The following is a 57,239-nucleotide window of genomic DNA, read 5'->3' as shown; positions in this document are numbered from 1 at the left end:
AGCAAATCATTCATTAAATCGTACTTCGCTGCGACCGAGTGGAACACATCGGCAACATGGGCCGCTTTTTCATTTGCCGCGACCGTTTTATAACCAAAATGCGTGGTTTTTTGCTCAGCTTCTTTCATGGTAATTCAAGCCTAGAGGGGACGTTGGCCATAGTGTACTTGAGGGCCCGTAACAGCTCAAGGATTAAGCCATTTTTACGCCCGCCATGATTTTCGCCAGTGTGACCTAATAGCCGTGCAATCGCAGTGGGGTGAATAAAAGAAGGGGGATTTGGTCGCATCGACTTTGACACAAATAGCCGCTGGGCTAGAGTAGGGCACTAGAGTGCCTTGCAATAACGAGAATAGAAATATGCAGCCAACCATAAAATTGAAAACCCTGGCCTTGGCCACCGTGCTGGCATTGGGCGTCAGCGCCTGTGCAGCCCCAAGCAAGACCTCGGCGCTTAGCGCCGATGAAACCTTCACCCAGGTCGCCGAGCAAATCGTCAAGTACCGCGAAAGCGTGAACCCATACAAGCAAGCAGTCGATGGCTACCTGCTTGCGAACCTGAGCCCCGAGTACCTCAAGGCGCAATACGAGCAGCGCCAAGCATTACTGGCTCAGCTGGATGCCATCGATGCTGAAGCGCTCAGTGATGAAAACAAGATCAATTTACAGATCATCCGCGCCCAGGTGCAAAACAAGCTGGATGAGTATCGCTTCAATACCCACTATATGCCGCTGACCTCGGAATATGGTTTTCACTCCTCGCTGTCGTTTATGGTTGCCCGTGGCGATTACACCTCAAAAGCAGGCTTTGAAACCTACCTTAAGCGTTTAAGTCAGGTACCGCGCTTCTTTGAACAGAATATCTATTGGATGAACAAGGGTCTGGAAACCGGCTTAACTCAGCCTAAGGCCGTGCTTGCCGGGTATGAAGAGTCCATCAGCGCCTTTTTGGTGGATGATGTCACCGAGTCCGAGTTTTACGCGCCGTTTAAGCGCAATACCGCAGGTATCAGTGACGAAGAGTTTGCCCAGCTACAAAGTCAGGCCAAGGAAGTGATCGGTACCCAAGTGCTACCGGCGTATCAGGGGTATTACGACTTTTTCGTTAACACCTACCGCCCCGGCGCCCGCGATACCATAGGCATCTCTAACGTGCCTAATGGCGAGGCCTTTTATGCCAACCGTGCCAAGCATTACACCACTACGCAGATGACACCAAAAGAAATCCATGAGCTGGGTTTGCAGGAAGTGAAGCGTATTCGCGGCGAGATGCAGGCGATCATTGATGAGCTTGGCTTTGAAGGCAGCTTTGCCGACTTTGTTGAGTTTTTGCGAACCGATCCACAGTTCTACGCCACCACCCCGGAAGAACTGCTGAAGGAAGCGTCTTTTATTGCCAAAAAGATGGACGCTCAGTTGCCCAAACTCTTTAAGGAGTTGCCGCGTAAGCCTTATGGCGTTGCGCCGGTTCCCGCTAACATTGCCCCTAAATACACCACGGGTCGTTATTCCGGCGCCAGTCGCGACGACGAAGCAGGCTTCTACTGGGTCAACACCTATGCCCTGGATAAGCGTCCCTTGTATGTGTTGGAAGCGCTGACCCTGCACGAAGCGGTACCGGGTCATCACCTGCAGATCTCCCTTAATGCCGAGTTGGATTACCTGCCAAGCTACCGTCGCAATGCGTATTTGTCGGCCTTTGGCGAAGGCTGGGGGTTGTACAGTGAATACCTGGGCATTGAAGCAGGCTTCTATCAAGACCCCTACAGCGATTTTGGTCGTCTCACCTATGAAATGTGGCGTGCGGCCCGTTTAGTGGTGGATACCGGTATGCATATGTTCGGTTGGTCACGCCAGCAGGCGCTTGATTTTATGAGCGAAAACACAGCGTTATCACTGCATAATGTGAAAACAGAAACGGATCGTTATATCTCCTGGCCGGCTCAGGCACTGTCGTACAAAATCGGCGAGCTCACCATTAAGCGTTTGCGCGCCAAGGCGGAAAAAGCCCTGGGTCATGATTTTGATGTGCGTGAGTTCCACTATCAGGTCTTGCGTCATGGTTCTATTCCACTTAATGTACTAGAACAGCAAATCGACCAATATATTGCTGAGGCATTAGCGACCAAGAAGAGTTAGAATGCTGAAATAATTATAAAAATTGGGCGCCTACGGCGCCCAAATAGTTAGGGATAAGGCGAATTATGCCGATATTGATTAAGCGCATCTTGCTCACCATTCGCAATCATATCGACCAACTCAGTTGGCAGGCGGTGGTGATCGCAATTTTAGTGCACATGGGGTTAACCTGGTTGCTACTGGCCGCCGCCGGTGAACAAGCCTTGCTGGCGCCGAACACGTTTTTTTACTATTACGTGGTCACCACTTCAACCGTGGGGTATGGCGATTTAAGTCCCACCTCCGATCTGGGCCGTCTGCTGGTGGCCCTGGTTCAAATTCCTTTCGGTTTGGCGTTATTTGGCATGTTGCTGGGTAAGGCCGGGCAAACCATTACACATATAATAAGGCGTGCTATGACAGGTGAAAAAGACGTAACGCATTTTGCCAATCACATTATTATCTTTGGTTGGCACCCAGTGCGCACCCGCAAAATGGTGCGCTACATTCTTGCCGATGACAAACGGGTTCGCAGAGAGATAGTGCTGGCGGTGACCGACGACATTGAGCACCCTTTCTTTTCCGAGCCTCATGTCAGCTTTGTAAAACTGAGCAGCTATACCGATGAAGAGCAGCTTAATCGTGTCGGTATCAGTACCGCCGATCGCATCATCGTAGAAGGGGCAGACGATAACCAAAGCTTTACCACGGCACTGAAGATCAGCAAGTTGGTGAAGGAAAACGCCCATATCTGCGCCTACTTCGATGATGAAAGTAAGGCACAAATGCTCAGTGAACACTGCGCCAACGTTGAATGCAGCTCTAACCGCACCGCCGAGGTGCTGGTGCGCTCCATGGAAGATCCGGGTGCCAGCCGAGTGCAGCAGGAAATTATGTCGAGCCTGCACGGCGACACTCATTTCTCCATGGTGATCCCTAAAGAAGTCAGCCGCTTCACCTATGGCGATATTTTTGAGCTCTTTAAGCGCCAGTACGACGCTACCATCTTAGGCATTGCCCATAACCGCAGCGCCCTGGATATGGATCTTAATCCACCGCTTGATTACGCCATCCAAGGTGGTGATATTATTCACTATATTGCCCCCGAGCGCGTCCTTGCTTCCGAGGTCAAGTGGCCCTAAAGAGCCCGGTTATTTTTGTTATACATCGGCTCATCAGATTCTGTTGAGCCGATGCTATTAAGCCCCAGCTTCCCTTCGCTTACGCATACTCACAAGTCATTCCCATTTTTATCTTTTAGCTCTCCCAAAAGTGGGAAAGTCATTTAATAGAAAAATAAAAAACTATTAATTATCAGTGTCTTAATTTTTGGCACGACTTTCGCTATGTCTGCGTACTTATTTTTGATAGTAGAGCAGCTTAAGTCGGATGGATATCAAGCAAAGCCTGGAGAAAAAGAATAAACGCACCGGTCGCCCGGTTTTGTGGGCTGCGAGCATCGCAGCAGCAATTATTTGTTTTGTTGCCCTCAGTGCCCCTTGGCAGCAATCAAGTATCGATCTTACACAGCTCACTCTGGCGACCGTCCAGCAAGGCGCTCTTGATGCGCGTGTTTCAGGATATGGGTCGCTGCGCTCTAAGTACACGCGATTTCTTACGGCCAACTATCAAGCGCAGGTAGACGAAGTGCTTCTTCGCCCTGGTGCGCGGGTAGAAACGGATACGGTTATTTTGCGACTCAGCAATCCTGCTTTAGAGCAGCAACTTAATCGCACGCGACTGGCTCTGGCTCGGCAAAAAGCCAGTTTTGAAGCGCTCAAATTATCACAACAAAGCGAGCAGCTCAGTGCCCAGGGGAATTTTACCTTGCTAAAAAGCGAGCTGGCGGGTGCTCAATTGCGTGCTGAGGCCGAAAGTCAGTTGATTGCCGAGGGCATTGTTTCGGCGCTGGATCACAAGCGCTCGCAGTTGGCGGTAAAGCAGCTTAGTGAACGGGTGAATTTGGCCGAGGTGCAAATGCAGCAAATGCAGGCTCTGCATCAGAAGAGATTAGATGTGGAGCGCGAGCTGGTGGAGGAGTTTGTGCTCGCGTATGCCAGTGCGCAAGCCGATGTCGACAAGCTTCAGGTGCGCGCCGGTATCGATGGCATGCTGCAAGAGTTGAGTGTTGAGCAAGGGCAGTCAGTGCAGGTGGGGGCGCCTTTAGCCGTGGTTGGCAGTGAACATGAGCTGTTAGCCGACTTGCTCGTCAACGAGCGCGAAGCGAGTCAGATTATCCTCGGGCAGCTAGCGGTAATCGATACCTTTTCCGGCACCGTAGAGGCGCAGGTGCGCCGTATCGATCCCCTAGTGCGCGATGGCCGTGTGGCTATTGAACTCGAACTTATCGGAGAGCTGCCCAGCAATGCGCGTCCGGCGTTGACCATTGAAGGTGAAATCATCACCGACACGCTAGAAGATGCCCTTTATTTGCGTCGTCCCAGTTTTGTTGAAGCTGGCCAAACGCGACCACTTTTCATTGTAAACCCGTCTGAAAATCAACTGGTTAAAGCTGAACTAGAGTTTGGTAAACTCGCTGGTGACAGCATTGAGTTGCGCAGCGCTATACCCGCTGGTACCCAGGTTGTGATTTCGGACATGGGCGAATACATGCACTTACAAGAACTAACCACACTTTCTAATTAACAGGACGTCATTATGCAAGCCAAGCCTATTATTGAATTACAACAGGTGTCTAAGGTGTACACCAGCGACGACGTGCAAACACATGCACTCAGTGACATTAACCTCAAAATTTATAAAGGCGATTACATTGCCATTAGCGGCCCCTCAGGCTGTGGTAAATCGACTTTATTAAGCTTGATGGGGTTACTAGACGATATCAGTGGCGGTAGCTACCAGATTGAAGGCGTGGACACACAAAGCCTGGATATGGATACCCAGGCAGAATTAAGAAACCTACACATTGGGTTTATTTTTCAGTCATTTAACTTGATTGACGAGCTGAGCGTGTTTGCCAACGTGGCGCTGCCACTGCAATATCGGGAGCCCGCTTTGAGTAAAGCTGAAATAGCAGAGCGGGTGGAACACGCCTTGGGCCAGGTTGAAATCAGCCATCGTGCCAATCACAAGCCAAATCAGCTCTCAGGGGGGCAACAACAACGCGTTGCCATCGCCCGCGCCTTGGCGGGTACCCCCAGTATTTTGTTGGTTGACGAGCCGACCGGTAACCTGGATTCAAAAAATGGCGACGCGGTGATGGCCTTGTTGGCAGAATTAAATGAGCAGGGCACCACGATTTGTATGGTGACCCATGATCCGCGTTATGCCGGCTATGCCAAAAAGCAGGTAAAGCTGCTCGATGGCAAAATCATTAACACCGATAATATTCAAACAACGGCTGCCAGTGCAGAATTGGAGGCAGTCTAATGGCATCTCTGATCATGCATATAAAAATGGCACTGGCGTCCTTACGCCAAGCCCCGGGCTTTGTTGCCGCCTCGGTATCTACCTTGGCTATTACCCTGGCATGTTTTTTTGTAGTAATGAGCCTGTTTAGCAGCTACTTTGTTGCTCCCCTTAATGTTGAACAAGAATCCCGCCTGGTGATTGTTGAGCAGGATAATATTTATCCTGATTACAATAGCCCTGGGTTTCAGAGCTTTCAGTCGGTATTGCACTGGTATAAAACGCAAACCTCATTTAGCCGTCATGCCCTGGTCAACTCAGGTGAAGACGTGATCAGCAACTTGCCGGGCAAACCGCGTATTCCAATGACATTCGCCAGCGATGACTACTATGAGTTGTTTCGCGTGCCGCTCGCTTTGGGTCAGTACATGAGTGCGCAGCAACGTGTCGAAGAGCCGTTAGACGAGGTGTTGATCTCCTACGATTTTTGGCAGCGCTACTATGGCGGTGATGACGGTGTCATCGGGCAAACCCTGATCAAGCTCGACAAGCACTATCGCATTGTTGGCGTGGTCGAAAAAGATTACCAAGATCCTTACATGTTTAATCGGGGCGATAACCAGTTATGGTTTAAATTCAGTGCCGATACGCGCTATTTCAACGATGAAAACCCCAGCGCCTGGTGGAATTTATTTCGTGGTATGAAGCTCGTTGGCGTACTCAAGCCCGAGGCTACCAAGGAGTCGGTCGAAGCCGAGCTGTACCAACGAATTCAAGATATCAAAGCGCAGTGGAGAGCCGAATTTAATGAGCTTAAGGACTTAAAGCCCATTGTTACGCCTTTTCGTCAGGCCGAGCTTGGCGATAATGATGACCTCGCCGTTATGCTGCTGGCTGGTGTTATAGCTTTAGTGCTGATAGCCCTTCTGAATGTGAGTAACCTCTTTATTGCCCGAGCGGTGGCCAAACATAAAACGCTCGCCTTGCAAGCGGTGCTCGGTGCCAAGCGCAAGGCTTTATTCACCAGTATCCTCGCTGAAACCTTTGTCCTTATGGCCAGTGCGGTGGCCGTTGCGCTGTTTATTGCCGCTTGGGGTGTAAAGCTCTTTAAGTGGATCAGTGCCGGTCATATGCCCCTGGTACATACTGTGGGTATCGATCTTACCGTGGTCACCAGTGCGCTGGTGCTGTGCACACTGTTTGCTTTGTTGTTTGCCTGGATCACCAGCCGCTTAATTAACTTTAACCAGTTACGCAGTCAGGTTCAGTCTTCTGGCAAGGGGGCGGTCAGTCAAATCAGTATGCGTACGGTCAAGTGGATGATCGCCATTCAGCTATTTTTAGCCACCGGCCTGGTAATTGCTGCGACCATGGTGCTGCACAAAAGCGTTGAAACCTTGCAGCGGCCCATGGGCAGCCGCGTCGATAACCTGTACCAGACCTTGGTGTATATAGAGCAGAACCGCGATGAGCTGGCGAAGCGCTATGACGATTTACAATTGTTTCTTGCCGCCGCTCAGCAGATCCCTGGGGTCAAGGCCGTTACCCACGGTGAGAGCCCGGTCGATAGAGGGAAACGCGCCAGCACCATTAAGGATATGTCGGGTAAAGATTCTATCTTTATTCCTCAGGCTTGGGTGGGTCGGGATTATTTCGAATTTACCGGGCTAAAGATTATTGAAGGTCGGACCTTCAGCGAAGCGGCCATTCGCGGTGAAAAAAATGAGTTTTTGGTGACCAAGGCGGTGAACGATTTGCTTAAGCCTGGCGGTTCGCTTATTGGCGAAAAATTCTATAGCTTTGACCCGGCAAACCCGGTGGAAGTGGTGGGTATTACCGAAAACTTTAATCATCCGAAGTTTTATCATGAAGATCTCGGACGGCACTTTTGGTGGCCGGCTCGGCCTTACGCCTTTGCCTTACTCATAGAGATGGAGCCCGGAAGGATGTTAGACCGGGAAACGGTATTTCAAGCCATGCAAGAAGTTAGCAACCGCGCTGGGATATGGAGCTTTAAATCCCTTGAGGAACAACACGCGGCAATCACGCATTTAGATAAGGTCACGCTGGTGTTGTGCTCTGTGCTCGGACTATTTACCTTGGTGCTGGCCGGCATAGGTATTTACGGTGTACTCAGTTACAACCTGAAGTTGCGTCGTTATGAACTCGGTATGCGCATGGCTTTGGGAGCAAAGCGCAATTTGCTTTATCGTCAATTGATCAAGGATACCATTATGCCTCTCGTTATTGCCTTTACCCTGGCCCTTGCCCTGTCGTTAGGGGGCTATTTGCTGTTTCAACAGTCTGTGATGTTATGGCTCTCCCTTAATCCCTTGTGGTTGCTTTTAGTGAGCTCTGGGATTATTGTTTTTGCCCTGACTTCAGTCATTTGGCCCATGCGTCAACTGATACGAGACAAGCCCATGGCGGCACTAAAACAACAATAAGAAAAGGGGCCTTGAGCCCCTTGATTTGACTACAGCAACAGGGACCCCAAGGTATATGGCTCGTATACTCATTATTGATGACCAACCCGATGTGCGCTTAAGTGCACGGATCGCATTACAAAATCAAGACCACCACTGCCTGGAAGCTGACTCTCCTAAAACCGCTTTAGCCCTTATCACCCAGCAGCCCATCGATTTAATTCTGCTGGATATGAATTTCACCAAAGACACCACATCGGGCAAGGAGGGCTTGTGTTTTCTCGAACAGTTACGTCAGCTTCCTAAGCAAATAGCCGTGGTGGTGATCACCGCCTATGCCAATGTTGAACTTGCGGTGCAAGCGATGCAGTTGGGAGCCTGTGATTTTGTCGAGAAACCCTGGCAAAACCGCCGCCTGGTCAACGCCGTTAACAAGCATCTGCCGCAACACGATAACAGCACCGAGACTGAGTTTTTGGCGTTTTCTGAGCGCAGTCTAGCACTTATCAATAGCGCCAAACGCATCGCCGCAACCGATGCCAATGTTTTGATCACCGGGGAGAATGGCACAGGTAAAAGCCTGCTGGCAGAGATGGTACATAATCACAGTTCTCGCCGCAGCGCAGAGCTAGTCAGCGTGAATATGGCGGCCATTCCCGAGAACTTATTTGAAAGCGAGTTATTCGGTCACACCAAAGGAGCGTTTACCGATGCGAAAGAAGCCCGCACAGGGCGCTTTACCTTAGCGCAAAACGGCACCTTATTTTTAGATGAAATTGGTACCTTACCCCCAGCCTTGCAGGCCAAACTATTGCGGGTATTGGAGTGTGGCGAATACGAAGTCTTGGGCAGCTCAAAAACCCTCACCAGTAATGCTCGTATCATTTCGGCGACCAATGCGGATTTAGATGCGGCTATCCAGGCCGGTGAATTTCGCCAAGACCTACTCTATCGTCTCAACACCCTGGTATTGAATCTGCCGCCATTGAGAGAGCGCAGTGACGAACTCGAGCCCTTGGCCAATCACTTTATTCATCATCATTGCCAGCGTTATCGGCTGCAAAATAAAGTGTTGAGCAAGTGTGCCTTAGAGAAACTTAGAGCCTATGCCTGGCCGGGAAATATTCGCGAGCTGTCCCATATCTTAGAGCGCACCGTGATCATGAGCGATGCAGAGCTGGTCACGGCAAAGGATGTTGTTTTAAGCCAAGCCACAAGCAATGAAAGCCTGCCGCTGATGAGCTTAGAGGAAGCCGAAAAACGCATGATCGGTAATGCCATCGCCCATTTCGAGGGAAATGTTGTCGCCGCCGGCGAATTCCTTGGCCTGAGTAAATCGGCAATCTATCGGCGCTTAGAAAAATACCAGTTGGGCTGCGAATAATGGCAAGCCCTCGCTCGCTTGAGCGCAGTCTGGTGTTACTGATGCTCGTCCCCTTGTTCACCATCGCGATCCTGCTGTTGGTAGCCGGTTATTATTTTGACCTGGAAACGCTCAGTATCTTTACCTTGCTCTTGGTTGTGCTTGGCCCCAGTCTTTGGGCCATGCAGTGGCTCTATCACCGTGTTATTAACGCTTTTGATAGTGTTGCCGTGCAGCTTGATAGCCTGGCAAACGAAGAGTTCACTATGTGGCATTTTGCGCAGTACGACGGTGGTCGTATACATGGCCTTAAAGAAGATCTGCGCCGTATAGCGACGCGCATTGGCAACAAGCGCAATGAGTATGCGCAAAATGAAGCCTTTGTCTTTGAGCTTATTAATGAACTGCACTCTCCCGTGGTTGTGCTCGATGGTCACCAACAGGTATACCATGCTAATAAGGCGGCTAATGAGCATTATGGCGCGCTTTCCTTGCTGGGCATGCCTGTGTCTGAGCTGGGGCTCCATTATCAACAAGAACGATGGCACTTGCGCCACGGCCAGCAGGAGCAACGTTATACGATAGAAACGCATGTATTGCACCGCGGCGCCCGCAGTTATCAGTTGCTGGTTTTTGTCTCTATTGAGCAATCGCTTCGCAGCACCGAGAAACAGGCATGGAAAAAGCTGGTGAGAGTACTCAATCATGAGGTACGAAATTCGTTAACCCCCATTTATTCGCTCACGCAATCCCTACGTGAGCAACAACAACATGGGCATGCCTTAGAAGCGCAGATGCTGGATGTTATTGAAAAGCGAGCGCAGCATTTACTCAGCTTCGTGGCTAGTTATTCCAGGTTGTCACAGTTACCAGAACCGCAGATCAAAGAAGTCTCCTTGGCACAGTTAGAAAAACGCCTAAAGGTGCTGTTTCCTCAGGTTGAAATACAATGCCATGTAGAGGCCGGCCTGTTGCACTTAGACATGGAGCAGCTGGAGCAAGCGCTTTTGAATCTGGTTCGCAATGGCGAGCAGGCAAATGCTCTGCAAGGCAATGAGGGTCTTAGATTAGAAATCAGTAACGACGCGAGATGGCAGCTGTGCCTTTATGATAACGGCACGGGCATAGGAAACCCGGATAATTTATTTGTGCCCTTTTACTCCACCAAGGTCAATGGTTCAGGCATAGGCCTGACATTGAGTCGCGAGATTATACGGGCTCAGGGCGGCGAGTTAACACTGGTCAATAACCCCCAAGGGGGCGCCATAGCGCAGATTCAGTTACCTCAGTAACCCGACTCAATGCATAGCCATATTTAAAATCAATTAATTCCCTTTAGTTTTGGACCATACTGGCCACTATGCTTTTGGCGCTATCACAAATTAATTACGTGGTGCGCCAACCTTTTTTAAGGCTGTTACGTCTTGTAATAAAGAGTTGATTTTCACTATGACAGAAACAATCACTGCTTTGCTGGTGCTGGCCGCGCAAAAAGGAGATTCAAGCGCCTTCTCCGCCTTGTGTGAGCGTCATTATCAGGGCAGTTACCGATTTGCCTTTAAGCTCTGCCAATGTGAGCAGGATGCGGCGGATCTCACTCAGGAGGTATGGAGCAAGGTGGCCAAAGATATGCGCGTTTTGCTTGAACCCAGTGCCTTTAAAGCCTGGTTGTTTCGCGCCGTGTATCGACGTTTTATCGACCTAAGGCGACGTCGGCAAAAAGAGCTGCTGATGGCCGAGCCACCGCCGCAACAAGGCGGGGATACGGCCAAGGTAGAGCGGCATTTAGACTTACTCGCCCTGATAGCCCAACTGCCAGACGTGGAGCGCCATAGTGTGTATTTGTTTTATTTGGAAGAGTTATCCATAGCGGATATCGCCACGGTACTCGATACGCCTATAGGCACAATTAAATCGCGCTTACACAGTGCCAGACAGAAATTAAGCCAGTGGGCCCGAGATGAAAGAGGAAACGAGCATGAATCTAGAGCAGCAAATTAAATCGGAGCTGGCGCAGGAGCGCCAGCAATTAGATGGTATTTTAAGTCGGGATGAGGGCTTATTTGCCCGCCTGGGGCAAACCTACCAGGGTTCCATGCGCCGCTGGGTGTGGCTTTCAACCCTGTTGGCCTTGATTGCCACGGCGGCTTTTATTTATTGTGGCTATCGCTTTTATGTCGCCACCGAGGTCGGTGACCAGATTTTTTGGGCGGTGTGGTTTATTGTTGGCCTCATGGTGCAGATTGCGGTGAAGTTGTGGATTTTTATGGAAATGAACCGCAACTCTATTATTCGCGAGATTAAACGCACCGAGTATTTATTGCTTGAGCGCAGCCATAAAAAAGCCACCGAGTAGGTGGCTTTTTCGTTCGTTGTTAGTCCAGGGCCTTAAAGCGAATCGCTGTACCACCGCTGGGCGCCAGCTTAAGCGTAAGCTGGTCTTTGCTGGTGACCATCTGCTTGCTGATAGCCATGCTGTAGGGGTTATTCACCCATTCTGCATCCTCGCCATCGGCATAAATCTGCGCCTCAAAGCGCTTACCCGGCTCTAAGAAGTCGAGCTTGATATCGACCTTGCGGGCCTCGCCATCGGTAATGGCGCCCAGGTACCAGTCCTGACCACTGTAGTGATCCCGCTTGCGCTCCTTACGGGCAAAAACCACGTATTCGCCCATTTCACCGGCAATGGCCTGGCTAAGCTCCCAGTCGGTGGGCACATCCTGGATAAACTGGAAGGCATCCGGCTTGGCCAGATAGTTACGGGGTAAATCCGCCGCCATTTGCACCGGGCTGTAGAGCACCACATACAGGGCCAGCTGTTTCGCCAGGGTGGTTTGCGGGCGGTTGGTATCGGCGCCTAAGCCGTTAAAGCCCATATCGAAGATCCCCGGAGTGAAGTCCATTGGCCCCGCCAGCATGCGGGTATAGGCCAGCATGGGCGTATGTGCAGGTGGGTTAGGCGGCGTGCCCCAGGCATTGAATTCCTGACCGCGCGACCCTTCACGGGTGATCCAGTTCGGGTAGGTGCGACGCAGGCCGGTGTCTTTAATCGGCTCATGGGTATTGATGCTGAGCTGATACTTGGCCGCCAGCTCGATGTTATAGAGGTACTCGTTGGCCATAAACTGGCCGTCGTGCCACTCGTAGCGGGCGATACCCTGCTCATCGATGCGTTTGATATTGCCGCCGTCGGCAACATAACCGGTTTTGATCTGGCTTACGCCATGTTTCTGATAGAGCTTAAAGGCGTCTTCCATCTGGTTACGATAGTTGCTGACATTGCCCGAGGTTTCGTGATGACCGATCAGCTTCGCACCGACCTTTTTACCGTGTTTGGCAATGGCGGCCAGGTCGAAATCATCATAGCTTTTGGTAAAGCTAAAGACATCGCCATTAAAGAACCAGTCGCCGTCCCAGCCTTCGTTCCAGCCTTCAACGAGCACGCCATCGAAGCCATATTTGGCGGCAAAGTCCAGGTATTCAATGGTGTTTTCTGTGGTGGCGCCGTGTTTTTCACCGCTGCCCCAGGTGTTTTCATTGATATGCATGCCCCACCAGATACCCACGTATTTACCCGGCTTAACCCAGGATACATCGCCGAGTTTATTCGGTTCATTGAGGTTGAGGATCAGGTGCGAGTTAAGTAGCCCGGTGGCCTTATCGGCGATTTGAATGGTACGCCAGGGGGTGGTGAAACCGTTTTCGGTTTTCACCGCAATGCCGTCTGACCAGGGCGTTAAATCGGCTTTAAAAATACCCGGACGACGCTGATTTAGGGTCATGCCGGCATAATCGACCAGGGCAGCCTCATGAATACTGATATGGACGCCATTGCCCATTTTCAGGGTAAAGGGCGTATGAACATGGGCCGCCTCGCTGGCGTCGGTGCGCTTATACACATACTCGTAACGATTCCAGCCTCGGGCCGGGATCCACAGCGCTTCGTTGTTTTGTCCGGCCAGGGCGAACTCGGTGAGCTCATCGGTGATCTGGTAGTCGGGGCGCTCTTTGCCTTCTAATTCATAACGAAAGCCCAGGCCGTCGTTAAAGGCACGTACACGCACCGTATAGCTGCGGCTGGCATCGTTTTCATCGCTAAAGGTAACCGCCAGTTCGTTGTGATTATCGCGAATAAGGCGTTGCTCACCCCAGGGCTGTTGCCAGCTTTGGTCGACGCTTTGGATTTGCGTGTTGCTGATCACTAGGTCGTCACGCAGTGGCGCTTCGTTCTTAAAATAAAAACCCAGTTTGGATGAGTTAATTACCGGCTTACCGGCAAAGGTGACCTGGTAACTTGGGGCACCTTCATCGCTTAAGGAAAATTGGATCTGGCCGTCGGGAGAGCTGACGCTCACGGTTTTTGCCAGCGCTAATGGCGATGCCAAAAGCAAAGGGATAAATACGCGCATTGACTTGTCCTGGTAATACCCATGGTTAGGCTGAGATTGACCTCGCCTGGTTATGGAATACCAATTCACTTAAATAGCTAATCATTCTAGCGGGCTAAATATCGTGCTCACTGCGTTGGAATTTTTCTATGTAGAATAACTACATAAGAAAAACTCCGCCTTGTTCTCACATCATTTATCCAGCGCTATCTCTGCTCACATACTTAACAGAATTGGTATAACGTCTAAGAGAAATCTTAGAGTAAGGTGAACGGGGGGCGATCACATAGAAGTTGCATACGTATTCAAAGGCGGGCGCCTAGGATGACATTAAAAAAGGCGAGTCGAGCTCGCCTTTTTCTTTTATTTCGCTTCGCTGGCGAAGGCCTTGGCCATAAATGGCGGCTCACTCAGGGCGCCCTGATGAATGCCCGGAGTATAGTACTCGGTTTGTAGCGCTTGTGGATCGCAGGCGCGGAAGCCGTCGAAACCCATGCCTTTGCGAGCCAGGGTTACCGACCACAAACCCGATGGGTAAATAGGCTGCGGGAATGGCAAGGTCTGCAAGGCACCAAAGCCGACTTCCTTCATCGCACCGCGCATCTCCAGTAGTAATGGCATATGCATCAGCGGGCTTTCGCTTTGCTGTACCAGCACACCGCCGGGGCGCAAGGCTTTCAAACAGCTTTGGTAGAAGGCGTGGTTGAACAGGCCTTCACCCGGACCAACCGGATCCGTGCCGTCAACAATGACCACGTCGATAGACTCGGGCGCGGCTTCGCGCATGTACTTGATGCCGTCATCAAATAAAAGGGTGGCGCGTGGGTCCTGGTTTGAGCTGCATAGCTCAGGGAAATACTTCAGCGACATCTCGGTAACCACTTCATCGATATCGATTTGCGTGACCGACTCTACACTGTCGTGCTTAAGCACTTCGCGCAGGGTACCGCAGTCGCCGCCGCCGATGATCACCACGTTTTTCGGATTCGGGTGGCTGAACAGCGCTGGGTGGGCGATCATTTCATGGTAAAAGAAATTCTCGCGAGTACTCACCATGGTGCAGCCGTCAATGATCATCAGGTTGCCAAAGTCGGTGGTTTCATACATGGCAACATGCTGAAAGGGAGACTGTTTTTCTTCAAGTAATTTGTTGATGCGCAGTGAAAAAGCACTGCCATCACGGTCACTGATTTCGGTAAACCAGTGGTTTTTATCTAAACTTGTCATGTGTTAAATAATCACCAATAAATGAGAAGCGCAATTTTGCCAGTGCGCAGGGCAATGCTCAATCAAATTTTAGCTGCATTTATGTGATTTTCTATTCGCTAGTGGCAATAAGAGATATTAAACTAGCGACAAATTGTTGGTTCAATATTGAGAGTACAGTATGGAAAGGGGTCCCCTGGCAGATCAACCCGAGGGTTATCAGGTCGCTCAGTCCGTTTATAACGTCAGTCATTGGAGCGATGGCTACTTTGATATTAACGCGCAAGGCGAGCTGGTTGCTTATCCCGATGGTGATAAAAGCAAACCCGGTTTGGCGTTAAATGCCTTAGTCGAACGTTTTAAAGAGCAAGGCCTGACCTTGCCGGTGTTGGTGCGTTTTACCGATATCTTGCAGCATCGTGCATCGCGTTTGATTTCTGCCTTTAGTCAGGCCAAAACCGCCAAGGACTACCAAGGTGACTATACCTGCGTGTACCCTATTAAAGTAAACCAGCAGCGCTCGGTTGTCTCCAAGTTGTTGGCGCACAACAGTGGCCAGGTCGGCTTAGAGGCCGGTTCCAAGCCCGAGCTAATGGCCATTCTCGGTTTGGCCGGAAAAGACATCACCATAGTCTGTAATGGCTACAAAGACAGCGAGTTTATGCGCCTGGCCTTGATCGGCCAGGCTACCGGTCACAAGGTCAATATTGTCATCGAGAAGCTGTCCGAACTTGATGCACTGATCAGAGAAATGGACGCCATGGCCCTAGAAGCGCCAATCGGCATTCGTATTCGCCTTAATTCCGTGGGTAAGGGCAAGTGGCAAAACACCGGTGGCGAACGTGGTAAATTTGGTTTGACCGCCTCTCAGGTGCTGCAGGCCGTAGAGACCTTAAAGAAACACAATAAGCTGCATTTAATGGAGCTGGTGCATTTTCATATCGGTTCGCAAATCGCCAATATTCGCGATATCCAACGGGCGCTCACCGAATGTGCCCGCCACTATGCGCAGTTGTGCCAAATGGGTGTGCCATTGAAAACCGTAGATGTGGGCGGCGGCTTGGGCGTCGACTATGAAGGTTCGGGCTCGCGCAGCAGTTGTTCGATGAACTACACGGTTGAAGAGTATGCCAAAAACGTGGTGGCCGCCTTTGCCGAAGTGAGTGATGCCAATGGGCTGGCCCATCCGGCCATTATTACCGAATCAGGCCGGGCTTTAACGGCGCACCATGCGGTGTTGATCACCGATGTGGTGGACGTGGAAAAAGCGCCCAATAATGAGGTGACGATCGCCGCCGATGCAGAGCTGCCCAAGGTGGTATTGGAAATGCAGCAAACCTGCGCCGGGGTCAATGCCAGAATGGCCATTGAGAGCTACCACGATGCCATGCATCTGTTCAGCGAGGCTCATGCCCAATATGTCCACGGCATGCTGGGCATAGAGCAGTGGGCACTGGTAGAGCAGTTGTATTTCCGTACCCTGCATAAGGTGCGTGGTTGCTTGAGCGAGTCGGCCCGCGCCCATCGCGAGGTGATCGACGAGCTGAACGAAAAGCTGGCAGATAAGCTGTTTGTAAACTTCTCATTGTTCCAGTCATTGCCGGATGTCTGGGGTATCGGTCAGTTGTTCCCTGTGTTGCCCATCGAGCATCTGGATAGGCCGCTGGAGCAGCGCGTGATTATTCAGGATATTACCTGTGATTCGGACGGACAAATTCGTGAGTATGTCGACGGTGCCGGCATTGAGGCCAGCCTGCCCATTCCGCGCTACGAGTTTGGACAGCAATACCATATTGCCATGTTTATGGTTGGCGCCTATCAGGAGATCCTGGGCGACCTGCACAATCTGTTTGGTGACACTGATTCGGTGCATGTGGAACTGCACGGTGATGAGTACCGACTGACCAATGAACTCAAGGGTGACAGTGTTCAGGACGTATTAAAATTCGTCCATTACGATAGTGAAGTATTGGCGGCACGTTATCAGCAGCGAGTGGCTGCCTTGGATATAGACGCGGCGCTTAAGCAAAGCTATCTGGATGAGCTAAATCACGGATTGAGCGGCTATACCTACTTTGAAGACTAGTCTGGGTTTGTTGCCAGAAGGCAACAGAACCCTTTTCCGTTAAAGACAAAAAGCGCTATCATTAGCGCTTGTTTTTTATACCCAATAGGAAAGTTGTTTTGCGTGCAGTGGTTGCTTTAATTCGGCAAATTTTGAGTATTGGCTTATATACCCTGAACACCTTATTTTGGTTTCTCCCCATAGTTCTGTGTGGTGTGCTAAAACTGATCCCCATTAAGCCCTGGCAAAAGGCCATGAGTGCCTTGGCGAAAACCCTGGCCAGCTTCTGGGTTGCCTGTAATTCCATAAACCAAAAGCTCATCACTCCCTATAAACTGAAGGTGACCGGCCTAGAACAGTTACGCAAAAAAGACTGGTACCTGCTGGTGGCCAACCACCAAAGCTGGGTCGATATCCTGGTCATGCAGCGCATCTTTCGTGGTCGTATCCCGTTTTTAAACTTCTTTTTGAAAAAAGAACTCCTATATGTGCCATTTTTAGGCCTAGCTTGGTGGGCGCTGGATTTTCCTTTTATGAAACGAACCAGCAAGTCGCAGTTGAAGAAAAACCCTAAATTGCGTGGCAAAGACATAGAAACCACACGCAAGGCCTGTGAAAAGTTTAAGGAAATGCCGGTGTCCATCGTCAACTTTGTTGAGGGGACTCGCTACACAGACGCCAAGCATCAGCGCCAAAACAGCCCATTCAATCATTTGCTTAAGCCCAAGGCTGGTGGTATCGCTTTTGTGTTGCAGGCCATGGGTGAGCAGATCAGTAAAATAGTGAATGTCACCATTCATTACCCGGGCGGTATTCCTACCTTTATGGATTTTGCCGGGGGTAAGGTGAAAGAGGTGGTGGTGCATGTGGAAGTGCGCCCGTTGGACTCGCAACTGATTGGCGACTATAGCAACGACAGTGCATTTCGCGTAGAGTTTCAGCAACATCTTAACGCCATCTGGCAAGAAAAAGACTCGACCCTGAAGCAGTTAGTGCAGCAGAATAGGAACTAATTATGCTGAAACGATTATTACCCAAATGGTTAGTAGGGAGTCTGGCCACCTGTTTATTGTTGCTCAATACCTTGGTTTGGGGAGTAATCGTCTTTGTCCTTGGGCTGCTCAAATTTATCTTGCCGTTTTATGCCACCACAGTGGTCTTGCATTGGGCCTATAGTGGTTGGCGCCTTGGCAATCGTCTGGCGTTGCAACTGGGCTGCGAGCGCATTAATGTGCGCTTCGATGGTGAAGTTGACCCCAAGGCCTGGTATCTGCTTATTGCCAATCACTTAAGCTGGCTTGATATCGTCGTGCTTAGCGCGGTTACCGAGCTGCCGGCGCCGAAGTTTTTCCTTAAGGATGAACTAAAATACGTCCCCCTTATCGGCAGCGGAGCCTGGGCCATGGGCATGCCCTTTATGAAAAGGGCCAGCAAGGAGCAGATCGCCAAGAACCCCAAGTTAAAAGGCATGGATGTGGAGCGTACCAAGCGCAGTTGTCATAACTTCAAGCAATACCCGTCCTGTATCGTTAATTTTGTTGAGGGCTCACGCTTTACCCCGGGTAAGAAGCAGCGCCAACTTAGTCCGTTTGAGTATTTGCTAAAGCCTAAGGCCGGCGGCATCGCCTTTGCCTTACAGGTGTTAGGAGAGCAGTTTGACGGCTTGCTCGATGCCACACTATGCTATCAATCACAGGGAACTCATATCTGTCGTGATTTTATGCTTGGGCGTCTGATGCAGATAGATTTACAGGTCAAGGTGCGTGACATAGCCCCTCAGCTGATCGGAGACTATCAGCAAGACAAGGCGTTTCGGGTGGAGTTTCAACAACAATTAAACGAGATTTGGCAGGCCAAGGATGCGCTTATCGCCCAGCAACAAGCACCCATTGTCACGGCCGACTGCGCTAAAGTAGCCGATCACACAGGAAAGGCATAGCCTAAGGTGTAACTCAGGTATGACCCAAAGTCATTTACAAAAATTGCTTAAGCCCTTATTTGCCGACACCGAGCGCGCGGAGCTGCTAGGCACGATTTCAGCGGCGGGAATTGGTCTGTTGGCCATAATCCTGTTGTACTTCTTTCTCAGTAGCTTAATGCTGCCGGCGCTGCAAAGCGTGATGATGCGCCTTGCCCCAAGGCGGACCTCGGCATTGAAACCGCTGTTGGTTAAATTGAACCGCCGTTTGGCCGCATTTATTTGCTGTGTCGCCTTCCTGGCTTCCTTCCAAACTGTGGTCCAGATCCCCGAACTTTACCTGGATATTATGAATTCCTGTGTGAAGATTCTGCTGATCGTTTACGGTGGCTTTATTGTCAGCAGCCTGGTGAGTATTGGTGGCGCCGTTTACAACCAATTCGAATTCTCACGCGAGGTGCCGATTCAGGGCTTGATCCAGTTGGTGAAACTGATCACCTTTATTATTTGTGCAATTTTAATTTTTGCCCTGCTGCTGGAACGCTCGCCTACCTATATTATTTCCGGCTTCGGTGCCATCGCCGCGGTAACCATGTTGGTGTTTAAGGACACCATTTTGGGCTTTGTGGCCAGCATCCAGATAGCGGCCAATCGTTTGGTAACCTACGGTGACTGGATCCAGGTTGACAGCTATGGCGCGGACGGCGAGGTGATCGACCTGGGTTTGAATACCGTGAAGGTGCGCAACTGGGACAACACCATTACCACTTTACCGACTTATACTCTGGTCTCCGGTTCATTTAAAAACTGGCGCGGCATGCAGGAGTCTGGGGGACGTCGTATCAAGCGCTCGTTAAACATTGATATGAACAGCATACGCATTGCCGACGACGAACTGCAGCAAAGTATTAACGACACATTGCAGTTGCCCGACTATATCAATACTTCGTCCTTGCCCGATAAGGTAACTAACCTGGGCTTGTTTCGCCGCTATGCCGAGGGCTACCTGAAACAGCACGATCGTATCAATAAGGACCTCACGCTGATGGTGCGTGAGTTACAGCCCTTGAACCATGGTCTGCCCATCGAATTCTACTGTTTTAGTGCCGACAAACGGTGGATCTCATACGAGCATATTCAGGCGGAAATTATGGACCACCTGTTGGCGGTATTGCCCATCTTCGCACTCAAGCCTTATCAGAGCGTGAGCGGGCAAATGAATGGCTCCAGCTAACTGGGTAGCTTCAAGTATTTAACCTGGATAGCCCAGCGAGATGGGCTATCTAGGTACTTTCCATAAAGGCTTTACAGCCAACTCCATCATCTAGGCAGTTGCTCCAGCAGCAGTCCCAGCGCCGCAAAAGTGGCGATAAGCATGAGCACCGGCGGCTTATAGCGTTGCAGCAGCCACCAACCCAAGGCAACAAAAACAACATACCACCAGTGCGTTAATCCGGCTGGAATAATGGGGCTATAGAGCGCCGCCAAGATAAAACCGACCACGGTGGCATTGATCGCGGTACTGACGCCGGCAAGCACCGGGTTGCTCATCAGCGCTTGCCAGTGACGGGCGCAGCCAAGCACCAACAAAAAGCCGGGTATAAAAATGGCCAGGGTCGCTATTAAGGCGCCTAATAAGGGCGTTGATGGCGCCAATACCGCACCGAGATAGGTTGCAAAGGTAAACATGGGACCGGGAATGGCCTGCGCCGCCGCATAGCCGGTTAAAAAGCTATCGGCATCGACATCGGTCAAAATGGTATCGAGTAAGGGCAGCACCACATGACCGCCGCCAAACACCAGAGATCCGGCTTGATAAAACTGTGCACCGAGTTGCCATAGTTCTCCGCTGGCGGCGAAACTCAAGATAAAAAGCAGGGCAAAGAGTAATAGCGGCAGTTTACTAAGTCCGCCAGCTTTGTCTTGCGCGGCTGGATTGGCATCTTCGTCGCTAAAGGGTTGTAACCGCCACGCTCCCCAGACTGCCGCCAGCACTAAGATCAGCAACTGAGTATAGAGGCTGGGCATGAGAATTAAGGTGCCGGCGCTGAGTAACGCCAGAGCCCGGGTCTGCCAGGTGCGACAAAAGCTTTTGCTCATGCTAAATACCGCATCGGCGACGATCACCACGGCAAACAGTTTCAGCCCGGTGATAAGGCCACCGGTGGCCCAGGGCAGCTGTTGTGCTCCCAGCGCCAGGAGCACCATGATCAGCATGGAGGGCAGGGTAAAGCCGATAAAGGCGGCGATGCCCCCCGCTAAACCGGCGCGCTCCACACCAATGGCAAAGCCCACCTGTGAGCTCCCCGGTCCGGGCAGTAATTGGCTCAGGGAAATAAAATGTCCGTACTGCTGCTGACTCAGCCACTTTTTATTTTCTACAAAGTGACGTTGGAAGTAACCCAGGTGTGCCGCAGGGCCGCCGAAACTGGTGCAGCCTAGCAACAGGAACTGATAAAAGATGGATAACAATTTCATTGTTTCATTATACTAAAAGCTTATGTAGATTATGTGACACTATAGATGTGTTCCATTTGGTTGCAACAGCATTGAGGTTGTTATGATGATGCGCGCATGGTTCTGGGTGCCATTAATATTATTGCTTTCTACCCCCATGGCCGGTGCGCAAGTCAGCACCATTACCATCGCCATGGATCATGCTCCCCCCTACAGTTACACCGATGGCCCAGAGGCTCGCGGTCTGCTGCTCGATATCTTGGCCCCCATCGCCGAGGAGCTTGGGCTTGAGGTTCGGGTTGTGCCCTGTCCCTTTTCACGCTGTGTGCATATGCTGGAGCAAAATGAGGTTGATATCATGGGCGGCCTTATTCGCACCAAACAGCGAGATGAAGAGCTGACCTTTGTCACACCCGCCTATATGGCACTGCGCTCGTCATTTCGCTTTTACTCGTTGCGCGCCAGTGACCTCGACATCACCGACTACGAGGATCTTCACGGCAAACGCATCGCGGTGATGCGTGGGGCGGCGCACTTTGCGCGCTTTGATAAAGACCAGGATATTATCAAGGTGCCGGTAACCTCGGAGCAGGTAGCGGTGCAAATGCTGTTAAAGAAGCGGGTTGATTTGTTTATCGGTGTTGAAGAGACCGCCGATCATGCCATGAGCATATTACAACAGCCCGTACACCAGTTAATTAAGCAGCCTTATCACTTTCAAGACTCGATCTTTGGGCATATGGCCTACAGCAGTGAATTTGCCAGTACCGTCAGGGCGAAGCAAATTACCTCACTGTATCGCGCCATGGCCGAAAAGGGTCAGCTAACGGAACTGGTTAAACCCTACGCACTACCACCCATCCCCGGTTATTAATCGTAATAAAATCATTGAAATTAGTGCAATAAGTGCTTTTTACTGGCACCATTTTAACCGCCAGTTCATGCAAATCTGTTACCATCACGGAATAGGATTAATATAGGAAAAATAAATCATGGCTAAACGAGTAAACACTTTGACTCCGGTTGTGGCGCTAACCTCAGTGGCGCTGTTGTTAACGGGCTGTCAGGCAACCAATACGCAAAAAGGGGCAGGGATCGGTGCCGGTGTCGGTGCGGTATTAGGTAAGGCCACAGGCGATCACGACGATAAGCGTATCTTCATTGGTGCCGCCATCGGTGCACTAGCGGGTGCCGCGGTAGGTAACTACATGGATAATCAAGAACAGGCGTTCCGTGATGAGCTTGCCGGTTCCGGTGTTGAAGTTGTACGTGAGGGCGATAACATTCGCCTGGTAATGCCTTCAAACATCACCTTTGCTACCGATCAGTCATATATCTCAAGTGGTTTCCATGACACCCTGAATGCCATCGCCAGCGTGATGAACAAGTATGAGAAAACCTACCTAAGCGTACAGGGTCACACCGACAGCACGGGCGCCAGCGCATACAACCAAAACCTGTCTGAGCAGCGTGCTCTGAGTGTGAAAAACTACCTGGTGAACAGCCAGATCCTGGCGGCGCGTATCAGCACCCAGGGTTATGGTGAAAGCCGTCCTATCGCCGATAACAGCACGGCCAATGGCCGCGCCCTAAACCGTCGCGTGGAAATTCAAATCGTACCTAACGTACAAAACTAAACAGAGGCACTGGGCTGATTAAACTGCAGCTCACAGAGTTTCTGATACAGCGGCGATTGTTGCATTAAGCTAGCATGATCGCCGCTGGCAACCACCTTCCCCTGATCCATTACCACAATACGATCGGCGTGCATCACGGTACTTAAGCGATGAGCGATGATCAGTGTCGTGCGCGATTTCATCAACTCGGTTAATGCCGCCTGTACATGGTGTTCGCTTTGCGCATCGAGGGCGCTGGTGGCCTCATCAAGTAACAGAATGTCCGGATCTTTGAGTATGGCCCTGGCAATGGCGATGCGTTGTTTTTGCCCGCCTGATAAGCGCACCCCGCGTTCCCCTAAAAAGCTGTGATAGCCATCCGGCAGCTGGTTAATAAATTCATCAGCAAAGGCCTGTTTGGCGGCAGCGGTGACCTCGTCCTGCGTGGCTCCTTCTTTGCCGTAGGCGATATTGTGATAAACGTCGGCGCTGAATAACACCGGATGCTGCGCTACCATGGCCATCTGGGCGCGAATATCATGTAGAGTGAGGTCGCGGATATCCACGCCATGCAGGCGAATGTTGCCGGTACTGACATCGTAAAAGCGTTGCAGTAATTCAAATAAGGTGCTTTTACCGGCGCCGGAAGGGCCGACTATGGCCACCGTCTCACCGCGGGCAATATGTAAGTTAAAGGCCGATAAGGCGCTTTGCAATGGGCGCGAGGGATAATGAAAGCTCACGTCGTTAAACTCGATAACCGCCGCCTGAGTTTGGGTATTCACAGATTGGGGCTGTGCCGGGTCGATAATATCGCTGTGCACTTCAAGTAATTCGAGCAGGCGCTTGGCCGCGCCCGCGGCCCTTTGCAGCTCACCATAAATTTCGGCCACCGTGCCCACGGCCATGGCCACGACAATGGCGTAAAACACGAAGGCCGCCAGCTCACCGCCGGACATCTGCCCACTGAGCACATCGACACCGCCGCTGTAGAGCATAAAGCTGATGCCGGAAAAGCTAATAAAGATCACAAAGGCGATCAGAAAAGAGCGCTGCATAATACGTTTTTTGGCGACCGCGAAGGCCTTGTCGACCTCGCCGTCGAAGGCGGCCAGCTCGCTGCGTTGACGATTAAAACTATGCACCGTTTTAATGTTTTGCATTACCTCACCGGCATAGGTGCTGATATCGGCAATGGCATCCTGAGAGCTGCTGGCCAGTGTTCGTACCCTGCGGCCAAAGAGTTTCATGGGCAGCAGCACCATAGGCACGCATAAGAGTACGATCAGGGTAAGTTTCACATTGGTAATAAAGAGCATAATGACGCCGCCGATCAGCATCAGGGTGCTACGCAGGGCCATGGATAAGGACGAGCCGACTATGCTTTGCAGCAAGGTGGTGTCCGTGGTCAGGCGCGACATGATCTCGCCGCTGCGATTTTCTTCAAAATAACTGGGGTGTAAGGCGAGAATACGGGCAAACACCGCTTTGCGCAGATCGCTACTGACCCGTTCGCCCAGCCAGGACATCAGGTAAAAGCGGCAAAATATGCCTCCGCCATCAGGGCGATTAAGCCGATCAGTAACAACACCGAGCCGCGCAGCTGTTCCATGGAGCCGGCGATAAAGCCCTGGTCTATCACCTGTTTTAAGCCCTGACCCAAAGAAAGGTTAATACCGGCGGTGAGCACCAAGGCAAACAGCGCTGCGGCCACCACCCATTTGTAAGGCAAAAGAAAACGGAAAATCGGTCTTAGGTGACGCAGTGCACTTTTTTCGTTATTGGATGCAGCCATGGGAGTCCCATATTGAATTATCCATTTGAGTGTATCAGAGCAAGGTAGCAGTGAATATAAGTTGGGCATGGGAAAGGACTTGGCGAAGACAACGCAGAGCGGCGTAAGCAAATGTAATAACGCTTTTTATTTTTGCGACTAAGCTTTAATAGCTAACAATTTATAATTAACTAATAAAAAGGAATTATGATGAAGCAGCTTAACCCTGCATCTCGTGCCCTGTGTACTTTAGTGGCCGCCTTCTCTTTAACCAGTACCGCGGCACTGGCCGATTGGCTTAACGAGCCTATTTACAAGCAGCAATATCAATCCATCAATACCTGCCAGGGCCAGTACCCCAGTTATTGGCAGGACCCGAACTTTCAGCAAATGTGGGCGGGGCAGACACTGACCAATGTACCTAACCAGGCCTATGGTGGCCCCGTTTTTCAGCTATCCGATGCCTTTCCCGCTCAGCCGGTTGACGATAAACAGGCGCAGGCCTGGCGGGATAAACGCTTCGACGCCCTGTTTGCAGAGGGCACCAGTGCTAAAGACAAGTATAAGCTGGCGCTGGCCTACAGTGAGGCGGTGATGGATTATATTCTTGCCGGTAATGTGCAGCGCCAAGGTCGGGAAGATTTCGATGTGTGTGAAAACCAAGTGCGCCCCTGGTTTCATATGCCGTTTCAAACCTATGATGCCATGTCAGGTCGGGAATTTACCCATGGCTTAACCCGCGAAGCGCCGGTGACCTTCTCAGTGCAGGCGGGCACCGGGACCGATCAGTCCACCATGTGGGCGGTGGCCATTTACAATGCGACCGCCGCTTATACCCTAGGACAAGTATGGCAAGACGGCAGTGCTAAGGTGCCAAGCGAAAACATTCGTTTTGACGAGGGCGCGGTGATCGCTAAGCCGTTATTTAATACCTCGACCGTGGCGCAGTTGCCGATATTGACCAATATGCCCAGCTGGGATGCCAATATTTCCGATCCGGCTTTTTGCGCTTGTAAGCCCAGCGATAATACGCGTCACGAGTGCACCTTACAGGAAGAAAGCCAGCAATGTCCGCGCAGTTATGCCCAATGGGGTGATGTCAAACTGCTGCAATTCGATTTTGCTGTCAAAGACAGCCGTGCCCGCGATACCGGTTGGGTGTATGGCACCTTCGTGGCCGATGGCCTGCGTAAAGCGAAAGAGAAAAACCCGTGGCAGCGCATCAGCCTGCTTGGCATGATGTGGGGCAACGACACACCGCCCGCCGGTCACTATGCCATCAGTTACCCTCAGGCACCCCGTGAAAATGGCTTTCAAGAAGCGGTAATTATTTGGGACAGCGTGGATGAACTGAACAAATACGCCGGTTCAGGACGCATGCGAGCGCCCGGCCATCTGGGCTGCAATCAGCGCCTTAATGGTCCCGCCGACAACAGCAACAGCTCCTGCATGTCCTGCCATGGCACCGCTTCGGTACCTGATAAAAACTTCGATACGCCGCCCTTGTTATCCCAGTTTTCCGGCGATCAAACCCATCAATGTGTGGCGCCGCTGATCAGCAGCACCCGTGCCGGCATAGACAGAGGCGGCGACAGCGCCGAAGTGAAGTACCAGGTGGCGTTTGACACCGTGGATGCAACTTACTTTACCAATGTGGGCGCCGGAGAGCCGTTTAATATGATGGTAGAGAATGAGCAGGGTCAAAAGGTGAACCTGATGCACGACAGCAATGCCCCCAATTATGTCGATGATGATACCAAGCAGTGGCGTTCGCTCGACTACTCCCTGCAGATGTCCATCGCCCTGAAACAGTGGCTGCAATGGCAGGCCAACACTCAGCTTGACGCCAAGCAGCGCGCACATATTAAAGAGCTGCGACGGAACCTCGAATAAGTATTACAAAGCCCACATTGAACTGTGGGCTTTTTTTATATACTAATAAAAAGAAAACTATCATTAACAGGTTTATTTATGAACGCGATCGGCACCTTTACCGTGACACTCAACCCCCAGGATGCCTATGCCACAGGCGTCGACGGCATTAATCTAGGGCGCATGTCGATAGACAAGACCTTCAGTGGTGACCTGCATGGCATCAGTCAGGGGGAGATGCTGAGCGCCATGACAGTGGTGAAGGGCTCCGCCGGTTACGTCGCCATTGAGCAGGTCACCGGCACCTTGGACGGCAGAAAGGGCAGCTTTGTGCTGCAGCACTTTGGCACCATGAATCAGGGGCAGGATCGGCTTGTCCTGGAGGTGGTACCGGATTCCGCCAGCGGCGAGTTGCGTGGCTTGTCTGGGGTGATGCGTATTCGCATCGACCAGGGCGTGCATCATTATGAGTTCGACTACCGTTTGGAGCTTCGCGATGAGTAGTGAAACGATTCTAAATAGCGCCCAGTTTGACCCAAGGGTAAAGCAATACTGGCTGACCATCTGGTTGTTGGTAGCCACCGTCACCCTCTTCGGCATTGTCTTGCTGCCTATAGTTGCGGTTCTGGTGTGGTGGTTAGGCGGGCGTATTTTGGCGGCGATGTCGGCAACCTTGAGCGAAAAGAAGCTGGTGGTTAAACGCGGTATCTGGGTGCGCGAAGAGAAATCCATTCCCCTCGATAAAATAACCGATGTCGCCATGACCCAGGGCCCGCTGATGCGGGTATTCGGTTTGTATCGCTTAAGTTTTGAAACCGCGGGTCAGTCTGGCCCGGGCGCCCTGGTGTCATTGCTCGGGGTGGTGGATGCGCAGCAGTTTCGCGAAGCGATTTTAACGCAAAAAGAACGGGCGGCGGCGCAGCTGGGCAATCACAATAGTGCGCAAAGCGCAGCCAAGGACCGTGCTAATGAGGATGAACAGGCGCTAATGGAGCGCCTGCTCGATGCGGTAGAGCGCATAGACGCGCGTTTGGCGCGCCTTGAGCAACAGCCGAAGGCCACGCCTACGGCATCGTCCGAGACTTCATCAAAGACTTAACTCAGTGGTAGCAGCTGAGGGTTGCCGGCCAGCATCTGTAGTTGTTGGCCACGCTCGGCGCTGACCTGGTAGGCGCGTGCCTTAATGGTATCAACGTAATGCCATTGGGCCTGCGCCGCGGTCGCACTGAAGGTCACGGTCAGGAAGCCACGGTTTACCAGGTTGTTGTAGCTTAGATCATCGATCAGCAGGGCAATAACCTGTTCCATTTGCGCAATGGCTTGCGGGTCTTGCGTGTTCAATGACAAATATTCTTCGATACCCGGCGAGGACACCGATGCGGTAGCAAACTCGACTCCGGCGGCCTGATCACCGGCGACGGGGTTGGTGGCGTCGGTACGCAGTTGCCCCGCCCAGCCGTTGTGGGTATCACCGGCCAGTACCACCAGGTTCTTCTGCGTTGCCAGGGCAGTGCCTAAAATCACTTCCCTTTCATAGGCATAGCCATCCCAGGCATCCAGGTTATAAGGCAATACGGTTTCTACACGAGCACGCTCGGCATCAGTGACGCTGGGGTCACCGGCTAAAATGCGGCCCTTGATCTGAGCCAGCTCGGCAAACAGGGTATTGGCCTGAGCCAGTAACGGGGCGGTGTCGCCACCTTGAGCCAGGGTGCTTTGCACCGCGGCCAATAACATCATGACCTCGGCGGGCAGATGCATCTTGGTCATTAACACCTGTTGACCGAGGACTTGCCATTGCTGGTTGGAGGTGGTGATGCCGTCGGTGAGCCAGGTAAGCTGCTCACCACCGAGCAGGGCTCTGCTCGGAGCGCCAATGGCGCTGGCGAAATCGTGCTGACCTGCGGCCGTGGTGAGATCGAAGTCGTTGTAACTGAGTTGTTCATCACGTGCCAAGACGCGGGTATCGAGCATGTACAAAGAAACCAGGTTGCCGAAGTCGAAGCGACGATAGATTTTTTCTTTGTCGGCCACATTGCGGATTGGCATCCATTCAAAATAGGCACGCAGCGCCTGCATTTTTCGCTCTTCGAACGGGCCTTCCGAATCATCATGGTTTTCGGCACCACTGTGCCAGGTATCATTACTGATCTCATGGTCGTCCCAGACGGTGATAAAGGCGCAATGGCCGTGCGCCGCCTGCAGATCCGCATCCTGGCGATACAGGGCGTAACGTTTACGGTAGTCGTCCAGGGTAATAATTTCGTCGTTATTATCGCTGGCCAGTTCGCGGCCAAGGGCGGCTGCGTCTTCACTGGCATAGCCGCCGGCACCATATTCATAGATGTAATCGCCCAAATGCAGGATTGCATCCAGATTCTCCTGCTTGGCGACTTCGGCATACACATGGAAATAGCCGGCCGGGTAATTGGCGCAAGAAAGTACCGCCAGCTTAACCTGATCTACGTCGCCCACCGGGAGGGTTTTGCCCTTGCCGGTAGCCGAGGTAACGCCATAGGAAATAAAGCGATAGTAGTAGGTGGTGTTGGCATCCAGGCCTTGCAGGTCGACCTTAAGGGTAAAGTCGGTATCCGCGCTCACCTCGGTTTGGCCATCATGTACCAGGGATTGAAAGTTGGCGTCGGTGGCCGCTTGCCACTGCACCTTTACGCGGGTAACCGATGGGTCTTTGGGAGTCACACGAGTCCAGATGATCAGGCTGTCATCAAGAGGATCGCCGCTGGCGACGCCGTGATCAAAGCTCACGTCTAGGTATTCTTCGTCATTATCGCCGTCGAAGACACAGCCGCTTAAGCCGAGAGATAGAACGGCAGCACCAAATCCCGCTGCCGAAGCCTTTAAAAAACGTCTACGAGTAAACTGCATTGGTTTGTACCTATTATTTTTTTAATATGCAGAGCTTATCGGACCAGTGTTACTGTTCGGTGACAAGTATGGCTAGAATACGTTGCACACCTCTTCGGCCTTACAGCTGATCACCGTCACATTTTCATAACCGACACGGGTGAGCTGCTCGGCGGCCAAGGTCGCCCGGGCACTACTGGCGCAGTGCAGGTAAATGGGACGGGCAGCGTCTTTTTCAATTTCCATCAGTTTCATTTCCAACACGCCGCGAGGAATATTAATGGCACCGGTGGCCGCTCTGGTGGCGTGCTCCGCAGGCTCACGCACATCGATTAACAGACCGTGGTTCTCGGCCAGCTCCGCCTTGGCTTGTTGCGCGTCAACACAGCGTTGTTTGGGCACTATGGTTTTTAGTAAGTCTGGGATTGGGGTGAGCATATTATTCCTCCATGCCTAATTTGCGAAGTAGAGCCATCATTGGGCACCAGCCGGAAAATGCCGATTGGATCAGGTTAACGGCGATAAACGCGGTAAACCACAGCCACATCGGGCCGCCCAGGTAAGTTAACAATAGCGACAATAAAATCATGATGCCAGCGATTAGTCTGAGTGCGGCGGGTATTTTCATGGCAAGCCCCTTGAAGGTAATTTGTACAATTCAATTATATTAGAAAAACCTAAATTAGCAATGGTTAATATTAGACTTTGCTAATATGAGCTTCTATACTAGTTTCCTATACTAAAACTCTCTAGCTATAACCGGGGATATTCAGTGGACCTGATGAAAATGGCGGACAATGCCGAGCAGGCGCAAGCCTTATTAAAACTGCTGGCCAACAAAAATCGGCTGATGATCCTTTGCTGCCTGCAACAAGGCGAGCTCAGCGTCTCCCAGCTTAATGAAAGCGTGCCCTTAAGCCAGTCGGCCTTGTCGCAGCACTTGGCGGTATTGAGGCAGGAGCACATTGTCAGCACTCGACGCGAGAGCCAGACCATTTACTACCGCTTATGCAACGACCAGGTACGAGCCGTGCTTAATACCTTGTACACGCTCTTTTGTGAGGAGTAGGCCATGCGTTGGTTAGATCGGGGCGTGAGGGCCAGTCTGGGTGGGCCTTTGCCGCTGTTTATCTTTATTATCGCCTTGGTGGCCGGCGCCTTCGCGCTGCAGCAAACGCCCCGCGAAGAAGAGCCGCAAATTGTCGTACCCATGTTTGATATCCTGGTTGATGTCAGCAATATCGAGGCGCCCGAGGTCGAACGCCTGGTCACCGTGGAGCTGGAAAAGCTGCTGGCGCAGATCAAGGGCGTCAAGCATATCTATTCGGCCACCCAAAATGGCGGCCTGGTCAGCACCTTACGTTTCGAGGTGGGGCATTCCCGCGAACAGGCTCTGATCGACACCTATGCCAAGCTCTATGCCTATCAGGACACCATGCCGGCGGTGGTACGTCAGTGGCAAATTAAACCCATAGAAGTGGATGACGTGGCCATCGTCATGCTGGGGCTATACAGCACAGCGCCGCAGCTATACGACGATTATCAACTGACCCGCATGGCGCAAGAACTGGCCACGCGATTACAGCGGCTCGAAGACACCAGTGAAGTTAAGGTGATCACCGGGCGTACCCGCACCGCCAATATCTATCTCGACAGCGCTGCCCTGAATGCCCACAAAACAACGATTTCGGATGTACTTTATGCCTTGAGCGTTGCCAATCAATTACGGGACGTGGGCACGGTCAAGGACGCTCAAGGTCATTGGCGCCTGCAAGTGCAAGGGGGCGATGCCTTGCGCTCACTGGAGCAGCTTGAATCCCTGGTGGTGAACGTGGTCAATGGTCAGGCGGTGCGCCTTGATAGCGTTGCCAGCATAATTGATGGGCCTGGTGAGGCACAGCATTATCAATGGCTGCAAACCCAGGATGGCCAGCCCCAGTTACCCATGGTCACCCTAAGCGTGGCCAAACAGGCCGGTGCCAATGCCGTGGCGGTGGCCCGCGATGTTCATGAGCTAATGCAGCAGTTGCAAGATGAACTCTTGCCCCTCGAGGTCAAGGTGGTAACGCTGCGAGACTATGGCCAAACCGCCAATGAAAAGGTGAATAACCTGGGGGCCAGTCTGGTATTTGCCATAGTCACGGTCGTGCTCTTTATTGGTGTATTCCTGGGTTGGCGTCCGGCCATAGTGATCGCCTTGGCCCTGCCCATTTGTTACGGCCTGACCCTGAGTTTTGACTGGGCCTTTGGCTACACCATTAACCGAGTGACCCTGTTTGCCTTGATCTTGGCGTTGGGCTTGTTGGTGGATGATCCGATCACCGGTATCGATAACATCAGCCGCTTCTTTAGCCATCAAGGCAGTGTGCAGGATAGGATCGTCGCGGCCATGGCGGAGATTCGCACGCCCTTGTTGATGTCGACCCTGACCATTATGGTGGCCTTTTTCCCACTCGCCTTTATTACCGGGATGATGGGGCCCTATATGGCGCCCATGGCCTTTAACGTGCCAATAAGCGTGGCACTTTCTACCCTGGTGGCGTTTTTTGTGACCCCCTGGCTGGCGATGAAAATCCTGAAACCCAAGGGCGATGAGGAGACCGAACAAGCTCAGGCCGCCAATCTCTATACCCGGATGCTGGACTACTTTTTACTGCGCCGCAGTCGTGCCAAGATCATGCTGCTGGTGGTACTGGTCTTGTTTGTGCTCAGCGCCTGTTTGCCACTGCTACGTGCGGTGCCGTTAAAACTATTGCCCTACGACAATAAGAGCGAAGTACAGGTATTAGTGGATATGCCCGAGGGCACGTCGCTGGAGGATACCGCGGCGCTGCTGAGCAAGGTTCAGGCGCTGAGCTGGCAGTTGAACGAGGTGCAAACCATAGCCGCTTACGCCGGTCAGCCATCAAGCATGGACTTTAATGGCATGGTGCGCGGTTATTATCGCCGTGATGGTGAACACCTGGGAGAGTTACGCATCCTGTTGCGCGACAAAACCGAACGTCAGCATCAGTCCCATGCGGTGGTGTTACGTTTGCGCCAGCAATTGGCGCCATTGGCCAATAACGGCGTCAGTATCAAGGTGATTGAAGTGCCGCCCGGGCCGCCTGTACTCAGCACCCTGGTCGCCGAAGTTTATGCCGAGCCTTTTGTCACCGAGCACCAGCATCGTCTTGGCGCCGAGTTAATAGCTCAGCGTTTGCGCCAGGAACCCCATGTGGTGGAGGTGGATAGCACCTTGGAGCGTCAGCAGCAACAGCTGCGTTTTGTCACCGACAAAACCAAGGCGGCGCTGTCGGCCTTGAGTACAACCGATGTGGTCGATGCCTTAACGGTGGCGGTGCAGGGCAAGGAGGTAGGTGCCCTGTATGTGACCGAAGAAGCAAAAATGTTGCCCATTCGCGTCTCGCTTCCCTATGCCCAGCGCGACCAGGCTCATTTACTGGCCTTGCAGGTGAAGGGGCAAAGGCAAATTAGCCAGACCAGTAATGATCTCGGCCTGGTGAGTGCACCGCAACCCCTGGTGCCTTTATCCGAGGTCGGTGAGTTTCAGCTGCAACCGCGCCCGCAGGCGATAATGCGCAAGGATTTAAACCGGGTGATCTATGTCACCGCCGAGCTCAACGGGCGAACCCCGGCGGAAGTGATCGCCGACTTAAGTGCCGATCAGGGCAGCGAAGACGTGGACACAGTACCTTGGCAGCAACGTAGTTTCTTTAGCCCCGGAGGTACCGCATCCTGGCAGTTGCCCCCGGGCGTGGATCTCTCCTTTAGCGGGGAAGGCGAGTGGCGAATTACCATAGATGTCTTTCGCGATATGGGCATTGCCTTTGCCTTTGCCCTTGCGGCCATTTTGGTGCTCTTGCGTGTGCAAACCCGCTCCATGAGTTTGTCCCTGATCATCATGTCGGCCATTCCCTTGACCGTGATCGGCATTATGCCCGGCTTCTGGCTGCTGAATCAGTTTGGCGAGCGCCAGGTTGCCGGTGCGCCGGAGCCGGTTTTATTCACAGCCACGGCCATGATAGGAATGATAGCCCTGGCCGGCATAGTGGTGCGTAACTCGCTCATTTTGGTTGAGTTTATTAACCAGGCTCGGGCCCAGGGCATGGCCATTAAGGAGGCATTGGTGACCGCTGGACGAGTGCGTATGCGTCCGGTGTTGTTGACCGCGGGTACCACCTTGTTGGGCAACATAGTGATTGTGTTTGACCCTGTGTTCAGCGGTCTCGCCATTGCCATTATTTTCGGCATTATTGCCTCCACTCTATTTACCTTATTGGTGGTGCCACTAGTGTACTACCTGGTTTTTGCTGATGAGGAACACACGCATGCAACCTAAGTTAGTGATTGTCCTTGTGGTCGGCTTCTTAGTCGCTGCGATTATTTGGTTTTCCGGGGTGCTGGATCAACATCTGGCGCCGGGAACAAAACAGGCGCCCGCGCCCTATAGCGGGCCAACCCAGCGCGTTGGCAGTGAGTCGGTGGTCGCTTATGAGGCCGTACCCGGGCAGGTGATTGCCCAGCAAAATACCAAGGTGGCGGCACGGGTAATGGCACAAATTGAGCAAATTACCGTGCGTGCCGGCGATATGGTGGAGCAGGGCCAGGTATTGATCCGTCTCGACGAACAAGAACTGACCACTCAGTTGCAACAGGCTAAGGCTCAGGTGCAGGCGCTGCAGGCGTCGTTTACCCAGGCGCAAAAGCAATTGCAGCGTGCCAAGGAGCTTTTTGCCCAGGGGCTCATTGCGCAAAGTGATATCGATGCGGCCACCGCCAATCATGATAATTTATCCGCCAGCTTGCAGCAGGCGAGGCAGCGCCAGCAACAGGCACAAGTAGCCCTGAGTTATGCCACCATTACCGCGCCCATTTCCGGGCGCGTGGTAGAGCGCTTTGCCGAGCCGGGCGACACCGCCACACCGGGGCGCGATTTGCTGGCCATCTATAATCCGCAGCAACTCCAGCTGGAATTTGCGGTGCGTGAGCGCCAGGCGGTCAATCTGCGCTTGGGCGATATGCGTCAGGTGGAGGTCCCGGCGTTGGGTGTCAGCGAGGCCACAGAGCTGGTGGAAATCGTGCCCGCCGCCGACAGCGCCTCGCGCTCGCTGCTGGTGCGCATGGCGGCCCCTAAAAATGCGCAGTTGCTGCCCGGTCTTTATGCCCAGCTACAGTTGCCTTTGCCTCAGCATGAGGCGGTGATGATCTCGCCGCAGTGGGTGCACAGCTACGGCCAGCTCGATATGGTCTTAGTGGTGGAGAATCAGCAGCTGGTACGTCGCTATGTGCGCCTTGGACGAGTGATTGGCGATCAGGTTGAGGTTCTCAGCGGCCTGCGCCCCGGCGATGAAATCGCCGTGGAGGCACAGCCCAACCAGCTATAAAAACGTAGCTATTTCGTCGAGCGACTTTTTCTGCAACGCATGTTCAGGAATGGTCGCATCCTCGCCCGGGTAGCCGGCAATAATCAGCATGTAGGGGCGTTCATTGTCTCTATCGCGTCCGCAAATATCGGTAAGAAAGCTCATGGGCTTGGGCGTATGGGTGAGGGTGGCAAGTCCGCTTCGATGTAAGGCCTGAATTAAAAAGCCGGTGGCTAGGCCTACCGATTCGTGCACATAGTAGTTGGTGCCCTTGTCTTCGCTGTGTATCCCGCCTTTCTTTTGACTGAATACCGCAATCAGCCAGGGTGCATGTTCTAGATAGGGCTTTTGTGAATCCGTTCCCAATGGTTTGAGGGCATCAAGCCACTCCTGGCCGGCCCTGCCTTCGTAGAAAGAACGTTCCAATTGCTCGGCTTGTTCGCGGATCTGCTTTTTGATCTGCGCCGACTCAATGGCAACGAAGTGCCAGGGTTGGTGATTGGCACCGCTGGGCGCGGTCCCCGCGGCTTTGATGCAGGTGGCGATTAGCTCTTTGGCCACCGGGCGGTCACTGAAGCTGCGAATACTGTGGCGGCGTTTTGAGGTTGCCAGAAATTCGTCGGCACGGGCCTGCATTTCAGTTTCAGGAAACTCAATAAAGTCGGTTAAGAGCCGATGTTCATGGGGTTGCATGGGCGCTCCTTTAAATAAGTAATTATTTTTTATACCGATTTAAAAAAGTGGCGGCAAGTGTGTTTGTCATAATTGTTTACATTATTAATATTTACTTCACCTTTGTACCTAATTGGCCCTGTGATATAACTTTAGGTTGATAATTATAAAGCTAATTTAAGGACAATCAGGTGCTAACAATTCAAGGTCTTACCAAAACCTACAGCAATGGTGTACAGGCTTTAAAGGGAGTGGACTTAGATATTCCCAAGGGCATGTTCGGTCTTTTAGGCCCCAATGGCGCGGGTAAATCGTCACTAATGCGAACCATTGCGACATTGCAAAGCGCCGACAGCGGCAGCATCATCTTCGATGGTATCGACGTGCTTAATCAGCCCCAGGAAATTCGTCGCCGTTTGGGTTATCTGCCCCAGGATTTTGGTGTGTACCCACGTATTAGCGCCTATGAGCTGCTCGATCACCTAGCCATTCTCAAAGGCTTAGATCAGGCCAAGGAGCGTAAAGAGGTGGTGGAAGGTCTGCTCGCCCATACCAACCTGTATCAGCATAAGTCTAAGTCTGTCAGCGGCTTTTCCGGCGGTATGCGCCAGCGCTTTGGCATTGCCCAGGCCTTGCTTGGCGACCCGGATCTGCTCATCGTCGATGAACCCACCGCCGGGCTTGACCCGGAGGAGCGTAACCGCTTCCATAACCTCTTGGTGAGCCTGGGCGAGCAAAAGGTGGTGATCCTCTCTACCCATATCGTTGATGATGTCAGTGAGCTGTGCCCGAATATGGCGGTACTGGCCGGTGGCGAAATCCTGCTTAAGGGCAACCCCATCGATCTGACGCAACAGCTTAATGGCCGTATCTGGCGTAAAGAAGTGGTCACCCAGCAAGAAGCGCAAGAGCTCGAGCAGAACCTGCCGGTTATTTCCAAGCGCCTGTTTGCCGGTAACACCATTTTGCATGTGTTTGCCGAGCAGGCCCCGGAAGGCTTTGAGACCGTGGCCAGTAACCTGGAAGACGTGTACTTCTCGACCTTACATCAGCAACGCCTGGCAGCATCGGCCTAAGGAGGGGTTATGTTGTTAAAAATGCTCACCTTTGAGCTGCGCTATTTTGTGCGCCAGCCATCATTCTATGTGTCCAGCCTGTTGTTCTTTTTGCTGGCGTTTTTCGCCACCGTTTCCGATAAGGTGCAAATAGGCGGCAGCAATGTGAACGCCAACAGTCCCTATACCATCTTGATGATGATGGTGGTGCTGCTGATCTTTGCCCTGTTTGCCGTAGTGAACTTTGTCGCCTCCTCAACCATACGCAACGACAGCGAACAGATGGCCGAGCTGGTGTACAGCAAACCCATAGCCCAGCGCAGTTATCATCTCGGCCGCTTCTTAGGGGCTTTTTGTGTCACCTTGCTGGTGTTTGCCTTTGTGCCGCTAGGGATCTTTCTCGGTACCTGGTTCGGCTCTTTGATGGGCTGGTTAGACCCTGAGTTACTGGCCCCCAACAAGCTGCAATATTACCTGCAGCCCTTTGTGATCCTGGCGGTGCCCACCCTCCTGGTGATGGCGGTAAGCTGTCATGTGGCGGCACTGCGTTTTCGTACCATGATGGCCGTGTATATCGCCGCCGTGGTGCTCTTTATCGGTTATAACGTGGTGTCGGTGTTTTTCGAGCAACCGGAATTCCGCTTATGGGCGGCGCTGTTCGACCCCTTCGGTTTTGGCGCCTTTATGGATGCCACCCGCTACTGGACGGTTGCGGAGAAAGACACACAAACCTTGGCCTTGGAAGGCAACGTACTTTATAACCGCCTGATTTGGTTAAGCGTTGCCGTGGTGCTCTTTGTCACCATGGGCCTAAAGGGCGGTTATCAGAGCGGTGGTAAGGATAAAAAGCCGCAGCAGGCTTCCGCTTCCATGCTTAAACGCGCGCAGCAGGCGCTCAGCAACAAGATTGCCGTGCGCCCGGCGCAGATCAGCACTAAAAGTCAGTTCTTACTACGTACCCGTTTCGAAATAGTACAGGTGGTCTTTAGCGCGCCCTTTATGATTCTCGCGGCGCTGACTCTGTTTATGTTGATTTCGCCCTTATTGGTGCCGGGTCAATGGTATGGCACCTCAAACTGGCCGCTGACCCAGGCGATGATCCCGCTGATCAAGGGGGTGATGGGCATGTTTATGATCATCATCCTGGTGTATTACAGTGCCGAGGTGGTGTGGCGTGAGCGCAATTCTAACTTCGGCGACATTATCGACTCTTACCCCACCCATAACCTGGTGTTTTGGGCGTCAAAGCTGTTGGCTATTACCACGGTATTGGTGCTGCTCTACGGTGCCGGTATGCTCTTTACCATTACCTATCAGTTGGTGAAGGGGCAGTTTAATATCGAACTGAGCCAGTATTTGTTCCGCCTTGGTTACCTGACCATGGTGCCTTTGGTGATGACCACCATATTGGCGTTTTTCTTCCAGGTGATCAGCCCGAATAAATACGTGGGTATGCTGCTGTTTATCATCTATTACGCCGTGAACATGGTGCTTAGCAATTACGGCTTTAGCCATAATATGTATCGCTTTGCCTCTTCGCCAGCGGCACCTTACTCGGATTTGAATACCTATGGTCACTTCTTAACCGCAGTGCACTGGTACAACTTATACTGGCTGGGCTTGACCCTGGTCCTAGCGGCTCTGGGCTATGGCCTGTGGCATCGTGGTCCGCAGCAGACGCTTCTATCGCGCCTGCGTTTGCTGGGTTATCACTTAGGGAGTAAGGGTAAGCTGGTCGCGACCTGTGGTCTGGTGATCTTTGTCGCCAGCGGCAGCTGGATTTATCACAACACCCGGGTGTTGAACGATTACCTAACCGAAGATCAGCTAGATGACCTGCGCGCCCAGTACGAGCAACAGCTGGTGCAGTATAAGGATGCCCCCATTCCCGTTATTACCAAGGTGGATGTGACCGCGGATATTTACCCGCATGAGCGCCGCATGGTAGCCAAGGCCGAGGTGGAGTTTACCAATACCAGTGAGCAGTCCATCAGCCGTTTCCTGGTCTTTAAACCGAGATATGCATCGCAGTGGCAACTGAGCCTCGATGGCGGGCGCTTAGGTGAGGAAATAAGCGGTTTATATTCGTGGTGGTATGAGTTTGATACCCCGTTACAGCCAGGTGAAACGCGCACGGGTGAAATGTCCGTGGTGCGTGAACATCAGGGTTTTAAGGACAGTCGCTTTGATACCCAGCTGGTAGAAAACGGCACCTTTATCGATAACTATGCACTCTTCCCGGTATTTGGCTATCAAACCGATAACCAGCTAACCGATCGCAACGAACGTCGTAAGCGCGGCTTGCCAGAACTGGAGCGCGCCCATGACCTTAAAGACAGCCGCTATTACCAGCAAAGCTTCTTTGGTCAGGGTGTGGGCTTTATCGAATTTAGCGCCACCATTAGCACGAGCCTGGATCAGTTCGCCATCGCGCCCGGTTACCTGCAACATGAAGAGGTGGACGAGGAACGTGGACGCCGTACCTTCCGTTATGAGATGGATGCACCCATGGTGCACTTCTACAACATTATGTCGGCCCAGCTAGAGGTGAAGAAGGAGCAGTATAAGGGCATAGATATCGAGGTGTACTATCACCGTGACCATGCCTGGAATATAGATACCATGATCCAGGCCACCAAGGACTCCATCGACTACTTTACTCAGGCCTTTGGCCCTTACCAGCATAAGCAGTTACGTATTTTGGAGTTCCCCGGCTATCGCTCGTTCGCGCAAAGCTTTGCCAATACCGTGCCTTATTCGGAGAACATCGGCTTTATTACCGACCTGCGCGACCCGGATGACATTAATGCGCCTTATTATGTGACCGCTCACGAAGTGGCGCACCAGTGGTGGGGTCATCAGGTGGGTGCCGCGAATGTACAGGGCTCGGCGGTAATTTCCGAAACCCTGTCGCAATACAGCGCCATTCAGGTGCTGCGTGAAAAGTATGGCGAGCAAAAGCTGCGTAAGTTCTTAAAGTTTGAGCTGGATCGCTACCTGCAAGGGCGAACCCGTGAAGCCCATGAGGAGATGCCGCTGTATCGCTCTGAAAATCAGCAATACCTGCATTATTTAAAAGGTTCTGTGGTGATGATGGCCGTGGCCGATCGCATCGGCGTAGAGCGCACCAATGAGGCGTTGAAGGCATTTTTACAGGCCTTTAAATATAAAGACGATCCCTATCCGACCACCTTGGATTTGTTGTCTTACCTCAAAGCGGATGCCGACGAACAGGAACAGGCCTTTATCGATGATCAGTTTAAGCGCATTACCCTGTTTGAGCTGGGCGTGGAAAAGGTGGAAGTGGCCGAGCAGGCCGATGCCGATGGCAAGTTTAAGGTCACGCTAACGGTAACGGCTAAGAAGGCATTCGCCGATGGCAAGGGCAATGAAACCGAGCAGCCCATGGCGCAGCTGGTGGACATTGGCTTGTTTAGCGACGACCCGGAGAAGTTGAGTGCCGAGGACGCGGTGATCTATCTGCAAAAGCATCAGCTCACCAGCGGTGAAAATACCCTGGAGCTGTATGTGGACAAGAAGCCCAGCTATGCCGGGGTTGACCCCCTGGTGAAGCTGGTCGACAGAGACAGCGCCAATAACATCAAGAAACTCTAATGCTGTTTATCACCGCCGGGTTCCTCGGTGGTGATATGCACAGATACCAATAGTGGGTTGTGATCCGAACTGGTGCGCTCCAGCGTTTGCGCCGAGGTGAGGGTCACGCCTCTTATCCAGATATGATCTAAGGGTAAACCGAACACGGTTGTGCGGTGATCCGGCGTGAAACTCACGCGCCGCATGCCTAAATCAGACAGTGTGCGATGCACTAACCGCCAGCGCTCATCGTTCCAGGTGTTTAAGTCACCCGCGAAAATAACGGGTCCCTGGTGCAGTTTTACCAATTTGGTTAAACGGCTCAGTTGTTCCCGATAATCCGCTATGCCCAGAGTAAAGTTGATGCCGTGCATATTGAGAACCAGTAATGAGGCGCCGTTTGCTACGGCATAACTGCTTACACTCGACGCTTTAGGCGTTCTGAGCCAAGGCTCACGTTGATAAAAGCGGCAGTGAAACTGGGGCGCCCAATCACTGAGCAGGGTCAGCCCCGTTTGTTGCCGGTAGCTTCTGTATCCCGGTGAAAAACGCGCATAAGGCTTGAGCGCATTAAACTGAGGATCGTCATAGGCTTCTTGCAATAACAGCACGTTTGCCTGTTTTGCCAGCTGCTGTAAATCTGGAAGCAGTTGCGGATGACTCGCCTTATAAATGTTCCAACTCAGCACCTTGATGTCTGCGGGGATGACCTGCTGCGCTAAAGTAGGAGGCAGTGCCGATGGCTGTGCCAAGGGCTGTGCCAAGGGCTGTGCCAGTAGCTGGGCACAATGCGCTGGCGAATTAGCACTAACAGCCGTGTTGTTAACCTGCTCCGGCAGCACGGCTTGTTGCCATTGTAAATAGAGAAGCAGGAGTAATAGATACAAGCTAGGCAAAGTAGGTACGCCCTTGAAACGCGGTGGACAGGCCATGTTATAGTGGCAAAAATTTTCTAGGATGCAAAGTATGACCTCCCGACTCCTCTCTCCCTTGGTAATGGGCTTTTGGCGTATGCTGGATTGGCAGCGCAGCGAGCAGGAAAACCTCTCTTTTTTGCAGCAATGCATCGATTTAGGGATCACAGACACGGATCACGCCGACATTTATGGCCATTACCAGTGTGAAGTCGCCTTCGGCAAGGTGTTGAAATTACAACCGGCCATCAGAGAGCAGCTCAAGATAATTACCAAGTGCGGCATCGTGCTGCAACAGGGTGAAAAAGCGGTTCCGGGACAGGTTAATCATTACAACTCTAGCCGCGAACACATAGTGGCCAGTGCCCAGCAGTCTTTGCGTAATTTCGGTACCGACCGTCTTGATTGTTTATTGATCCATCGTCCAGATTATTTAATGGCTGCCGATGAAGTCGCTGAGGCCTTTACACAACTCAAGCAGCAAGGAGATGTGCTGCACTTTGGTGTGTCTAACTTCACGACCAGTCAGTTTGCCTTGTTACAGTCTCGTCTTGATTTCCCCCTGATCACCAATCAGGTCGAGTTTTCACCCTATAATATGCAGGCCCTGGATGATGGCACCTTGGATCAGTGTCAGCAATTGCGCCAAAACCCGATGCTTTGGTCGCCATTGGCGGGTGGGCGCTTGTTCGCAGAGGATGATGCAAAGGCTCTCAGGCTCCAAGCGTGTTTAGCGACTATTGGTGAGGAAGTGGGGGCGACTAGCCTAGATCAGGTGGTGTATGCCTGGTTGCTTACACATCCTAGTAATCCGGCGGTGGTTTTGGGTACCGGCAATATTGATCGTGTACGAAGTGCGGTGGATGCACAAAAGTTAAGCCTTACCCGAGAACAGTGGTACCGTATCTGGGAAGCCTCGACAGGGCATGCGGTGCCCTAGCTCCTTATGGTGCAGCAAAGATAAAGGGCCTTACGGCCCCGGTTTGCAGCAACAATAAGAGGGTATGACTTTAAGCTTAAAGCTCAAAGTCTAAGCTGTATGAAACATACGCTTTTAAATCATCATCCGCGTCCAGGTCGGTTTGCAGCAGGCCAAAGGTAAAACCCGACTTGCTGATACTGACGCCATAATCTATGTAACTGTCGTCTTCACCGTACCATTCCTCCACGGTATCGCCGCTGGAATGGCCGAAGTGAAGCGCCAGTTCGGTATCTTTTAAAATGGTAAAGCTGGCGTTGAGCTCAAGATAGAGCATGTCTTCTTCGTCGGTGGCATCGCCTTCGGCATTGACCAGGTAACTGGCACCGGCGCTGAACCATTGCCAGCTCACCGATCCATAGATCTCACCAAAACCAATATCTCCCTCGGCATCCGGATAGGCGTAATAGATATAGCCGACATCGTAGCCTATGTCGTCGACCGAACCGGCGAAGCCCGCGTACAAGTCCATTTCATAGCTGGTGCTGGCGGCATCGCCGAAATCGATATTAGACAGCCAGGTGCCGGCATAAAAGCCGGTGTCGGAGGCGTAGTCGATGCCACCGGATACCGCTGCCCCATCATCCGACTGGGTAATACCGCGCCAATAATAGTTAGAGCTGGCGGCGACGTTGGCGGTGACTTCCGCCTGGCTGGCCAGCGGGGTGAGGGACAGTGCCAACAAAGCCAGCACCGGCGCGTATTTCTTTTTATTCATTTTCTCATTCCTGTAGTAACGCTGTGTTGAATACTTAGTTGGCAAGGCGTGTGCCAATAACGGAATATTTTTTAAAAGTTACTATTTTTCAGATGCTTGTTGGTGTTTTGGGCTGTGTTGGCTGGTGGGCGGGGAAGTGCAGATGCACTCAGGTGGTGCATATATTATGCTTTTGCACTCATTTTAACCAATGGTGCTGCATAGAGGTTCTAGTTTGGTTTTGCTGGTGGTATTGGTTGTTAAATTAAGATCTTGTCGCGGTGGGTGAGCGGGTTAAGAAAATAGTCCGGTGAACTATTTTTAGCAAGCGAACGCCTTGAGCCAGCGAAAGGCCGGGGACGGCGTCCAAAGAGGGAGTGATTAATTTGGATGCAAGTAATTCGTGGGTTCCTGTTCGTGACGAAGTTACGGCATACATGCCTCCACCTCCTCGCGTTGCGAAGCGGTGCTTCGGTCACTCGTCGCCCCCGCTTATCGCAGAGCTCTTCGCCTTCAAGCGGCGAGAGTGCAATTATTCACTCTCTTATTTCCGCTTTCAGCCATGCCTCGCTGTCTTAGCCACGCTTCGCAGCAAAAGCCGAGATCGAAAGCGCGAATTTTAACGGGATTAGGCTGATACATCGGTGTTTCAATTTAGGTCAACGCAATCTGTAAGTTCGACTAGAGCGAAAAGTGGACAAAAGAAAAGTCCTACACTTTTTGAGCTTGGTCGGTAAGGGAGGGCATTTAGGAATGAATTGACTCCACCCCCTTTTTCCACTTTTCGTTAAAATTCCGCTTCAACTTTGAGTTAGAATTGTCTTTCGAGCAAAAGTGATTCAAAAAGCCATCGTATTCATCCAGCAATAGCACATCACTAGGGTAAAGATCAGCATAAAATGAGTAGTATTCATATAGCTTGAGGCCATCAACATTTACAGGTAAATCATTGTCTAATCTCAAACCAAAAATAAAAGGTTCTATGCTTACTCCATGCACATAGATAATTTTACAACTGTCATTAATATCAAGAGGCTCTACGTAGGTATTTTTAGAGAACAATTCATCTCGGTCAAAATCAAAAAATGATAAAATATCAAAAGTACCAGATTTATCTCTTACTTCGCCAAAATAACTTTCCAGTTTTACAGAGTTATTGGAAACTGTGTCATCGCTCCTTAATAAGCTTTCAACTTCCGTTAGTTTAACTCGACTATAGCCTGCGTTGAGACCGACTGATTCAAATCTTACGTTTGAAAAAAAGCAATCTAGCAGTTGCGTTGTACCAACTTGCGAATACTTTATTTCATCATACCAACTGCTTGCGCAAAACTCCTGATATGAATCATCAGCGTGTACTTGTGAAAATATAATGGGCAACACAAGTAGCACTTTTAATAATTTTGATATCATTAGTACAATCGTACCTCTAATTATTGAGCCTATATTCAAGCAGATGCCGATATGGCTTTGGGGTTCTGTATTATAGGCGCCCTTGCTAACGCTGTGTAGATACATATTTCTTAAAACTACTTTCGAGCGTCAGCTAATGGCACTTAGCGGCCTATAAGGCATCTCAAAACTAACAGGTATCGATCTCCCGTTTTGATTCGCGCTGGAGAAATCGGCTTTTGTTGTGGAGTGTGCTTGAGACAGCGAGATAGGGATATCGAGCTAGGTTTACCGAGGTAGGACACCTCGTTAAACCATGTTGAAAGCAAAGCGGAACGTTTAACAAAACCCTGAGTTCGTAAGCATAAGCGAATCACGGGCGCCCTAGGAGTCGTTAGAGGAAATGGGCGCGCATTTCCTCTGACTTGAAGTCGCCAACGCGACAATTACTAACTGTTACCCAAAAATAGCCCGCATCAAGCTAATGGTATCCGCCACACTGCGGCCTTTTTCCACTTCACTGATAATAGAATCACGCTTTGCGCGAATATGCTCGGGCATGCCTTCTTCGGCCAGGGCGCGGTCAACCAGCATGGCCGCCGATTCTTTTGAGCGCTTTCTCGCCGTACTATTGGCGCTGGCCGGACTCGCCTTAGGCTTGTGTAACAGCTTAAAGTAGTTGGATTGCTCCATGGCGTTTTTATCGAAGTAGTAGAACAGACACGGAAGCAGGGCCTTAATATCGGCCAGGCGCTGTTCCTGCTCGTTGTCTCCGTGCGCCATGGCGAACCAGGGCTGGCGGGCCAGGGTGCAAACGATATCTTGCCAGTAGCGTTCGAAGTCACGGTTATTCAACCTAGCCACATTGAGTGCTGCGCACAGGATATCGCTTTTGCTATTGGTGATTGGCGTGAACACATCGGGGCGGCGCATCGCCAATAGGCGGGTGGCCGGTGCCAGGGTCGGCTTGTCATCGCTGCCGCTAAAGAGTTGCAGATAAGCAAGCACAAAGGCCTGGTAATGCTCAAGGCTGACTTCGTCGGTAAGCGGGATATGCGCCAGGGCTGCCTCGACCGCCTGCGGTTGATCATCAAGAATTTGCGCAAAGGCCTTGTTGTTTTTGATGCCGGCGAAGAACTCCACATCAAAGCGATAAACCGCAGGGTCATGAGCGGCGGTGTGTTTGCCGACAAAGGCAAGACGATCTTCCTTACTCATTTCCTGTAACGGCGTCTCTTTAATGCTGGCGATATGCTCGGCTAAACTCAGGTGCTCATCTAACAGTACGCGCTCCTGATGCTGCTCCAGATACGCGCAGATCACCGGCCAAGGGGCGATGCGCAGGGTCTTTAGCTGTAAAAAGCTAATCGCATCCTTTAGCTGGGCTTGTAGTTTTTTGACCGTGGGCAGTTGCGTTGGCTCAAGTAAATCAAAGTTTAGGCGCTCGGTGGCCACTTCTAGCAGCTCGTAGGCCCAGCCGAGAAAGTCTTCAGGGTGGTTCTCTACTTTTACCGCCATCAGGTTAAGGCTAATGTCGGCCGCCTGTTTGAGGATATTCTGATAAATCTGACTTTCTTGTTCTGCCAGCGCCATTTTTGATGGCGAGATAAGCAACTTCTTCATGCTAGGTACTACAGCTCCGCTTGATACATTACAGCCCGTCAATAACGGGGCTGTGCATCATACTGAGATTGAGTTTTGTTGCAATATTGACATTTGTGTAATTAACGCCCAGCACCTAAGGGCTGAGGTACAGGGAGTAAGCAAACGGCGTATTGCTTGTTGATTAGCGGTGCAACTATCATCATATATTCATCCATCTTGACTACAATTACACTTTTATAGCCAATAGGTTATGCTAAAAGGCGATAAACCAAATAGTGTTTTCTAAAAAGGACGAGGTTAAGCATGAAAACCCTTGCCAAGGTATTAGGTATTATTATTGTTGTGATCATCGGCTTGTTGATCGCAATTCCATTTTTTATCCCCGTCGATGCCATTTTCACTAAGGTGTCCGAAGAGGTGGAGAAAACCACCGGCCGTACTCTGACCATAGCCGGCGATAAAGACTTAGCGATATTCCCGTCGTTACGTCTGGAGCTTAATGATGTCAGCTTCAGCAATATGGCCGACGGCTCGCGCGCCAATATGGCGACCATGAAGCAGCTTGATATCCACATCCCATGGAGTTCGTTGTTCTCCGGTGAGGTGAAGCTGGATAAGTTTGTTATTCGCGAGCCGGATGTGTTGCTGGAGACCAATGCACAAGGCAAGGGCAACTGGCAGTTGTTCGACAAGGTGGCCGAGCAGCAACCGCAGCAAACCCAGTCTGGGCAAATAAGCCTTCCCGAAAGTTTCGATGTCGAACTTGGTGAAGTGGCCATTTATGGCGGTCAATTTACCTACCTTGATGGCCAAACCGGTGCCAAGCAGCAAATCTCTGATTTGGAGTTGGCGGTGTTGTTGGAATCACTGCGTAAACCACTTGAGCTTAAAGGGGGTGTGACCTATATGGCGCAACGCTTTAACCTGGATCTGGTGGTCGATAACCCCATTAAAGCCATTGAAGGGCGCTCATTTGCGGTGACCAAATCGGTTGATTCTGAACTGGTAAACCTTGAATTCAAGGGGCAAATAGCTGAGCAGGGCCAAAGCATCACGGGGACTCTGCACCTTGATGGCGACTCTGTAAAAGACATTGCCAAGTGGCAGGGCGTTGAGCTAAACGCCAAGGATAATGCCTTTAATGCATTTAGCGTCGATGGCGCCATGCAGTTGCAAGGACAATCTTTCACCATTAACAAACTTGTGGCCAAGCTGGATGAGCTAGCCATCGAAGGTATGAGTACCATCAACCTGGGTGAGCGTTTGGCGATTAATGCCAATGTGGATCTGGGCATGTTGGACCTAAACCCGTATCTACCTGAACCAACTGAAGCAGCAGCAACGCCGGCAGAAAAACCGGCCGAGGAAGCCAAGGCCGAGCCCATTGTTTGGGATGATACCAAGATGGACCTATCGGCATTAAACAGTCTGGATGCAAATGTGGTGGTACGCTCAAGTGGTTTAAAGGCGCGCGACATCACTCTGGGTGAAAACCAGTTCACACTGAAACTGCAAAATGCCGTGGCAAATTTAAGCCTGGATAAGTTCGTGGCCTACGAAGGTCAGGGTAAGGGCACTGTAATGCTCAATGCCAAGCAGGTGCCGTATCAGATCAATACCAACTTTAGTCTGGCCGGCATTGATGCTGAGCCTTTGCTTACCGATGCGGCCAAGTTCGATAAGCTGATGGGTAAGGGCTCCCTTGATTGGCAGTTGAGCACACGCGGGCAAAGTCAAAAAGACTTTGTGAATGCCTTAGCCGGTACACTGAGCTTTAACTTTGCCGATGGTGCGGTTAAAGGTGCTAACGTGGCCGAACTGGTGCGTAAAGCCAAGGAACTGATCAAGGGTAACACCGCGGCACTGGCCGATGGTTTAAATACCGGCTACGATGAGTCGCAAAAAACCGACTTTACCGCCCTAACGGGTAGTATGACGTTTACCAAGGGCGTAGGGACTAACTCAGATCTGTCTTTGCAGAGCCCGCTTATTCGCATCAGTGGTGAAGGCGAGGTGGACTTACCGGCGACTAAGGTGAATTATCGTCTGGTTACCGGCATTGTTGATTCCATCGAAGGCCAGGGCACCACGGATGAGAGCACTGGCTTTAAAATCCCAATGCGCATCAAGGGTCCTTTCCATGATGTGGGTATTAGCCTAGATGTGGCTGATGCGGCCAAAGAAGAAGCCAAAGAAAAAGTTAAAGACAAGGTAAAAGATAAACTCAAAGGCTTGTTTGGTGGTTAATTGACCCCATATCGATATTCAGCAACAGGGCGCTTTAAGCGCCCTGTTTGTTTTGTAACCAGTTGAACATTGGTGCAATTCAATGACAGCAAGGATAAAGGGGTCGACATCGAGGCGTTTGCCGTAGGCAAATAGGCGTGTAGATACAGCCCCTTGGCCGGGAAATTAATTAAAAATTAGCCTACCTTTTGTGCGTCATTACTGATACAATTGCCCGCCCTCAGACGTCATGTGACCTAAAAATTGCCTGATATTTGAGCGGAAACGATATTTAATGCCTTAATTTTTAAAGAAATTTAGGCTGTTTGTAACTACACCGGAGCATCTAAAATGATCCAAATGCAAACTCAGCTGGACGTTGCTGATAACAGCGGCGCTCGCAAAGTGCAGTGTATTAAAGTCCTTGGCGGTTCACACCGTCGTTACGCATCGGTTGGTGACATCATTAAGGTTTCTGTTAAAGAAGCTATTCCTCGCGGTAAAGTGAAGAAAGGTGATGTTAAAAACGCAGTAGTTGTGCGTACCAAAAAAGGCGTTCGTCGTCCAGACGGTTCTTTGATCCGTTTCGATAGCAATGCTGCAGTTATCCTTAACGATAACCTTCAGCCAATCGGAACTCGTATCTTCGGCCCTGTGACTCGTGAACTTCGTACTGAAAAGTTCATGAAGATCGTTTCACTAGCACCAGAAGTACTATAAGGAGTCGATCATGGCAGCAAAAATCCGTCGTGATGACGAAGTAATCGTACTAGCCGGTAAAGACAAAGGTAAGCGCGGTAAAGTGCTTTCAGTTGTAACTGAAACTGGTCGAGTATTTGTTGAAGGCGTAAACCTTATCAAGAAGCACCAAAAGCCGGTTCCTCAGTTGAACCAAGCTGGCGGTATTGTTGAGAAAGAAGCGTCTATCGACGTATCAAACGTTGCGATCTACAACTCGGAAACGGGTAAAGCAGATCGTGTGGGTTTCAAGTTTGAAGATGGCAAGAAAGTGCGTATCTTCAAATCTACTGGTAAAACTATTTAATAGTTGGAGTAGACGATGGCGAAACTGCATGAAGTATACAAAGACAAAGTAGTAGCAGAACTTCAACAGAAGTTTGGTTACAGCTCTGTCATGCAAGTCCCTCAGATCGAAAAGATCACATTAAACATGGGTGTGGGCGAAGCCCTAGCTGACAAGAAAATTCTAGAAAACGCTGTTGCGGACCTAGAAGCAATCTCTGGTCAGAAGCCTCTAATCACTAAAGCTCGCAAGTCAGTTGCAGGCTTTAAGATTCGTGAAGGTTACCCAATTGGTTGTAAAGTAACCCTACGTGGCGAGCGTATGTGGGACTTTTTTGAGCGTTTGGTTTCAATCGCTATCCCGCGTATTCGCGATTTCCGTGGTGTAAGCGCTAAGTCTTTTGACGGTCGCGGTAACTACAGCATGGGCGTACGTGAGCAAATCATCTTCCCAGAAATTGATTACGATAAAGTAGATCGCGTTCGCGGTCTTGATATCACTATCACTACTTCTGCGAAAACGAATGATGAAGGCCGTGCGTTGTTAGAAGCGTTTAACTTCCCATTCAAGAAATAAGGGTAGGGTTATGGCAAAGAATTCAATGAAAGCGCGCGAAGCAAAGCGCACTAAGTTAGTAGCACAGTACGCTGAAAAGCGTGCAGCTCTTAAAGCTATCATCAGCGATGTTAATTCATCAGATGAAGAGCGTTGGGACGCGGTTCTGAAACTTCAGAGTCTACCGCGTGATTCTAGCCCTGCACGTCAACGTAATCGTTGTAACATCACGGGCCGCCCACATGGTTACCTTCGTAAGTTCGGCCTAAGCCGTATCAAATTACGCGAAGCTGCTATGCGCGGTGAAGTTCCTGGCCTTAAAAAGGCTAGTTGGTAATAGAATCACGGGAGTAAGACAATGAGCTTGCAAGATCCTATTGCGGATTTGTTCACACGTATCCGTAACGGCCAGACTGCGAAGAAGGTTTCTGTTTCAATGCCATCTTCAAAGCTGAAAGTAGCAGTTGCTAAAGTGCTAACTGACGAAGGTTATGTATCTGGTTACTCTGTAACTGAAGGTGCTAAGCCTGAACTTGCTATCGAACTTAAGTACTTCGAAGGCAAAGCTGTAATCGAAAACATCCAGCGTGTTAGTCGCCCAGGTCTACGCATCTATAAGAAGCGTGATGAATTACCTAAGGTAATGGGTGGTCTAGGTATCGCTATCGTATCAACTTCTAAAGGCCTAATGACTGACCGTGCCGCACGTAGTGCTGGCGTTGGCGGTGAAATCATTGGCTTTGTAGCGTAATCGGAGGGGACTATGTCGCGTATAGCAAAGGCACCTATTAATGTTCCAGCCGGTGTAGAAATCACGCTAAAAGGCCAGGACATCACAGTTAAAGGTAAGAACGGTGAACTTAGCCGTACGATCCACGAGGCTGTTGAAGTTTCATTCGAAGACAATGTAATCACTACTAACCCAGTTGAAGGCGTTGCTAACGCTTGGGCTCAAGCTGGTACTGCGCGTGCGCTTATCAACAACATGATTGTTGGTGCGAACGACGGTTACGAGAAAAAGCTACAACTAGTAGGTGTTGGTTACCGTGCTGCGGTGAAGGGTAAAGTACTAGATCTAACTCTAGGCTTCTCACACCCAGTAAACTTCGAGATCCCAGAGGGCATCACTATTGAAGCTCCTAGTCAAACTGAGATCGTTGTTAAGGGCGCAGACAAGCAGCTAGTTGGTCAAACTGCTGCGAACATTCGTGCATTCCGTGAGCCAGAGCCTTATAAAGGTAAAGGTGTTCGTTATGCTGACGAATACGTGCGTCGTAAAGAGGCTAAGAAGAAGTAAGGTAAGACGATGGATAAGAAAACAGCTCGTCTACGTCGTGCTAAGCGCACCCGTAGAAATTTTATTGAACAGGGCAAAACTCGCCTTGTTATCCACCGCACGCCACGTCACATTTACGCTCAGGTAATTAGCGCTGAGGGTACTGTACTGGCTGCTGCTTCTACTGTTGAAAAAGCAATTGCTGAAACAGTTAAAGGCACAGGCAACATCGAAGCTGCGCAAGCAGTGGGTAAAGCAGTTGCTGAACGTGCGGCTGAAAAAGGCGTTAGCGCAAGCATCGCTTTTGACCGCAGTGGCTTTAAATATCACGGCCGTGTGAAGGCGCTAGCTGATGCTGCGCGTGAAGCCGGTTTGCAATTCTAGGAGTAGACAATGGCTAACGTAGAAGCAAAGCAACAACAGCCTGATTTGGCTGAAAAGCTAATCGCGGTAAACCGTGTGTCTAAAGTGGTTAAAGGTGGTCGTATCTTTAGCTTCACTGCACTAACAGTAGTTGGTGACGGCGCAGGTAAAGTAGGTTTTGGTTATGGTAAAGCACGTGAAGTTCCTGCTGCTATTCAAAAAGCAATGGAAAAAGCACGTCGCAACATGATCAACGTAGACCTTAAAGGTAATACACTTCAGCACCCTATCAAGGGTCGTCACGCTGGTTCTAAAGTGTACATGCAGCCTGCATCTGAAGGTACAGGTATCATCGCCGGTGGTGCGATGCGTGCAGTACTAGAAGTAGCTGGTGTACAGAACGTATTATCAAAGGCTTACGGTTCGACTAACCCGATCAACGTTGTACGCGCAACAATCGCTGCTCTAGAGAACATGAAGTCTCCAGAAGCAGTTGCTGCGAAACGTGGTCTTAGCGTTGATGAGATTTTGGGGTAAGACACCATGGCAAACACAGTAAAAGTAACTCAAGTACGTAGCTCTATCGGTCGTTTACCGAAGCATAAAGCTACATTACGTGGCCTTGGTTTACGTCGCATCAACCACACTGTAGAGCTAGAAGATACGCCTTCAGTACGTGGTATGATCAACCAAGTTTCTTACATGGTTAAGGTTGAGGGGTAATTCGAATGAATTTGAATACACTTTCTCCTGCTGCGGGTTCTAAAACACCTAAGAAACGTCTTGGTCGTGGTATTGGTTCTGGTCTAGGTAAAACTGGTGGCCGTGGTCACAAAGGTCAGAAATCACGTTCAGGCGGTAAAGTACGCGTTGGTTTTGAAGGCGGTCAAATGCCTATGCAACGTCGTCTACCTAAGTTTGGTTTCACTTCACGTAAGTCGCTTGCGTCTACTGAAGTAAATCTATTCGAAATCGCTAAAGTTGAAGGCGATGTGGTAGATCTAAACGCGTTACAAGCAGCTGGTCTGGTTAAGAAGAACATCCAGTTCGTTAAAGTAGTTAAATCTGGCGAAGTTTCTCGCGCGGTTACCGTTAAAGGTCTTAAAGTGACCAAAGGTGCTCGCGAAGCGATCGAAGCTGCCGGAGGCAAGGTAGAAGAGTAAGGAAGTACTTTATGGCTAAACCAGGTCAAAATATGCAAAGTGCACAAAGTGGGCTTGCGGAGTTGAAGCGCCGTTTACTATTTGTTCTCGGAGCTATCATCATTTACCGTCTAGGTTCATTCGTGCCGATCCCTGGGATTGACGCCGCTGTACTTGCCGAATTCTTCGAGCAACAAAAGGGCACCATTGTTGAAATGTTCAACATGTTCAGCGGTGGTGCGCTTGAGCGTGCTTCAGTGCTTGCACTGGGTATTATGCCGTACATCTCGGCCTCGATTATCATGCAACTATTAACGCACATACATCCTGCGATGATAGAGCTGAAAAAAGAGGGTGAGGCTGGGCGTAAGAAAATTAGCCAGTACACGCGTTATGGTACGCTCGTGCTTGCTACATTCCAATCTATCGGTATTGCCACCGGCTTACCGAACATGATGGAAGGGTTAGTTGTTAACCCAGGCTTTGGTTTCTATTTCACCGCTGTGGTGAGCTTAGTAACCGGCTGTATGTTCCTCATGTGGTTGGGCGAACAAATTACAGAACGTGGTATCGGTAACGGTATCTCTGTGCTGATTTTTGTTGGTATCGTAGCTAACCTGCCGTCTGCTATTGGTTCGACAGCCGAAATGGCGCGCCAAGGTGAATTGAACATTTTGGTACTGGTATTGATTGCGGTAATCGTCTTTGCCGTTACTTACTTGGTGGTATTCTTCGAACGTGGACAACGTCGTATCGTTGTTAACTACGCGAAGCGCCAACAAGGTCGTCAGGTGTACGCTGCACAAAGCACGCACTTGCCGTTAAAAGTGAACATGGCTGGGGTTATTCCACCAATCTTTGCTAGTAGTATCATTCTGTTCCCTGGTACAATTGCAAGCTGGTTCGGCCAGGGTGAAGGTCCTGTAGCTGACGTGTTACAAGCTATCTCAACAGCGTTGACCCCAGGTCAGCCTCTGTATGCGATGGTCTTGGCAGCGGCTATTATCTTTTTCTGCTTTTTCTATACTGCGTTGGTGTTCAACCCGCGTGAAACTGCAGATAACCTGAAAAAGTCTGGTGCATTTATTCCAGGTATTCGTCCAGGTGAGCAGACATCGAAATACATTGATAAAGTAATGACACGCCTGACATTGGCAGGTGCCTTGTATATTACCTTTATCTGTCTGGTGCCCGAGTTTATGACCATGGCATGGCAAACGCCATTCTACTTCGGCGGTACATCAATTTTGATTATCGTTGTTGTGATCATGGACTTTATGGCACAAGTACAGACCCATCTGATGTCACATCAGTATGATTCTGTGCTGAAAAAAGCAAACCTTAAAGGCTACGGCCGCTAAGGTTGGTTTACGGAGTTGAGTAATGAAAGTACGTGCTTCCGTTAAGAAAATCTGCCGTAACTGCAAAGTAATCAAGCGTGCTGGTGTAGTACGTGTGATCTGCAGTGAGCCTAAGCACAAGCAAAGGCAAGGCTAATTAAACAGTCATGCAGGCTGAGTATCCTACTCGGCCTGTGTTTTTCATATTGGTTTGGTTATCGCTTGAGTATCCTTACGGGCTTTTCAAGAAGATGATTACCAAACTTTAAAATAGGAGATGTGTTAGTGGCCCGTATAGCTGGCATTAACGTTCCTGATCATAAACATGCGGTTATTGGTTTAACTTCAATTTATGGTGTAGGTAAAACTCGCGCTAAGGCGATCTTAGCTGCGACTGGTATCGCCGAGACCACAAAAATCGGTGAACTTTCTGACGAAACACTTGACGTACTTCGTGAAGAAGTTGGCAAGTACACTGTAGAAGGTGATCTTCGTCGTGAAGTTACTTTGAACATCAAGCGTCTTATGGACCTTGGTTGCTTCCGTGGCTTACGTCACCGTCGTTCGCTACCACTACGTGGTCAGCGTACTAAGACTAACGCGCGTACTCGTAAGGGTCCTCGCAAGCCTATCAAGAAATAAGGTGGGGTAAGTTATGGCTAAAGCACCAATTCGTCGTAAGAAGGTAAAAAAACAAGTTGCTGATGGTATGGCTCACGTTCATGCTTCTTTCAACAACACTATTGTTACTATTACAGACCGTCAAGGTAATGCACTTTCATGGGCAACTGCCGGTGGTTCAGGTTTCCGTGGTTCACGTAAATCTACGCCATTCGCTGCTCAGGTAGCTGCAGAGCGCGCAGGTACTGCTGCTCAAGAATACGGTTTAAAGAACCTAGAAGTTTTCATTAAAGGTCCAGGTCCAGGCCGTGAGTCTGCTGTACGTGCATTGAACGCTGCTGGTTTCCGTATCACCAACATCACTGACGTGACGCCAATCCCTCATAATGGTTGTCGTCCACCGAAGAAACGTCGCGTATAACAATAGGTTAGGAGAAAGAACATGGCAAGATATTTGGGCCCTAAGCTCAAGCTAAGTCGTCGTGAAGGTACTGACCTGTTCCTTAAGAGCGGCGTACGAGCTATCGACTCTAAGTGTAAACTAGAGACCGCACCAGGTCAGCACGGCGCCCGTAAGGGTCGTCTATCTGACTACGGTCTACAGCTACGTGAAAAGCAAAAAGTTCGTCGTATGTACGGCATCCTTGAAAAGCAATTCCGTAACTACTACAAAGAAGCTGCTCGCCTTAAAGGCAACACAGGTGAAAACCTACTTCAGCTTCTAGAGCAACGTCTAGACAATGTTGTATATCGCATGGGTTTTGCAAGCACACGTGCTGAAGCGCGTCAGCTAGTAAGCCACAAAGCGATTATGGTTAATGGTCGTGTTGTTAACATTCCTTCTTTCAACGTTACTCCTGAAGATCAGGTAGAAATCCGTGAGAAGTCGAAGAAACAAGCGCGTATCGTAGCAGCTCTAGAATTGGCTGAGCAACGTGAAAAGCCAACTTGGGTTGAAGTTGACGGTAAGAAAATGGAAGGTACTTTCAAGCGCCTACCTGAGCGTTCTGATCTGTCTGCGGACATTAACGAACAACTAATCGTCGAACTTTACTCGAAGTAAAGTTAAGAGTTAAGAGAGGATAAAATGCAGGGTTCTGTAACCGAATTCCTAAAACCAAGGTTAGTCGATATCGACGCTATCAACCCGACTCGTTCAAAAGTGGTTCTTGAGCCGCTTGAGCGTGGTTTTGGTCACACTCTAGGAAACGCACTACGTCGTATTCTGTTGTCATCTATGCCTGGATGTGCAGTTACCGAGGTAGAAATTGATGGCGTTTTACATGAGTACAGCGCGAAAGAAGGCGTACAAGAAGACATCATTGAAATCCTGCTAAACCTGAAAGGGTTGGCGGTAAATATCGAAGGCAAAGATGAAGTTTTTCTGACCCTGACTAAATCTGGTGTAGGCCCTGTGACTGCGGCAGATATTCAGCACGATGGCGACGTAACAATCGCTAACCCTGATCACGTAATTTGTCACCTAACGACAAATAACAGCGAGATCAGCATGCGTATTCGTGTTGAGCGTGGTCGTGGTTATGTACCAGCGTCTAGCCGCGTATCCTCTGAAGACGATGAGCGTCCAATCGGCCGTCTGTTGCTAGATGCATCATTCAGTCCGGTTGAGCGTATTGCGTACTCGGTTGAATCAGCACGTGTTGAACAACGTACTGACTTAGACAAGCTAATCATTGATATGGAAACGAACGGCACTTTAGATCCTGAAGAAGCGATCCGCCGTGCGTCGACTATTCTTGCTGAGCAACTAGAAGCATTCGTAGACTTACGTGATGTTTCTGAGCCAGAAGAGAAAGAAGAGAAGCCAGAATTCGATCCTATTCTGCTTCGTCCAGTTGATGATCTTGAACTAACAGTTCGTTCAGCAAACTGCTTGAAAGCCGAGCAAATTCAATATATCGGTGATTTAGTACAGCGTACCGAAGTTGAGCTTCTTAAGACACCTAACCTAGGTAAGAAGTCTCTAACTGAGATCAAAGACGTGCTTGCATCACGTGGTCTTTCTCTGGGCATGCGCCTAGAAAACTGGCCGCCAGCAAGCCTAGCTGAGTAATCTAGATCACTATATTTAGTTTAGTTAGAAGGATAGGGTCATGCGCCATCGTAAGAGTGGTCGTCAATTAAACCGTAACAGCAGCCATCGCAAAGCGATGTTCAGCAATATGGCTGGTTCTTTGGTGAAGCACGAAATCATCAAAACAACATTGCCTAAAGCGAAAGAGCTGCGCCGTGTAATTGAACCTTTAATCACACTGGCTAAGACTGATAGCGTAGCAAACCGTCGTTTAGCGTTTGCTCGCACGCGTGATAAAGAAGTTGTTGGTAAGTTGTTCAGCGAGATCGGTCCTCGCTACGAAAGCCGTCCTGGTGGCTACACTCGTATTTTGAAGTGTGGTTTCCGTGCTGGCGACAACGCACCAATGGCTTACATTGAACTAGTAGATCGCCCAGTTGCGACTGAAGAAGTTCAAGAAGACGTGCAGTCTGCAGAGTAAGTCTTAAAAAGACATAAAAAGCCGAGCTTATGCTCGGCTTTTTCTTTATATGAACTAAATTAAAGTTTTAACTCTTCTATATATAGCTATTCAGCTAAACCTTTCTCTATATAAAACAAGCCAAATGTAAAAAAATAGATCCAAATTAGATCTTTAACCGTTAAATATGGCGCTTTTAGCCTTATTTTTGTTCAAACGATATATTTTTCGCAATTTTCTTTAAAAAAGGGCTTGCGTCGAAATCGAATCTCACTATAATGCGACCCCACTGAGACGGCAGGCAGCAACGCATAGCGAGGCGCTAGCGACTCAGAGAGTCAAGTAAAACTGAGTTTTAAGAAACTTTAAACTTTCTCAAAATTAAGTGTTGACAAAAAATCAGGGTTGAGTAGAATGCACAGCCCTCGAGACGCGAAAGCAACTCGAAACGTTCTTTAAAAATATGAAGCAATCATCTTTGTGGGC

Annotated in this window: 54 protein-coding genes and 1 pseudogene (1 of these 55 running past the window's edge); 42 read left to right on the top strand and 13 right to left on the bottom strand. The window is 50.7% G+C overall.

What is annotated here, in order from left to right:
- Positions 1–128, bottom strand: partial view of a bifunctional demethylmenaquinone methyltransferase/2-methoxy-6-polyprenyl-1,4-benzoquinol methylase UbiE gene (gene ubiE, locus C2M29_RS09035; RefSeq protein WP_105189476.1) — the 5' end (the start) only. The gene continues 628 nt to the left of window position 1, outside the view; only the first 128 of its 756 coding nucleotides appear in the window; the start codon lies at positions 126–128; its stop codon lies beyond the left edge, outside the window.
- A gap of 232 nt (positions 129–360) precedes the next feature.
- Here ubiE and C2M29_RS09030 point away from each other — a divergent pair, with 232 nt between their 5' ends.
- The 9 genes from C2M29_RS09030 to C2M29_RS08990 all read left to right on the top strand — a co-directional run bounded on the left by C2M29_RS09030 (position 361) and on the right by C2M29_RS08990 (position 11,632).
- On the top strand, positions 361–2,139 hold the full coding sequence (locus C2M29_RS09030) for a DUF885 domain-containing protein (RefSeq protein WP_105189475.1): 1,779 nt from the start codon (positions 361–363) through the stop codon (positions 2,137–2,139).
- A 65-nt stretch (positions 2,140–2,204) separates the two neighbouring features.
- Positions 2,205–3,260 (top strand): potassium channel family protein, encoded by a 1,056-nt coding sequence (locus C2M29_RS09025; protein ID WP_105189474.1) that lies wholly within the window; start codon positions 2,205–2,207, stop codon positions 3,258–3,260.
- A gap of 247 nt (positions 3,261–3,507) precedes the next feature.
- The gene (locus tag C2M29_RS09020; RefSeq protein WP_105189473.1) at positions 3,508–4,764 is read left to right on the top strand and encodes an HlyD family secretion protein; all 1,257 of its coding nucleotides are present in this window, start codon (positions 3,508–3,510) and stop codon (positions 4,762–4,764) included.
- A 12-nt stretch (positions 4,765–4,776) separates the two neighbouring features.
- Entirely contained in the window at positions 4,777–5,508 is a 732-nt protein-coding gene (locus C2M29_RS09015; protein WP_105189472.1) for an ABC transporter ATP-binding protein, read from the top strand.
- Complete coding sequence (locus tag C2M29_RS09010) at positions 5,508–7,934, top strand: ABC transporter permease (RefSeq protein WP_105189471.1); 2,427 nt, start codon at positions 5,508–5,510, stop codon at positions 7,932–7,934. Before C2M29_RS09015 ends, C2M29_RS09010 begins: the two co-directional genes overlap by 1 nt.
- A gap of 55 nt (positions 7,935–7,989) precedes the next feature.
- Entirely contained in the window at positions 7,990–9,297 is a 1,308-nt protein-coding gene (locus C2M29_RS09005; protein ID WP_105189470.1) for a sigma-54-dependent transcriptional regulator, read from the top strand.
- A complete protein-coding gene (locus tag C2M29_RS09000; RefSeq protein ID WP_105189469.1) occupies positions 9,297–10,568 on the top strand; it encodes a sensor histidine kinase in 1,272 nt (423 codons plus the stop codon). Before C2M29_RS09005 ends, C2M29_RS09000 begins: the two co-directional genes overlap by 1 nt.
- A 157-nt stretch (positions 10,569–10,725) precedes the next feature.
- Positions 10,726–11,277, top strand: coding sequence for an RNA polymerase sigma factor (locus C2M29_RS08995; RefSeq protein WP_105189468.1), 552 nt, complete (start codon positions 10,726–10,728; stop codon positions 11,275–11,277).
- The gene (locus tag C2M29_RS08990; RefSeq protein WP_105189467.1) at positions 11,255–11,632 is read left to right on the top strand and encodes a DUF6768 family protein; all 378 of its coding nucleotides are present in this window, start codon (positions 11,255–11,257) and stop codon (positions 11,630–11,632) included. The genes C2M29_RS08995 and C2M29_RS08990 overlap by 23 nt, the downstream gene beginning before the upstream one ends.
- A 19-nt stretch (positions 11,633–11,651) precedes the next feature.
- Here the strand turns inward: C2M29_RS08990 and C2M29_RS08985 are convergent, their stop codons facing one another.
- Positions 11,652–13,685 carry a glycoside hydrolase family 97 protein gene (locus C2M29_RS08985; protein ID WP_105189466.1) on the bottom strand — a complete coding sequence of 678 codons (2,034 nt, stop codon included), beginning with the start codon at positions 13,683–13,685 and terminating at the stop codon, positions 11,652–11,654.
- A gap of 342 nt (positions 13,686–14,027) precedes the next feature.
- A complete protein-coding gene (speE, locus tag C2M29_RS08980; RefSeq protein ID WP_105189465.1) occupies positions 14,028–14,891 on the bottom strand; it encodes a polyamine aminopropyltransferase in 864 nt (287 codons plus the stop codon).
- Between the two features lie 160 nt (positions 14,892–15,051).
- On the opposite strand from speE, the gene speA reads away from it, so the two are divergent.
- From speA to C2M29_RS08960, 4 genes are all read left to right on the top strand, one after another.
- Positions 15,052–16,956 (top strand): biosynthetic arginine decarboxylase, encoded by a 1,905-nt coding sequence (gene speA / locus C2M29_RS08975; protein WP_105189464.1) that lies wholly within the window; start codon positions 15,052–15,054, stop codon positions 16,954–16,956.
- 98 nt (positions 16,957–17,054) lie between these two features.
- On the top strand, positions 17,055–17,948 hold the full coding sequence (locus C2M29_RS08970; RefSeq protein ID WP_233998396.1) for an acyltransferase: 894 nt from the start codon (positions 17,055–17,057) through the stop codon (positions 17,946–17,948).
- Between the two features lie 2 nt (positions 17,949–17,950).
- A complete protein-coding gene (locus tag C2M29_RS08965; protein WP_105189463.1) occupies positions 17,951–18,874 on the top strand; it encodes an acyltransferase in 924 nt (307 codons plus the stop codon).
- A gap of 19 nt (positions 18,875–18,893) precedes the next feature.
- On the top strand, positions 18,894–20,087 hold the full coding sequence (locus C2M29_RS08960) for a mechanosensitive ion channel family protein (protein WP_105189462.1): 1,194 nt from the start codon (positions 18,894–18,896) through the stop codon (positions 20,085–20,087).
- Positions 20,088–20,173: 86 nt separating this feature from the next.
- On the opposite strand, the gene chrA is transcribed toward C2M29_RS08960, so the two are convergent.
- Entirely contained in the window at positions 20,174–21,331 is a 1,158-nt protein-coding gene (chrA, locus tag C2M29_RS08955) for a chromate efflux transporter (RefSeq protein ID WP_105189461.1), read from the bottom strand.
- 82 nt (positions 21,332–21,413) lie between these two features.
- Here chrA and C2M29_RS08950 point away from each other — a divergent pair, with 82 nt between their 5' ends.
- Together C2M29_RS08950 and C2M29_RS08945 are read left to right on the top strand one after the other, a co-directional pair.
- Positions 21,414–22,184 (top strand): substrate-binding periplasmic protein, encoded by a 771-nt coding sequence (locus tag C2M29_RS08950; RefSeq protein ID WP_233998395.1) that lies wholly within the window; start codon positions 21,414–21,416, stop codon positions 22,182–22,184.
- Positions 22,185–22,302: 118 nt separating this feature from the next.
- Complete coding sequence (locus tag C2M29_RS08945) at positions 22,303–22,947, top strand: OmpA family protein (protein ID WP_105189460.1); 645 nt, start codon at positions 22,303–22,305, stop codon at positions 22,945–22,947.
- Here C2M29_RS08945 and C2M29_RS08940 read toward each other — a convergent pair.
- Positions 22,944–24,721: pseudogene (locus C2M29_RS08940) on the bottom strand (ABC transporter transmembrane domain-containing protein). The gene C2M29_RS08945 and the pseudogene C2M29_RS08940 sit on opposite strands and share 4 nt — an antisense overlap.
- A gap of 186 nt (positions 24,722–24,907) precedes the next feature.
- Between C2M29_RS08940 and C2M29_RS08935 the strand changes: the two are divergent.
- The 3 genes from C2M29_RS08935 (at position 24,908) to C2M29_RS08925 (ending at position 27,671) form a co-directional block, all read left to right on the top strand.
- Positions 24,908–26,593, top strand: coding sequence for a hypothetical protein (locus C2M29_RS08935; RefSeq protein WP_158684694.1), 1,686 nt, complete (start codon positions 24,908–24,910; stop codon positions 26,591–26,593).
- Between the two features lie 78 nt (positions 26,594–26,671).
- Positions 26,672–27,076, top strand: a complete 405-nt coding sequence (locus tag C2M29_RS08930; RefSeq protein WP_105189458.1) for a DUF3224 domain-containing protein — start codon at positions 26,672–26,674, stop codon at positions 27,074–27,076.
- The gene (locus tag C2M29_RS08925; RefSeq protein ID WP_105189457.1) at positions 27,069–27,671 is read left to right on the top strand and encodes a PH domain-containing protein; all 603 of its coding nucleotides are present in this window, start codon (positions 27,069–27,071) and stop codon (positions 27,669–27,671) included. Before C2M29_RS08930 ends, C2M29_RS08925 begins: the two co-directional genes overlap by 8 nt.
- On the opposite strand, the gene C2M29_RS08920 is transcribed toward C2M29_RS08925, so the two are convergent.
- From C2M29_RS08920 to C2M29_RS08910, 3 genes are all read right to left on the bottom strand, one after another.
- On the bottom strand, positions 27,668–29,458 hold the full coding sequence (locus C2M29_RS08920; protein ID WP_105189456.1) for an alkaline phosphatase D family protein: 1,791 nt from the start codon (positions 29,456–29,458) through the stop codon (positions 27,668–27,670). The two genes, C2M29_RS08925 and C2M29_RS08920, sit on opposite strands and share 4 nt — an antisense overlap.
- Positions 29,459–29,530: 72 nt before the next feature.
- A complete protein-coding gene (locus tag C2M29_RS08915; RefSeq protein WP_105189455.1) occupies positions 29,531–29,875 on the bottom strand; it encodes a rhodanese-like domain-containing protein in 345 nt (114 codons plus the stop codon).
- Position 29,876: 1 nt separating this feature from the next.
- On the bottom strand, positions 29,877–30,065 hold the full coding sequence (locus C2M29_RS08910; RefSeq protein WP_105189454.1) for a YgaP family membrane protein: 189 nt from the start codon (positions 30,063–30,065) through the stop codon (positions 29,877–29,879).
- A 153-nt stretch (positions 30,066–30,218) separates the two neighbouring features.
- Here C2M29_RS08910 and C2M29_RS08905 point away from each other — a divergent pair, with 153 nt between their 5' ends.
- Genes C2M29_RS08905 through C2M29_RS08895 form a run of 3 tightly spaced genes read left to right on the top strand, consistent with a single transcriptional unit; the run spans position 30,219 to position 34,824 of the window.
- The gene (locus tag C2M29_RS08905; protein WP_233998397.1) at positions 30,219–30,506 is read left to right on the top strand and encodes an ArsR/SmtB family transcription factor; all 288 of its coding nucleotides are present in this window, start codon (positions 30,219–30,221) and stop codon (positions 30,504–30,506) included.
- A gap of 3 nt (positions 30,507–30,509) precedes the next feature.
- Positions 30,510–33,779, top strand: coding sequence for an efflux RND transporter permease subunit (locus tag C2M29_RS08900; protein WP_105189452.1), 3,270 nt, complete (start codon positions 30,510–30,512; stop codon positions 33,777–33,779).
- On the top strand, positions 33,769–34,824 hold the full coding sequence (locus C2M29_RS08895; protein ID WP_158684693.1) for an efflux RND transporter periplasmic adaptor subunit: 1,056 nt from the start codon (positions 33,769–33,771) through the stop codon (positions 34,822–34,824). Before C2M29_RS08900 ends, C2M29_RS08895 begins: the two co-directional genes overlap by 11 nt.
- Here C2M29_RS08895 and C2M29_RS08890 read toward each other — a convergent pair.
- Entirely contained in the window at positions 34,819–35,496 is a 678-nt protein-coding gene (locus C2M29_RS08890; RefSeq protein WP_105189450.1) for a nitroreductase family protein, read from the bottom strand. The two genes, C2M29_RS08895 and C2M29_RS08890, sit on opposite strands and share 6 nt — an antisense overlap.
- 170 nt (positions 35,497–35,666) lie before the next feature.
- On the opposite strand from C2M29_RS08890, the gene C2M29_RS08885 reads away from it, so the two are divergent.
- Both C2M29_RS08885 and C2M29_RS08880 read left to right on the top strand, forming a co-directional pair.
- Entirely contained in the window at positions 35,667–36,551 is an 885-nt protein-coding gene (locus C2M29_RS08885; RefSeq protein ID WP_105189449.1) for an ABC transporter ATP-binding protein, read from the top strand.
- 9 nt (positions 36,552–36,560) lie between these two features.
- A complete protein-coding gene (locus tag C2M29_RS08880; protein WP_105189448.1) occupies positions 36,561–40,145 on the top strand; it encodes an ABC transporter permease/M1 family aminopeptidase in 3,585 nt (1,194 codons plus the stop codon).
- Here the strand turns inward: C2M29_RS08880 and C2M29_RS08875 are convergent.
- Entirely contained in the window at positions 40,142–41,056 is a 915-nt protein-coding gene (locus C2M29_RS08875; RefSeq protein ID WP_105189447.1) for an endonuclease/exonuclease/phosphatase family protein, read from the bottom strand. The genes C2M29_RS08880 and C2M29_RS08875 overlap by 4 nt on opposite strands.
- A 34-nt stretch (positions 41,057–41,090) precedes the next feature.
- Here C2M29_RS08875 and C2M29_RS08870 point away from each other — a divergent pair, with 34 nt between their 5' ends.
- Positions 41,091–41,978, top strand: coding sequence for an aldo/keto reductase (locus C2M29_RS08870; RefSeq protein ID WP_105189446.1), 888 nt, complete (start codon positions 41,091–41,093; stop codon positions 41,976–41,978).
- Positions 41,979–42,054: 76 nt separating this feature from the next.
- Here the strand turns inward: C2M29_RS08870 and C2M29_RS08865 are convergent, their stop codons facing one another.
- From C2M29_RS08865 to C2M29_RS08855, 3 genes are all read right to left on the bottom strand, one after another.
- Complete coding sequence (locus C2M29_RS08865; protein WP_105189445.1) at positions 42,055–42,735, bottom strand: TorF family putative porin; 681 nt, start codon at positions 42,733–42,735, stop codon at positions 42,055–42,057.
- Between the two features lie 726 nt (positions 42,736–43,461).
- On the bottom strand, positions 43,462–44,127 hold the full coding sequence (locus tag C2M29_RS08860; protein ID WP_158684692.1) for a hypothetical protein: 666 nt from the start codon (positions 44,125–44,127) through the stop codon (positions 43,462–43,464).
- A gap of 435 nt (positions 44,128–44,562) precedes the next feature.
- Complete coding sequence (locus C2M29_RS08855; protein ID WP_105189443.1) at positions 44,563–45,729, bottom strand: hypothetical protein; 1,167 nt, start codon at positions 45,727–45,729, stop codon at positions 44,563–44,565.
- Positions 45,730–46,014: 285 nt separating this feature from the next.
- Between C2M29_RS08855 and C2M29_RS08850 the strand changes: the two genes are divergently transcribed.
- The 18 genes from C2M29_RS08850 to rplQ all read left to right on the top strand — a co-directional run bounded on the left by C2M29_RS08850 (position 46,015) and on the right by rplQ (position 56,774).
- Complete coding sequence (locus C2M29_RS08850; RefSeq protein WP_105189442.1) at positions 46,015–47,958, top strand: AsmA family protein; 1,944 nt, start codon at positions 46,015–46,017, stop codon at positions 47,956–47,958.
- Positions 47,959–48,288: 330 nt separating this feature from the next.
- Positions 48,289–48,657 carry a 50S ribosomal protein L14 gene (rplN, locus tag C2M29_RS08845; protein ID WP_105189441.1) on the top strand — a complete coding sequence of 123 codons (369 nt, stop codon included), beginning with the start codon at positions 48,289–48,291 and terminating at the stop codon, positions 48,655–48,657.
- 10 nt (positions 48,658–48,667) lie between these two features.
- Positions 48,668–48,982, top strand: a complete 315-nt coding sequence (rplX, locus tag C2M29_RS08840; protein WP_105189440.1) for a 50S ribosomal protein L24 — start codon at positions 48,668–48,670, stop codon at positions 48,980–48,982.
- Between the two features lie 15 nt (positions 48,983–48,997).
- Positions 48,998–49,537, top strand: a complete 540-nt coding sequence (gene rplE, locus C2M29_RS08835) for a 50S ribosomal protein L5 (protein WP_105189439.1) — start codon at positions 48,998–49,000, stop codon at positions 49,535–49,537.
- 10 nt (positions 49,538–49,547) lie between these two features.
- On the top strand, positions 49,548–49,853 hold the full coding sequence (gene rpsN / locus C2M29_RS08830; RefSeq protein WP_105189438.1) for a 30S ribosomal protein S14: 306 nt from the start codon (positions 49,548–49,550) through the stop codon (positions 49,851–49,853).
- A gap of 21 nt (positions 49,854–49,874) precedes the next feature.
- Positions 49,875–50,267 carry a 30S ribosomal protein S8 gene (gene rpsH, locus C2M29_RS08825; protein WP_105189437.1) on the top strand — a complete coding sequence of 131 codons (393 nt, stop codon included), beginning with the start codon at positions 49,875–49,877 and terminating at the stop codon, positions 50,265–50,267.
- A gap of 12 nt (positions 50,268–50,279) precedes the next feature.
- Positions 50,280–50,813, top strand: a complete 534-nt coding sequence (rplF, locus tag C2M29_RS08820) for a 50S ribosomal protein L6 (RefSeq protein WP_105189436.1) — start codon at positions 50,280–50,282, stop codon at positions 50,811–50,813.
- A 9-nt stretch (positions 50,814–50,822) separates the two neighbouring features.
- A complete protein-coding gene (gene rplR / locus C2M29_RS08815; RefSeq protein WP_105189435.1) occupies positions 50,823–51,176 on the top strand; it encodes a 50S ribosomal protein L18 in 354 nt (117 codons plus the stop codon).
- Positions 51,177–51,185: 9 nt separating this feature from the next.
- Positions 51,186–51,692 carry a 30S ribosomal protein S5 gene (gene rpsE, locus C2M29_RS08810; RefSeq protein WP_105189434.1) on the top strand — a complete coding sequence of 169 codons (507 nt, stop codon included), beginning with the start codon at positions 51,186–51,188 and terminating at the stop codon, positions 51,690–51,692.
- A 6-nt stretch (positions 51,693–51,698) separates the two neighbouring features.
- The gene (rpmD, locus tag C2M29_RS08805; protein WP_105189433.1) at positions 51,699–51,878 is read left to right on the top strand and encodes a 50S ribosomal protein L30; all 180 of its coding nucleotides are present in this window, start codon (positions 51,699–51,701) and stop codon (positions 51,876–51,878) included.
- Positions 51,879–51,883: 5 nt separating this feature from the next.
- On the top strand, positions 51,884–52,318 hold the full coding sequence (gene rplO / locus C2M29_RS08800; RefSeq protein WP_105189432.1) for a 50S ribosomal protein L15: 435 nt from the start codon (positions 51,884–51,886) through the stop codon (positions 52,316–52,318).
- A gap of 11 nt (positions 52,319–52,329) precedes the next feature.
- Positions 52,330–53,658 carry a preprotein translocase subunit SecY gene (gene secY, locus C2M29_RS08795; RefSeq protein ID WP_105189431.1) on the top strand — a complete coding sequence of 443 codons (1,329 nt, stop codon included), beginning with the start codon at positions 52,330–52,332 and terminating at the stop codon, positions 53,656–53,658.
- Positions 53,659–53,680: 22 nt separating this feature from the next.
- On the top strand, positions 53,681–53,794 hold the full coding sequence (gene rpmJ, locus C2M29_RS08790) for a 50S ribosomal protein L36 (protein ID WP_002959476.1): 114 nt from the start codon (positions 53,681–53,683) through the stop codon (positions 53,792–53,794).
- A gap of 128 nt (positions 53,795–53,922) precedes the next feature.
- Positions 53,923–54,279: a 30S ribosomal protein S13 gene (rpsM, locus tag C2M29_RS08785; protein ID WP_105189430.1), complete on the top strand. Its 357-nt coding sequence runs from the start codon at positions 53,923–53,925 to the stop codon at positions 54,277–54,279.
- 13 nt (positions 54,280–54,292) lie between these two features.
- Positions 54,293–54,679 (top strand): 30S ribosomal protein S11, encoded by a 387-nt coding sequence (gene rpsK, locus C2M29_RS08780; RefSeq protein WP_022943956.1) that lies wholly within the window; start codon positions 54,293–54,295, stop codon positions 54,677–54,679.
- Between the two features lie 21 nt (positions 54,680–54,700).
- On the top strand, positions 54,701–55,321 hold the full coding sequence (gene rpsD, locus C2M29_RS08775; protein WP_105189429.1) for a 30S ribosomal protein S4: 621 nt from the start codon (positions 54,701–54,703) through the stop codon (positions 55,319–55,321).
- A gap of 24 nt (positions 55,322–55,345) precedes the next feature.
- On the top strand, positions 55,346–56,332 hold the full coding sequence (locus C2M29_RS08770) for a DNA-directed RNA polymerase subunit alpha (RefSeq protein WP_105189428.1): 987 nt from the start codon (positions 55,346–55,348) through the stop codon (positions 56,330–56,332).
- A 40-nt stretch (positions 56,333–56,372) separates the two neighbouring features.
- Positions 56,373–56,774, top strand: a complete 402-nt coding sequence (gene rplQ / locus C2M29_RS08765) for a 50S ribosomal protein L17 (protein WP_105189427.1) — start codon at positions 56,373–56,375, stop codon at positions 56,772–56,774.
- Positions 56,775–57,239 lie beyond the last annotated feature (465 nt).

Origin of the sequence: Pseudoalteromonas sp. T1lg48 (assembly GCF_002964785.1) — a bacterium.
In the GTDB taxonomy this organism is placed as follows: Bacteria; Pseudomonadota; Gammaproteobacteria; order Enterobacterales; family Alteromonadaceae; genus Pseudoalteromonas.
This window is presented reverse-complemented; position numbering and strand designations above follow the sequence as displayed.

Excerpts from the sequence above, each read along its gene's own strand:
- rplX (WP_105189440.1), top strand. The coding sequence starts at position 48,668 with ATGGCAGCAAAAATCCGTCGTGATGACGAAGTAATCGTACTAGCCGGT.
- rpsK (WP_022943956.1), top strand. The coding sequence starts at position 54,293 with ATGGCTAAAGCACCAATTCGTCGTAAGAAGGTAAAAAAACAAGTTGCT.
- rplQ (WP_105189427.1), top strand. The coding sequence starts at position 56,373 with ATGCGCCATCGTAAGAGTGGTCGTCAATTAAACCGTAACAGCAGCCAT.
- C2M29_RS09020 (WP_105189473.1), top strand. The coding sequence starts at position 3,508 with ATGGATATCAAGCAAAGCCTGGAGAAAAAGAATAAACGCACCGGTCGC.
- C2M29_RS08895 (WP_158684693.1), top strand. The coding sequence starts at position 33,769 with ATGCAACCTAAGTTAGTGATTGTCCTTGTGGTCGGCTTCTTAGTCGCT.
- C2M29_RS08985 (WP_105189466.1), bottom strand. The coding sequence starts at position 13,685 with ATGCGCGTATTTATCCCTTTGCTTTTGGCATCGCCATTAGCGCTGGCA.
- C2M29_RS08860 (WP_158684692.1), bottom strand. The coding sequence starts at position 44,127 with ATGATATCAAAATTATTAAAAGTGCTACTTGTGTTGCCCATTATATTT.
- C2M29_RS09025 (WP_105189474.1), top strand. The coding sequence starts at position 2,205 with ATGCCGATATTGATTAAGCGCATCTTGCTCACCATTCGCAATCATATC.
- speA (WP_105189464.1), top strand. The coding sequence starts at position 15,052 with ATGGAAAGGGGTCCCCTGGCAGATCAACCCGAGGGTTATCAGGTCGCT.
- C2M29_RS08910 (WP_105189454.1), bottom strand. The coding sequence starts at position 30,065 with ATGAAAATACCCGCCGCACTCAGACTAATCGCTGGCATCATGATTTTA.
- C2M29_RS08855 (WP_105189443.1), bottom strand. The coding sequence starts at position 45,729 with ATGAAGAAGTTGCTTATCTCGCCATCAAAAATGGCGCTGGCAGAACAA.
- rplN (WP_105189441.1), top strand. The coding sequence starts at position 48,289 with ATGATCCAAATGCAAACTCAGCTGGACGTTGCTGATAACAGCGGCGCT.
- rplO (WP_105189432.1), top strand. The coding sequence starts at position 51,884 with ATGAATTTGAATACACTTTCTCCTGCTGCGGGTTCTAAAACACCTAAG.
- C2M29_RS08995 (WP_105189468.1), top strand. The coding sequence starts at position 10,726 with ATGACAGAAACAATCACTGCTTTGCTGGTGCTGGCCGCGCAAAAAGGA.
- C2M29_RS08925 (WP_105189457.1), top strand. The coding sequence starts at position 27,069 with ATGAGTAGTGAAACGATTCTAAATAGCGCCCAGTTTGACCCAAGGGTA.
- C2M29_RS09015 (WP_105189472.1), top strand. The coding sequence starts at position 4,777 with ATGCAAGCCAAGCCTATTATTGAATTACAACAGGTGTCTAAGGTGTAC.
- rpsH (WP_105189437.1), top strand. The coding sequence starts at position 49,875 with ATGAGCTTGCAAGATCCTATTGCGGATTTGTTCACACGTATCCGTAAC.
- C2M29_RS08960 (WP_105189462.1), top strand. The coding sequence starts at position 18,894 with ATGACCCAAAGTCATTTACAAAAATTGCTTAAGCCCTTATTTGCCGAC.
- C2M29_RS08870 (WP_105189446.1), top strand. The coding sequence starts at position 41,091 with ATGACCTCCCGACTCCTCTCTCCCTTGGTAATGGGCTTTTGGCGTATG.
- C2M29_RS08770 (WP_105189428.1), top strand. The coding sequence starts at position 55,346 with ATGCAGGGTTCTGTAACCGAATTCCTAAAACCAAGGTTAGTCGATATC.
- rplF (WP_105189436.1), top strand. The coding sequence starts at position 50,280 with ATGTCGCGTATAGCAAAGGCACCTATTAATGTTCCAGCCGGTGTAGAA.
- C2M29_RS08915 (WP_105189455.1), bottom strand. The coding sequence starts at position 29,875 with ATGCTCACCCCAATCCCAGACTTACTAAAAACCATAGTGCCCAAACAA.
- C2M29_RS08930 (WP_105189458.1), top strand. The coding sequence starts at position 26,672 with ATGAACGCGATCGGCACCTTTACCGTGACACTCAACCCCCAGGATGCC.
- C2M29_RS08850 (WP_105189442.1), top strand. The coding sequence starts at position 46,015 with ATGAAAACCCTTGCCAAGGTATTAGGTATTATTATTGTTGTGATCATC.
- rpmJ (WP_002959476.1), top strand. The coding sequence starts at position 53,681 with ATGAAAGTACGTGCTTCCGTTAAGAAAATCTGCCGTAACTGCAAAGTA.
- rpsD (WP_105189429.1), top strand. The coding sequence starts at position 54,701 with ATGGCAAGATATTTGGGCCCTAAGCTCAAGCTAAGTCGTCGTGAAGGT.
- chrA (WP_105189461.1), bottom strand. The coding sequence starts at position 21,331 with ATGAAATTGTTATCCATCTTTTATCAGTTCCTGTTGCTAGGCTGCACC.
- rplR (WP_105189435.1), top strand. The coding sequence starts at position 50,823 with ATGGATAAGAAAACAGCTCGTCTACGTCGTGCTAAGCGCACCCGTAGA.
- C2M29_RS08880 (WP_105189448.1), top strand. The coding sequence starts at position 36,561 with ATGTTGTTAAAAATGCTCACCTTTGAGCTGCGCTATTTTGTGCGCCAG.
- C2M29_RS08990 (WP_105189467.1), top strand. The coding sequence starts at position 11,255 with ATGAATCTAGAGCAGCAAATTAAATCGGAGCTGGCGCAGGAGCGCCAG.
- C2M29_RS08905 (WP_233998397.1), top strand. The coding sequence starts at position 30,219 with ATGAAAATGGCGGACAATGCCGAGCAGGCGCAAGCCTTATTAAAACTG.
- secY (WP_105189431.1), top strand. The coding sequence starts at position 52,330 with ATGGCTAAACCAGGTCAAAATATGCAAAGTGCACAAAGTGGGCTTGCG.
- C2M29_RS09030 (WP_105189475.1), top strand. The coding sequence starts at position 361 with ATGCAGCCAACCATAAAATTGAAAACCCTGGCCTTGGCCACCGTGCTG.
- rpsE (WP_105189434.1), top strand. The coding sequence starts at position 51,186 with ATGGCTAACGTAGAAGCAAAGCAACAACAGCCTGATTTGGCTGAAAAG.
- C2M29_RS08935 (WP_158684694.1), top strand. The coding sequence starts at position 24,908 with ATGATGAAGCAGCTTAACCCTGCATCTCGTGCCCTGTGTACTTTAGTG.
- C2M29_RS09010 (WP_105189471.1), top strand. The coding sequence starts at position 5,508 with ATGGCATCTCTGATCATGCATATAAAAATGGCACTGGCGTCCTTACGC.
- C2M29_RS08890 (WP_105189450.1), bottom strand. The coding sequence starts at position 35,496 with ATGCAACCCCATGAACATCGGCTCTTAACCGACTTTATTGAGTTTCCT.
- C2M29_RS08945 (WP_105189460.1), top strand. The coding sequence starts at position 22,303 with ATGGCTAAACGAGTAAACACTTTGACTCCGGTTGTGGCGCTAACCTCA.
- rpsN (WP_105189438.1), top strand. The coding sequence starts at position 49,548 with ATGGCAAAGAATTCAATGAAAGCGCGCGAAGCAAAGCGCACTAAGTTA.
- C2M29_RS08875 (WP_105189447.1), bottom strand. The coding sequence starts at position 41,056 with ATGGCCTGTCCACCGCGTTTCAAGGGCGTACCTACTTTGCCTAGCTTG.
- C2M29_RS08920 (WP_105189456.1), bottom strand. The coding sequence starts at position 29,458 with ATGCAGTTTACTCGTAGACGTTTTTTAAAGGCTTCGGCAGCGGGATTT.
- speE (WP_105189465.1), bottom strand. The coding sequence starts at position 14,891 with ATGACAAGTTTAGATAAAAACCACTGGTTTACCGAAATCAGTGACCGT.
- C2M29_RS09000 (WP_105189469.1), top strand. The coding sequence starts at position 9,297 with ATGGCAAGCCCTCGCTCGCTTGAGCGCAGTCTGGTGTTACTGATGCTC.
- C2M29_RS08965 (WP_105189463.1), top strand. The coding sequence starts at position 17,951 with ATGCTGAAACGATTATTACCCAAATGGTTAGTAGGGAGTCTGGCCACC.
- C2M29_RS09005 (WP_105189470.1), top strand. The coding sequence starts at position 7,990 with ATGGCTCGTATACTCATTATTGATGACCAACCCGATGTGCGCTTAAGT.
- C2M29_RS08865 (WP_105189445.1), bottom strand. The coding sequence starts at position 42,735 with ATGAATAAAAAGAAATACGCGCCGGTGCTGGCTTTGTTGGCACTGTCC.
- C2M29_RS08900 (WP_105189452.1), top strand. The coding sequence starts at position 30,510 with ATGCGTTGGTTAGATCGGGGCGTGAGGGCCAGTCTGGGTGGGCCTTTG.
- rplE (WP_105189439.1), top strand. The coding sequence starts at position 48,998 with ATGGCGAAACTGCATGAAGTATACAAAGACAAAGTAGTAGCAGAACTT.
- rpmD (WP_105189433.1), top strand. The coding sequence starts at position 51,699 with ATGGCAAACACAGTAAAAGTAACTCAAGTACGTAGCTCTATCGGTCGT.
- C2M29_RS08950 (WP_233998395.1), top strand. The coding sequence starts at position 21,414 with ATGATGATGCGCGCATGGTTCTGGGTGCCATTAATATTATTGCTTTCT.